Below are 45,617 nucleotides of genomic sequence, written 5' to 3' on the forward strand. Positions count from 1 at the left end.
TCTTGCCCTCCGTGGATCGGCGGCACCGGCGTTCCGGCGCGGTGTCAGAGCAGGGCCTTCAAGTGCTCCGCCAGCAGGTCCCAGCGCCACTTCTCCTCGACCCAGGCCCGGCCCCGCTCCCCCATGCGGCGGCGCAGGTCCGCGTCCGCGAGGAGCGTGACGACGCGGTCGGCGGTCTGCTCCTCGGAGTCGCCGCGCACGACCCAGCCCGTCTCCCCGTCGAGCACCGCGTCCGGCGCGCCGCCCGAGTCGCCGGCGACGACGGGCAGGCCGGTCGCGGACGCCTCCAGGTAGACGATGCCGAGGCCCTCGACGTCGAGACCGCCCCGGCGGGTCCGGCACGGCATGGCGAAGACGTCGCCGGCGCCGTAGTGCGCGGGCAGCTCGGACCAGGGGACGGCGCCGGTGAAGCGGACGGAGGCGGCGACGCCGGTCCCGGCGGCGAGGCGGCGCAGCTCCTTCTCGTAGGGGCCGCCGCCGACGATCAGCAGGACGGCGTCCGGCTCGGCGGCGAGGATGCGCGGCATGGCCCGGATCAGGGTGTCCTGGCCCTTGCGCGGCACCAGCCGCGAGACGCACACCACCACGGGCCGCTCGGTCAGTCCGAGCCGGGCCCGCACCTCGTCGCCGCCGCTGCCCGGGTGGAAGGTCTTCTCGTCGACGCCGGGCGGCAGCTGCACCATCCGTGCGGCCGCCGCGGGCGTGAGCGCGCCCGCTGTCCGGGAGCGCGTGTACTCGCCGAGGTAGGTGATCGTGTCCGTGGACTCCCCGATCCGGCGCAGCAGCTGCCGGGCGGCGGGCAGCTGTGCCCACCCGGCCTCGTGCCCGTGGGTGGTGGCGACGATCCGCTCCGCCCCCGCCCTCCGCAGCGCCGGTGCCATCAGGCCGAGGGGCGCCGCCGCCCCGAACCACACCGACGTGCACCCGTGCTCGCGCAGCAGCCCGACGGCCCGCCGGGTCGCGCCCGGCGTCGGCAGCAGCATCGTCGTACGGTCCCGTACGACGGTGAAGGGCTGCTCGGCGTCGAAGGCGGCGGTGGCCTCCGTGCCCTCCCGGCCGCGCTTCCAGGTGGAGGCGTAGACGACCAGCCGCTCGGGATCCAGTCGCAGCGCCATGTTGTGCAGGAAGGCCTGGATGCCGCCCGGGCGGGGCGGGAAGTCGTTGGTCACGATCAAGGTCTTGCGCATCGCCGCCGACCCTACCGAACCCGCCGTCCGGGCCGGGGCCCGGCCGCCTCCTGTGGCAGACGCACAGGTGTCCGGGTCATCATGGCCGCACGGCCCAGCACAGCACGGCACGCGGACGGGCAGGGAGCACGTGGAGACGACGGAGGCGAGGCGGTCATCGGCGTGGCTGGTGGCGGCCTGGGGCGTCACCCGGCTGGTGCTGCTGCTGTTCGCACTGAAAGTGCTGGTCTTCCCCGGACCGGACGTCACCAGTGACGTGTCCGTCATCTACCGGGACTGGTACGAGGTCCTGCGCACCGGAACGTTTCCGCTGGACGACGTCACCTGGCAGTACCCGCCCGCCGCGGCCCTCGCGGTCCTCTCCCCCGCGCTGCTGCCCTTCCTGTCGTACCCGACGGCCTTCACCGTCCTGGCCTGTGCCGCGGACCTGGCCGTCCTCACCCTGCTGTGGCGCTCGGGCCGGGGTCCCGGGCGCTCGCCGCGCGGCGCGTGGGTGTGGGTGGCGGGCCTGCCTCTGCTCGGTCCGACGGTGTACGCCCGCTACGACGTGATGGTCACCGCCGTCGCGGTCGCGGCGGTGCTCGCCGCCGGCCGGCATCCGCGCACGGCGGGGGCCCTGGCGGCCCTCGGGGCGCTGCTGAAGGTGTGGCCGGCGCTGGTGCTCCTCGGGATGCGCGGGCGCGCGCCGTGGGCCGCCGCCGTGCTGAGCGGCGCGGGGCTGGCCGCGCTGTTCGCGGTGGCCATGCCGGGGGCGTTCGCTTTCCTGACGTTCCAGCGCGAGCGGGGCACCGAGGTGGAGTCGCTGGGCTCGCTGGTCTTCCACGTCGCCCGGCACTTCGGCTGGGACGGCGAGGTGCTGCTCAACTACGGCTCGGTCGAGTTCCTCGGCCCGTACGTGGGCACGGTGAGCGCCGTCGCCCTCGCGCTCTCCGCCCTGGCGTTCGGCTGGCTGCTGCTGTGGCGGTCGGCCGCCCCGCGCTTCGCGGCGCACACGGCGGCGGACGCCGCGTTCGTGGCGGTGCTGATGTTCACGGTCACGAGCCGGGTGATCAGCCCGCAGTACATGGTCTGGCTGATCGGTCTCGCGGCGGCCTGCCGGTGCTTCGGGGCGAGCCGGATGCGGGTGCCGGTCGCTCTGGTGCTGGCGGCGAGCCTGGTGACGGTGCTGGAGTTCCCGGTCTTCTTCGCCCAGGTCGTCGCCAGTGATCCGCTCGGCGTCGCGCTGCTGTTCGTCCGCAACGGCCTGCTGGTCGCCGCGGTGCTCGCCGCGGCCCGCGCCCTGTGGCGCGACACGGTGCCGCACCGGGCCCGGGACCGGCGCGGCCGGCTCAGTCGAACTCCGCCCGCAGATACTCCCGCCACCGCGCCGTGAACTCCTCCGGCACCGTCCCGAGCACCTCGTCCATCGCGTCCTCCACCGCGCCCGCGCGGCCGTCGTGCGCGCCCACGGCGCGGTAGAAGGCGTCCAGGCGGTCCTCGCCCCACTGGTCGGCGATCATCCGGCAGGCCAGCCAGCCGCCCTCGTAGGCGCGGGCCAGTTCGTCCGCGTCGGCGGTGAAGCCGAAGTCCTCGTCGGCCGGCAGCCCGGCGGGGACCCGGCCCTCGGCGACCGCGCCGGCCGTCTCGGGGGCGGCCTGGGCGGGGGCGCGGCCGCTGCCGCGGTAGCCGACCCAGTCGGCGTAGCCCTCGGACAGCCACAGCGGGGTGGCTGCGGTGGTGTCGGCGCGGGTGGCGACGTGGGTGGTCTCGTGGGTGAGCACGACCTGCTTGCCGAGGGTGCCGAGCAGCCCGTACGCGTCGGGGTTGACGATGATCCGGTCCGCCGGGGCCTGCTCCCGGCCGCCCGTCTCCCCGGTGGTGACCGCCGCGATGCCCCGGTAGGACGAGGCGGGGGAGCCGAGCAGCCCCGCCATCCCCTCCAGCGACGCGGGCACGATGACGACGATCCGCCGGGCCCAGTCTCCGTCCCAGGCGTCCGACACGGCCGGCACCGCCCGGTCGGCCAGGTCCGCGTAGCCGCGCAGCGCCCCGGTGGACTGCCCGACGCCGAGCACGAGGCTGTGCTCGCCCCGCACGACCCGGACCGCTCCCTGGTCCCACGGCTGCTGGCCGGACCGCTCGGCGGGCCGGTCGGAGACGACGGACCACCGCCCGTCCGCACCGTCCCGGCTCAGCCGCACCGTGCGGGCGGCGGCGACCGGCCCCCGGTCGTGGCCCTCGACGCGGTAGCGGAGCTCGACGTCGGCGGTGGCGGTGTCGCCGGTGCGGTCCACGTCCCCCACCCGGTACGACCACGCGGCCAGCGGCACCGCGCTCAGGTTGTCGAAGCCGGCCCCGGTGCCGGTGCGCGCGTAGGCGGCCCGGTCGTGGTCGAGGACGGCCGCCGCCCGCCGGTCCAGCACCCGCTGCACCTCGGCGCGGGCGGGGTCGGCGGCGGTCCGGCCACCGCAGGCCACGAGGGAGACGAGCAGCAGGCACAGCGCCACCACGGAGGAACCCGACACCCGCCTTCGACCAGCCATCCTCCCGATCGTACGGGCGGCGGCCGGCGGGGGCGGGACGCGGAGGTCAGACCCGGGTGACCGACGAGACCGGCATCATGCCGACCGGGTCGTAGCGCACGGGGGCGCCGGGGTAGGGCGCGTGGATCACCTGGCCGTTGCCGACGTACATGCCGATGTGGCTGGCGTCGTCCCGGTAGGCGACGAGGTCGCCGGGCCGCGCCTGGGCCAGGGACACCCGCTGCCCGGCGCCGGACTGCGCCTGCGAGGTGCGCGGCAGGCCGATCCCGGCCTGTGCGTACGACCACTGGGTCAGTCCCGAACAGTCGAATCCGGTCGGCCCGTTGGCACCCCAGACGTAGGGCTTGCCGACGGCGGAGCGGGCGGCGGCGACGGCGGCCGCCGCACGGCCGGAGGCGGGGGCGGCGTCGCCGGGGGCGGCCTGGCCGGTGCCGTCGGCCAGGTCGGTGCGGCCGGAGCGGGAGCCGCGGTCGTAGGCGGCCCGTTCGTCGTCCGGGAGGGAGTTGAGCAGCTCGCGGGCTTCGGCGAGCTTTCGCTCCACGGTCTTCTTGTGGGCGGCGACCGCCTTGCGGCTCTTCTCCAGCTCGGTGAGCTTGTGGCCGGCCTCGGCACGGTCCTGGGCGAGGTCGCGCATGGCTGCCTGGAGCTCCCTGAGCTCACCGGCCTGGTGGGTGCTGATCCGGTCGAGCACGGAGGCCCTGTCCAGGTAGTCGTCCGGATCGGCGGAGAGCAGCAGCGCCAGCGACGGGTCCATGCCGCCGGAGCGGTACTGGGCACCCGCCATCGAACCGAGCGTGTCCCGCATGGTGTTGATCCGCGCCTGCTGCCGGGCGATCGAGTCCTGGGAGGCATCGACCTCCGCGCGCAGGGCCTCGGTGCGCGCGTCGGCCTTGTTGTACGCCTCGGTCGCCTGCTCCGCCTCCGTGTGGAGCCGGTCCACCTCCGCCCGCCTGTCGTCGTGCGGGGTGGCCGTGGCCGGTACGGCGCCCAGCACTGCGGCGGCGACGGACAGCAGGCCGACGGCGGCGGCGGTGCCGCGGTCGAACCCGGTTGGTGCAAGGCGGCGATGGGACCCCACGGGAAGCCGCACTCCTTCCGCTGGCGGACGGGGAAACGCGGCAGACAGTAACCCCGCGGCGGGGCACCGGCCAACGACCTCGGGGGCCGCGCAGCACGACGCCCCGCCGCTGACGCAGGTCACCGGCGGGGCGGGGGTCACAAGTCCGTGCTGTGATTCGCCCGAACGGGCGGCATTGCGAGGGCGATTTCGGGTTTACGCGGGGCGCGGCTCGGCTCAGACCCGGACGCCGAACATGAACGGGCCGCCGATGGTGTTCATCGACTCGTAGCGCACGACCGTGCCGCTGCGCGGTGCGTGCAGGACCTGGCCGTTGCCGGCGTAGAGGCCGACGTGGTGCAGGTCGTTGAAGAAGAAGACGAGGTCGCCGACCTGCAGCTGGCTCATCGAGGAGATCCGCGTGCCCGCGCCGGTCTGCGCCTCGGACGTACGCGGGATGGAGACGTCGGCCTGGGCGTAGGCCCAGGAGGTCAGGCCGGAGCAGTCGAAGGAGGACGGGCCGGTGGCGCCCCAGACGTAGGGCGAGCCGATCTTGCTCTGGGCGGCGGCGAAGGCGGCGGCGGCCCGGCCGGAGGCGGGCTTCCCGGAGGGGGACCCGGTGCCGGAGAGGGCCTGGCGCTCGCTGCTGCGGGTGGAGCGCTGCTCCTCCTTCTGGAGGTCGGCCTTCTCCTGTGCGGTGAGCGTGTTGAGCAGCTTCTGCGCGGAGGCGAGCTTGCCCTGGACTTCCTTCTTCTTGTTGCCCAGTTCGGTGCGCGTGGAGGCCAGGTCCTTGAGCTTCACGCCGGCCTCGGAGCGCTGCTGGGCGAGGTCGCGCTGCTTCACCTGGATCTTCTTCAGCGCCTCGACCTGCTGACCGCTCAGCTGGTCGAGCGTGGAGGCCTTGTCCAGGTAGTTGTCCGGGTCGGCCGAGAGGAAGAGCTGGAGGGAGGGGTCTATGCCGCCGGTGCGGTACTGGGCGCTGGCCATCGAACCGAGGCCGTCGCGCAGCTCGTTGAGCTCCTTCTGGCCGCGGGCGACGTTGTCCTGGATCGTGGAGATCTCCTTCTGGAGCTTCTCCTGCTTCTCCTTGGCGCCGTTGTACTTCTCGGTGGCCTTCTCCGCCTCTTCGTAGAGCTTGTCGACCTTGGCCTTGACCTCGTCCTTGCTCGGCTTCTCGCTCGGGGCGGCGTTGGCGGCCTGCGAGCTGAGAGCGACGGCGGCGGCGGCAGCGGTGGTGAGCACGGTCACGCGCGTGCGGCTCGGCTGCTTGGGACGACGGTGGGACGCCACGGAGACGAGCTCCTTCTTGAGAGGGATCACCCGTGCGAGGGTTCGATGGCTGACCCTAGTGACCCACTCGTGATCAGTTCAAATCCTCCGCCGAAATATCCCGGTTACGCACCGCATTCTTTGCCACAACTCACCAGCAGTAACCCTCACTTGACGCTACGTTGCGTGACGGTTCCGTCAATTCAGGCATAGTCGACCTACGTTGCGGTTGGTACGAAAGTGTGACCGGAGTCAGGAAAGGCGCTTGAGGAGCACCGCGGACGCCACCGGGCGTGCGCCGGCGCGCGCCACGCCGTCGGCGACCTCGCGGTCGGTGGAGACGACGATGACCGGCCGGCCGGGCGGCTCGGCCCGCACCAGCTGGCGGATCAGCTCGTCGGCGGTGACGCCGGGCTTGGAGAACAGCACCCGCACCCCGCGCGGCGGCGCGAGCAGCACCGGTGCCACCAGTTCGGCGCCGTCGAAGACGCAGGTCATCTCGGCGCCGGTCTGCGCGGCGAGCTGGGAGAGCTGGCCGAGCAGTCTGAGCCGCTGCTTCTCCAGCGGCATCTGGGGATAACCGGTCTTGGTGACGTTGTAGCCGTCGACGACCAGGTGCGCCTGGGGCAGCGCGAGCAACTGGTCGAGGATGGCCGGGTCGTTCTCGGACAGCGCGCGGGCGGCGATGTCCTTGGGGGTCATCCGGCCCGGCTCGACCGCGTCCACCGTCTCGGCGGGCCGCACCGACACCGGGGGCAGCGCGAGCTCCCTGCGCAGCCCCTGCGTCGCGTCCAGCAGGGTGTCCAGCAGCAGCCGCACCCGCATGTCCTCGACGCTGCGTCCCTCGCGGGCCGCCTTGCGGGTGGCCTCCAGGGCGGCCTCGGCCTCCCCGAGCCGGGTCTTGAGCCGCCGGGTCTCGCTCTCGGCGGCGGACACCTGGGCGTGGCCCTCGGCGCGTACGGCGTCGATCTCGGCCCGGATCTTGCGCAGCGCGGCCTCGCCGCGCTTGACGTCGCTGAGGGCGGAGCGCAGCTTGCGGTGCAGCGACTCGGCCTCCCGCTTCGCCGAATCCAGCTCCGCGCGCAGCCGCTCGGTCTCGGTCCTGGTGTGCTCCCGGGCCCGGGCCAGCTCCTCGCGCAGCCGCTCCAGTTCGGCGCGGCTCTCCTCGTCGGCGCGCTCGGCGTCCGCGCGCTGCGCCTCCTCGCCGGCGGCGGTCACCAGCTTGACCCAGCCGTGCGGTCGCAGGACGTAGGCCGCGGCCGCCACGTCGAGGGGGTCGGCGGCGGGCGGCGGGGAGCCGGCGTCCAGGGCGTCGGCCAGTTCCGGCTGGGCCTCCCTGAGTTTCTCGCCGATGCGCTGGCGGAACAGCGGGGCCGTCTCCACGGCGGCGGCCATGGCGTTGCCGGCGAACTTGGCCCTGCGGTTCGGGGCGAACCGGGCGTACTGTCTCAGCTGTGCGGGCAGTTCACCGAGGGTGAGTCCGCCGAAGCCGTCGGACACGATCTGCACGACCCTGCGGCGCACGCCGTCGGGCAGCGGCCGGTCGAGCACCTCGGCGGCGCCGTCGCCCGGCTCCCCGCCCTGTGTCTCCACCATCCGTCACCCCAATGCCTCTGCGTGATCCCGTGCGGGATCACCTCATGCGGGGGCCGCTCCCGTCATCAGGAGGCGGCACCCGGCCTGTCCACGAGTTCCACCTGGTCCACGGCGTTGCACCAGCGGCACCGCACCGACTCGATGGTCTCACTGAGCACCTCGCGCTCCTCGACCTGCGGCTCACCGGCCAGATCGAGGTGGACGTACTCGACGACCTTCGAGGCCCGGGTCACGTCGAAGCGGGTGAGGTTGCCGCAGAGGGTGCAGCGCCACCGCGTCGTGTCGGTCGGCAGGGGAACCGTCATCGTGGCTGTTCGCTCTCTTCCAGTGTCGGTGACCCGCCGGGTTCCCCCGGCGCGTGTGGCTCGTAACCCTACGGCCTGGCGGGTACCCGACGCCCGCGTGTCCACGGCGGCGAGGCGGTCCGGGCGGTTGCGTCCCGTTACGTCATGCTCTGTGTCCATGATCCGCAACTGGCGCACGGCGGCCCTCGGGAAGGTCAGGACGCCCGGCACGGCCCGCACGGCCCGCACCGCCCGACGCCGCCGGACGGCGCCGGTGACGTACGGGCTGATCACCCTGTGCTGTCTGCTGTTCCTGGTCAGCCCGGCGGCGGGCCTGAATCCCGCGTACGGCACCGGGGACGAGCTGCTCGCCGCGCAGCACGCCCACTTCCGGCGCTGGGGTGTGATCCCCGCAGAGCTGTTCGAGGACTCCCCCGGATCCGCCCTCACCCCCGCCACGGCGCTGTTCGTCCACGGCAGCTGGGTGCACCTGCTGGGCAACATGCTCTTCCTCCACGTCTTCGGCGCGATGGCCGAGGAGCGGATGGGCCGGCTCCAGTTCGCCCTGTTCTACCTCGGCTGCGGCTACCTGGCCCTGCTCGGTTACGCGGGGGCCAACGCCCACTCCCCGCAGTCCCTGGTCGGCGCCTCGGGGGCGATCTCCGCGGTCCTCGGCGCGTTCCTCTTCCTCTTCCCGCACGCCCGGGTGACCAGCCTCCTGCCCTTCCTCTTCTTCCTCCCGCTGCGCTTCCCCGCCTGGCTGGTGCTGCCGTTCTGGGCGGCCCTGCAGTGGCTGGCGGCGGGGCGGGCCGGCGACGGCCCCGGGGTGGCGTACCTCGCGCACCTGGTGGGCTTCGGGCTGGGCTTCGTCTTCGCCTGGGTGCGGTTCGGGCGTACGACTAGAGTGAGAAGCGTTCCAGTGTCGGCCCCCGAGGGAGAGAAACAACCGTGATCAGCGCGATCGTCCTCATCAAGACCAGCGTGGACCGGATCCCCGAGATCGCGGAGCGGATCGCCGCGCTGGAGAACGTCAGCGAGGTCTTCTCCGTCACCGGCACCTACGACCTGATCGCCATGGTGCGGGTGAGCCGGCACGAGGACCTGGCCGAGGTCATCCCCGGCCGGATCAGCAAGATCCCGGGCGTGGAGGGCACGGACACGCACGTGGCGTTCCGGACGTACTCGCAGCACGACCTGGAGGCGGCGTTCGCCATCGGGCTCGACAACTGACTCGGGCGGATTCGGGCAGTCGATGAAGAGTTCTTCATCCCGGACTCATCCGGGACGCCGGGTTCCGCGCGCAGGATCGGTGACATGGTCTTCTCTCGCCGGATGGCGGCCCTGGCGGCCGTCGTCCTGATCCCGCTCGGTATCGCCGCGACCAGTTTCGCCCTCACCGACAGCCCGCAGGAACCCAAGGTCCCGGCCAAGGTGGAGCTGGAGAGCGGCTCCCCGACGCCCACCCCCACCTCCTCCTCGCCCGAACCGAAGCCCAGCGACCAGGTGGTGACCCGGCCGCCGGTGACCGACAGCCCTCCGGATGACGACGATGACGACGACCGAGGCCAGGACACCGGGGACACCGGGGACGACTCGTCCGCCGACGACGGATCCGGCGACGACGGCTGACCGCGAGCGCCGCCGGATCTCGGCCCGCGTCCGCATCCTGCTCTGGCTGCTGCTCGTGATGGCGGTCGCCCTCGCCTCGGTGGCCGCGACCACCCGCTCGATCCTGCTGCACGACACCGACCAGCGGATCAACGCCCTGCTCGCGCAGGAGGCCGGCGAGTTCGCCAACTTCGAGGAGCAGGGCTTCGACCCGGCCACCGGCCGTCCGTTCACCGACCCGGGGCGGCTGCTGCGGGTCTTCCTGGAGAGGCAGTACGCCGACCTGGACGAGGAGCTGATCGGCCTGGTGGGCGAGGCGGGCGGCAAGCCCGCGCAGATCATCCAGCAGCGCGAGATCCCGGTCGCCCTGCCCCTGCACAAGGACGCCGACGCCAGGCGCCGCATCTACGCCTCCCCGGACTCCACCGGCACCCTGCACCGGCCTCAGGGGGACATCCGCTGGGCCAAGGTCACCGTCGCCCGGTACGGCGGCGAACCGGCCGCCGCGTTCGTGGTCGCCTTCCACCCCGGGCGGGAACAGGCCCGCGCGGACGAGGTGTTCCGCGTCCTGCTCGCCATCTCCGGCGTCGCCCTGCTGATGACGACCGGCATCGCCTGGGTGGTCGCGGGCCGGATCCTCAAACCGGTGCGGCTGGTGCGGACCACCGCCGCGCAGCTCACCGAGCAGGACCTGACCCGGCGCATCCCGGTGCACGGACACGACGACGTGGCCGCGCTCGCCGAGACGTTCAACGCCATGCTCGACCGGCTGGAACGCGCCTTCGCCACCCAGCGCCGGTTCGTCGACGACGCGAGCCACGAACTGCGCACCCCGATCACCATCGTCCGCGGCCACCTGGAACTGATGGGCGACGACCCGGCGGAACGCGAGGAGACGGTCCGCCTCGTCACCGACGAACTGGACCGGATGAGCCGCATCGTCGAGGACCTCCTCCTGCTCGCCAAGGCCGAACGCCCCGACTTCGTCACCCCCGAGCCGGTCCAGCTCGCCGAGCTCACCGCCGACGTCTACGTCAAGGCCCGCACCCTCGGCGACCGCGAGTGGGTCCTGGCCGAAGTCGCCGACCGCGAGGCCCAGCTGGACCCCCAGCGGATCACCCAGGCCATGGTGCAGCTCGCGCAGAACGCCGTGCAGCACACCACCGCCGGCCAGACCATCCGCATCGGCTCCCGCGCCGACGGCACCCGGATCGAGCTGTACGTCGCCGACTCCGGGCCCGGGGTCCAGCCGCAGGACGCCGAGGTCGTCTTCGAGCGGTTCCGGCGCGGCACGGCCCGGCGCGGGGCGCGCGGGAGCGGTGCCGGGCTCGGGCTGTCGATCGTCAAGGCGATCGCGGAGGGCCACGGCGGGCGGGTCGGCCTGCACACCACCGAGGGCGGCGGCGCCACCTTCGTACTGACACTGCACTGATTCCGGAAGAGGCTCGCCCATGAACCGCATCCTCATCGTCGAGGACGAGGAGCGCATCGCCTCCTTCGTCGAGAAGGGCCTGCGCGCCAACGGCTTCACCACCACCGCCGTCGCCGACGGCGACGCCGCCTACGAGTACGCCCTCACCGGCGGCTTCGACCTGGTCGTCCTGGACATCGGCCTGCCCGGCCGGGACGGCTTCACGGTCCTGCGCGAGCTGCGCGAGTCCCGGGTGACGACCCCGGTGATCGTGCTGACCGCCCGGGACTCCGTAAGGGACACGGTGGCCGGCCTGGAGGGCGGCGCCGACGACTGGATGACCAAGCCGTTCCGCTTCGAGGAACTGCTCGCGCGGGTGCGGCTGCGGCTGCGTACGGCGGCCAGGGCGCCGGAGGTGACGGTGCTGAGGTCCGGCGACCTCTCCCTGGACCTGCGTACCCGCCGGGCCCGTGCCGCGGAGCGGACGGTGGACCTGACGGCCCGTGAGTTCGTGCTCCTGGAACTGTTCCTGCGGCATCCGGGGCAGGTCCTGTCACGGGAGCAGATCCTGTCGCACGTGTGGGGCTACGACTTCGACCCCGGCTCCAACATCGTGGACGTGTACGTGCGGGCGCTGCGCAAGAAGCTGGGCGCCCACCGGGTCCAGACGGTACGGGGCATGGGGTACCGGCTGCCAGGCTGACGTATCGGCCCACCGACCGGCATTGGGTGAAGTTTCCTTCATGTCGGACTCATTGAGGGCTCACCGCCCGGGAGAACCCTCGATGACGTGACGTTGAACCTCCGCCTCGCGGCGGCCCTCTGCGTGGCCCTGTCCCTGTGCGCAGTGCTGGCGGTGCCCGGCACCTTCCCGGCCCTCGGCGGGGACGCGCGCCTCACCCTCGCCGTGTTCGCGCTGGCCACCTGCGCCTGGATCGGCACGTCGATCGACGACACGTACATCGCGCTGGGCGCCGGCCTCGCGCTGACCGCGACCGGCGTGATCAGCAGCGACACCCTCTTCGGCACCCTCGGCGACGACACGGTGTGGCTGCTGATCTGCGCGTTCGTGCTGGCGGCGGCGGTGGCCCGGACCGGGCTCGCCGGGCGGGCGGCGGCGTTCCTGGTCGGCGGGGCGCGCAGCGTACGGCAGTTGGTGCACCTGACGACGGCCGCGCTGGTGGTGACGGCGTTCGCGGTGCCGGCCACGTCGGGCCGGGCGGCGCTCGCGCTGCCGGTGTTCCTGGCCCTCGCCAAGGCCCTCGCCGACCGGAAGCGACTGGTCGTGATGCTCGCGCTGCTGTTCCCGACCGTGATCCTTCTGTCGGCGGTGGCGACCCTGATCGGTGCGGGAGCGCATCTGATCACGGTGTCGGTGCTGTGGGAGGCGACCGGGGACCGGATCGGCTTCACCCAGTGGCTGCTGCTCGGCCTGCCGCTGGCGGTCGCCTCCTCCCACCTGGCCGCCGAGGTGGTCCTGTTGACGACCACTCGGCGGGCGGACCGCGGGGGCCCGGTCCACATCACCGCCGAGGAGATCCAGCGGCACAGCGAGAGCCCGGTCACCGGTCCCTGGACGCAGGCGGAGAAGCGCTGCGCCCTGCTGCTGGCCACGGTGGTGACCCTGTGGTGCAGCGAGCCGCTGCACCACGTCTCCCCCGCGGTGGTGGCGCTGATCGGCGCGGTCGTCGCCTCCTCCCCCGCCCTCGGCACCGTACGGCTCAAGGACGCCCTGAAGACCGTGCCCTGGTCGCTGCTGCTGTTCATGGCGGCCACCATGGCGATGGGCGTCGCGCTCGCCGACTCCGGTGCGGCGAAGTGGCTGGTGTCGGGGCTGCCCGCCGACGTCGCGCCGGCCGTCTTCCTCGGGATCGTGGTCGCGGTGAGCACCGCGGCCCACCTGGTCCTCCAGTCCCGCTCGGCCCGCTCCTCCGTCCTGGTCCCGCTGGTCATCGCCGCGGCCCTGGGCGCCGGGGTCAACCCGGTCGCCGCCGCGCTCGCCTCCACCGCCGCGGCGGGCTTCTGCCACACGCTCCCCGCCTCCGCCAAGCCGGTCACGCTCTTCTCCGACATCCCCGGCACCCCCACCTACACCCCGCGCGACCTGCTGCGGCTGTCGGCCGTCCTGGCACCGCTGACCGCCGCGCTCGTGCTGTTCTTCGCCGCCGCCGTCTGGCCGCTGCTCGGCGTACCCGTGACCCGATGAAGGAGCCCACCATGTCCGTCCTCTCCTCCCCGTCGCCCGTCTCCCCGGTTCCCTCCGTGCTGAACCGTGTCGTCGTGGCCCCCAGCGGCTTCAAGGAGTCCCTGTCCGCCCAGGCCGCCGCCGACGCCATCGCGGCGGGCGTCCGCCGGGTCCTGCCGGACGCCGAGATCGACCGCGTCCCGCTCGTCGACGGCGGCGAGGGCACGGCCACCGCGCTGGCGTCCGCGACCGGCGGGCGGCTGGTCGCGCTGGCCGCCACCGGCCCGGTCGGCGAACCCGTCGGCACCCACTTCGCGCTGCTCGGCGCGCAGGACACGGCGGTGGTGGAGATGGCCGCCGTCGCGGGACTCTCCCTGGTCCCCCGCGCCCTGCGCGACCCGGGCGCCACGACGACGTACGGCGTCGGCGAGCTGATCCGCGCCGCGCTCGACACCGGGGTGCGGCGCGTCCTGGTCGGCTGCGGCGACTCGGGCACGTCCGACGGGGGCGCGGGCGCGCTCCAGGCGCTCGGGGCCCGGCTGCTGGACGCGGACGGCTTCGAACTCCCGCACGGCGGACGCGAGCTGATCCGCCTCGCCCGCATCGACCCGTCCGGTCTCGACACCCGGCTGAAGGACACCGAACTGCTCGTCGCCTGCAACCCGTTCAACGTGCTGTGCGGAGAGCGGGGCGTGGCCCGGGTGTTCGGCCCGCAGAAGGGGGCGACGCCCGCGCAGGTCGAGGAGTTGTCGGCCGGTCTGGAGAACTGGGCGCGCGTCCTCACCCGCGACCTCGGTGTCATCGGCACCGACCTGCGCCACGGCCCGGGCACCGGCGCCTCCGGCGGGCTGGGCGCGGGCCTGGCCGCCGTCGGGGCCCGGCTGCTGCCCCGCTTCGACGTGCTCCTCGACCACCTCGACCTGGACGCCCGCCTCGCCCGCGCCGACCTGGTGCTGACCGCCGAGGGCGCCCTGGACCACCAGACGCCGCGCGGCAAGATCCCGGCCGAGGTGGCCCGCCGCGCCAAGCTCTACGGCCGTCCCGTCCTCGCCCTGGCCGGCACCCTCGGCGAGGGCGCGCACGAGGTGCCGGGGGTGGACGCCTGCCACGGCATCATGCCGGCGCCGATGGCCCTGGCGGACGCGCTGCTGCGGGCCGCCGAACTCCTCACGGACGCCACGGAGCGGGCGTTGCGGATGATCCTGCTCGGGTCACGGCTGCCGGGCCGGACGGCTCAGCCGGCGGAGGCCGTGTCGGGCACGCAACGCCCTTCCTCGGTACGGTAGTTCCACCGGGCTCCGTCGTTCACCAGCTCCCTGACCGCGTTCACGAACCGCTCGACGTGCTCGTCCGGGGTGCCCGCGCCGAAGCTGACGCGGATGGCGTTGAGGGACTTCTCGCCCGGCGCCGCCTCGGGGGCGCCGCACTCGCCCTGCGCCTGCGGGTCACTGCCGAGCAGGGTGCGCACCAGCGGGTGGGCGCAGAACAGGCCGTCGCGCACGCCGATGCCGTACTCGGCGGAGAGCGCGGCGGCGAAGTGGGAGCTGTTCCAGCCTTCGACGACGAAGGAGAGCACGCCGACGCGGGGGGCGTCGTCGCCGAAGAGGGAGAGGACGCGCACCTGCGGCACCCGGGCGAACCCCTCGCGCACCTTCCCGATGAGGTACTCCTCGCGGGCGACGAGCGTGTCGAACCCGGCCTCGGTGAGCGCCTTGCAGGCGGAGGCGATCGCGTAGGCGCCGATGACGTTGGGCGACCCGGCCTCGTGCCGCGCGGCGCTGTCGTGCCACTCCACGTCCACGCCGCCGTCGGCCCGCCGGGTGACCCTGCGGCTCGCGCCGCCACCGGCGAGGTACGGCTCCGCCTCGCGCAGCCAGTCGGCCCGGCCGGCCAGCACGCCGGCACCGAACGGGGCGTACAGCTTGTGCCCGGAGAAGGCGACCCAGTCCACGTCCAGGTCGGTCACGGACACGGGATGGTGCGGGGCGAGCTGGGCGGCGTCGAGCACGATCCGCGCACCGTGCGCGTGCGCGGCGGCGGCCAGTTCACGCACCGGCCACAGCTCGCCGGTGACGTTGGAGGCGCCGGTGACGCAGACCAGGGCCGGCCCGTAGGGCTCGCGGGCGACGAGGGCGCGCTCCAGGGTCTCGACGGCCTGGGCAGGGGTGCGCGGGGCGTCGAGGAAGGTGACGTCGGCGTCCCTCCAGGGCAGCAGCGAGGCGTGGTGCTCGGTCTCGAAGACGAAGACCCGGCAGTCGGCGGGCAGCGCCGCGGCGAGCAGGTTGAGCGAGTCGGTGGTGGACCTGGTGAACACGACCTGGTCCCCTTCCCGGCAGCCGAGGAACTCCGCGACGGCCTTCCGGGCGTTCTCGAACAGGTCGGTCGACAGCTGCGACAGGTATCCGGCGCCCCGGTGCACGCTGCCGTAGTAGGGGGCGTAGGCCGCCACGTCGTCCCAGACCCGCTGGAGCGCGGGCGCGCTGGCGGCGTAGTCGAGCGCGGCGTAGGTGACCTCGCCGCCGGTGACGAGCGGGACGGTGACATCTCCGCCCAGGACGGGCAGTGGAGGACAAACGGACTGGTCGGCGGCAAGGGTGGGGACGGACATGGGCGCACTCCCGTGGCGTGAAGGCAGGCGGCGTCACCACGCGGACCGCGCGGGGCCGGGCGTGGGTGCAGCCGAGAAAGCGGGGAAAGGAGGGTGCGGAGGCGAGGCACCGCTTCAGGGTGTCGGGCCGGTCCGAAGGACAGGCCCTATCGCATTCGCTGGTTCACGGGAGACTCCCTCGAGTGGCCCAGGACCCCTGGCCCCACACTTCCGAGAGCGTGCGAGGGGTCCGCGCTTGCCGTGAACCCTGCTGTCCACGGCCTGGTCTTCACCCGGGGCACCCCGCCACGGACGGAGGGTTGCCGGACAGTCGGCCGGGGCCTGATGACTGTCACTCATGACCTGCCAAGGAACGTACGGGAAAAGATCGGCGTCCCGCAACCCGGGTCCGGATCGCGGGACGCTCGTCACACGGGAAGGCCGTTACGCGTTGCTCGCGGCCACCCAGCGGTCGAGGGCGCGCTTGGCGGCGCCCGAGTCGATCGCCTCGGCGGCCCGGTCCATGCCGGCCCGGAGCTGCTCGGCGAGCGGCGCCTCGCCGGGCTCCAGGGCGACCAGGGCCGCCGCCGAGTTCAGCAGCACCGCGTCCCGTACCGGGCCCGTCTCGCCGGCCAGCAGGCGGCGGGCGACGTCGGCGTTGTAGGAGGCGTCGGCGCCGCGCAGCGCCTCGACCGGCACCAGTTCGAGGCCGACGTCCCGCGGGTCGAAGGTCTCCTCGGTGACCCGGCCGTCCCGCACGATCCAGACCCGGGAGGTGGCGGTCGTGGTCAGCTCGTCGAGGCCGTCGTCGCCGCGGAACACCAGGGACGAGTGGCCGCGCTCGGCGAAGACACCGGCGATGATCGGTGCCATCCGGGCGTGGGCGACCCCGACCGCCTGGGACTTCACCCTGGCCGGGTTGGTCAGCGGGCCCAGGAAGTTGAACACCGTGCGGATGCCCAGCTGGCCGCGCGCCGACGCCACGTGGCGCAGCGACGGGTGGAACTTCACGGCGAAGCAGAAGGTGATGCCGGCCTCCTCGGCGACCTCCGCGACCCGTTTCGGCGTGAGCTCCAGGTTGACCCCGAGCTTCTCCAGGACGTCGGAGGCCCCGGACGCCGAGGAGGCGGCCCGGTTGCCGTGCTTGACGACCTTGGCGCCCGTGCCGGCCACGACGATCGCCGACATGGTGGAGATGTTGACCGTCTTGGCGCCGTCGCCGCCGGTGCCGACGATGTCGACGGTCTCCCCCGGCACCTCGATCACGTTGGCGTGGGCGTACATGGTGCGGACCAGACCGGAGATCTCCTCGACGGTCTCGCCCTTGAACCTCAGGCCCACCGCGAAGCCGGCGATCTGGGCGTCGGTCGCCTCGCCGCGCATGATCACGTCCAGCGCCCAGGCCGTGTCGTCCGCGGACAGGTCGCGGCCGTCCAGCAGTCCGTTCAGCAGGGCGGGCCAGGAGCGGCCCGCCGCGGTGTCGCCTCCAGCGGGAGTCACAGCGCTCATGAGCCGCTCCTGAATCGTGTGTGTCGTGGAAAGGGAGTGTGGTCCCACCCTATCCAGCCCCGGGCACGGCGAAGGGCCCCGTCCGAGGAACGGACGGGGCCCTTCGCCGTGGTGTGGCGACGCTGGAGGGTCAGTGGTGGCCGTGGCCGCTCGTGATCTCCTTGTACTCCTCGACGGTCGGCTTCGGAATCTGCGACTCCTCGCCGTAGTAGGCCTCGCTGAGCTTGGCGCGGAGCTTCTCGGTGGTCTTCACCTTGCGCTCGACGCCGTTCTCGTCGACCGTCGGGCCGATCTCCGCCGGCTTGTACTGCTCGTGCGCCGTGAGCGTGTGCAGCTGCTCCTGGCTGAGCGGCTCGTGCACCTCGATGAACTCACCGTGCGGCAGGCGCTTGATGATGCCGGACTCGCGGCCGTGCAGCACCTTCTCCTTGTCCCGGCGCTGGAGGCCGAGGCAGATCCGCTTGGTGACGACGAACGCGATGACCGGTCCGACGAAGAACCCGATCCGCACGAACCACGTGACCGCGTTGATCGACAGGTGGAAGTGCGTGGCGACGATGTCGTTGCCGCCGCCGATCAGCATGATCATGTAGGCGGTGACCCAGGCCACACCGAACGCCGTCCGGGTCGGGGCGTTGCGCGGCCGGTCCAGGATGTGGTGCTCGCGCTTGTCCCCGGTCACCCAGGACTCGATGAACGGGTACACCGCGATCAACGCGAGGAAGATCCCGAAGATCACGAGCGGGATGAAGACGCCCAGGACCAGCGTGTGACCCCAGAAGTTGATCTCCCAGCCCGGCATGGCGCGGACCAGGCCCTCGGCGAAGCCCATGTACCAGTCGGGCTGGGCGCCGGTGGAGACCATGTCCGGCCGGTAGGGGCCGATGGACCAGATCGGGTTGACCGACGCGATGCCGGCGATGGCCGCGATGACACCGAAGACCAGGAAGAAGAAGCCTCCGGCCTTGGCCATGTACACCGGCAGCAGCGGCATGCCGACGACGTTCTTGTTGGTCTTGCCGGGACCCGCGAACTGCGTGTGCTTGTGGTAGAAGACCAGGATCAGGTGGCCGACCACGAGCCCGAGCATGATGCCCGGCAGCAGCAGGATGTGGATCGAGTAGAACCGGGCGACGAAGTCGGTCCCGGGGAACTCCCCGCCGAACAGGAACATCGAGATGTACGTACCGACGATCGGCACGGACAGGATCGCGCCCTGCGTGAAGCGGACACCGGTGCCGGAGAGCAGGTCGTCCGGGAGCGAGTAGCCGGTGAAACCGGTGAACATGCCCAGGACGAACAGCAGGAAGCCGAACAGCCAGTTGATCTCGCGCGGCTTGCGGAACGCGCCGGTGAAGAAGACGCGCATCATGTGCACGAACATGCCGGCGAGGAAGATGATCGCCGCCCAGTGGTGGATCTGCCGGATCAGCAGACCGCCGCGGACGTCGAAGCTGATGTCGAGCGTCGACTTGTACGCCTCGCTCATCAGCTGTCCCTGCATCGGGACGTACGAGCCGTGGTACTCCACCTCGTTCATCGACGGGTGGAAGAACAGCGTCAGGTACACACCCGTGAGGATGATGATGATGAAGCTGTAGAGGCAGATCTCACCCAGCATGAAGGACCAGTGGTCCGGGAAGATCTTGCGCATGTTGGCCTTGGCCAGGGAGTAGATCCCGAGCCGGCCGTCGGCCCAGTCGGCGACGCGTTCGCCGGCCGGGGCCTTTCCGCGCGATCGGCCCGCCGTGGCACCGGCGGACGGGTTCGGGTTGCTCGCTGCAGTACTCATCCGCGCTCCCAGAATGCAGGACCGACGGGCTCCTCGAAGTCGCTGAGCGCTTCGAGATAGCCCTCGTCGTTCACGCCGATCCGCAGCTGCGGCAGGGGGTGGCCGGCGGGACCGAAGATCACCCGGGCACCGTCGGCAAGGTCGAAGGTGGACTGGTGGCACGGGCACAGCGCGTGGTGCGTCTGCTGCTCGTACAGGGAGATCGGGCACCCGACGTGGGTGCAGATCTTCGAGTACGCCACGACGCCCTCGTGCGACCACTCGAGCTCGCGCTTGTCCTTGATGGCCTCCGGCTCCAGCCGGATGATCATCAGGGCGGCCTTGGCGATCTCGTTCTGGAAACCGTGGTCGTGCTCCTCCAGGCCCTCGGGCTTGGCGAAGGTGAGGGAACCGACCGCGATGTCCGACGGGCGCATCGGCTCGTTGGTGTTCATGTTGACGAGCAGCTTGCCCTTGGACCACAGCGTGTGGCGGAGCTTCGTCCCGGGCAGCGGGCCGAGGTCGCGCAGCAGGACGACGCCGGAGAGCGGCACCAGCGTCAGCGCCCCGAACATCGTGTTGCGGATCAGCTTGCGCCGGCCGATCACCGACTCCTTGGCACCCTGCTTGAAGTCCGCGTGGACCTTCGCGCGGACCTCGGGCGAGGCCTCGATCGGGTGCCGCTCGTCGGCGACCTCCTCGTCGGACATCAGGGTGCGCGCCCAGTGGACGGCGCCCGCGCCGATGGCGAACAGCGCCACGCCCAGGGTCAGGCCCAGCGCGAGGTTCATCGCGTTGATGTGCCCGAGCGGCCAGACGTAGATCGACTTGTCGTGCGGGATCGCCACGAACGAGGCGATGAAGCCGATGGTGGCCAGCATCGACAGCGTGAACAGCAGGGCGACCGTGCGCTCGGACCGCTTGGCGGCCCGCTCGTCGATGTCCTGGATCCGGTGCTCGTGGGGCGGCAGCCCCGGGTCCGCGAACGGGTGCTTCTCGTCCGCGGGCTTCGGCGCGCCGTGCGCGCCGCCCTGCTCGGCCGGCAGGTTCTCTTCTGGGATGTCTTGGCTACTCATGACTTCTTGGCCTTTGCGGTCCGGGCGGCGACCCACACGGCGACGGCGATGCAGCCGCCGAGGCCGAAGATCCAGCCGAAGAGGCCCTCACTGACGGGCCCGAGGCCGCCCAGCGAGAGGCCGCCGGGGTCCACGGTCTCGTCCGAGTTGACCGCGTGCAGGTAGGCGATGATGTCCTTCTTGTTCTGCTCGGTCAGCGTGCTGTCCGGGAAGGAAGGCATGTTCTGCGGGCCGGTCTGCATGGCCTCGTAGATGTGCTTCGGGTCGACGTCCTCGAGGGTCGGCGCGTACTTGCCGTGCGTCAGCGCGCCGCCCTTGCCGGTGAAGTTGTGGCACTGCGCGCAGTTGTTGCGGAACAGCTCACCGCCCTTGGCGCTGTCCGCGCCCTCCGGGCCGTACTTCTCCTGCGACGGGACCGCCGGACCGGCACCCAGCGAGGCGACGTAGGCCGCCAGCTGGTCGATCTCCGCCTGGGAGTAGATCACCTTCTTGCGCGGAACCTGGGCGCCGGGCTGCTGGGCCGGCATACGGCCGGTGCCCACCTGGAAGTCGACGGCGGCGGCGCCGACTCCGACCAGGCTCGGACCGTCGGTGGTGCCCTGACCTCCGGTGCCGTGGCAACTGGCACAGCCGACGGCGTAGAGCTTCTTGCCCTCGTCGATGGCGAGGGACTGGGCGGTTTCATCGGCCTGCGCCTTGCTCGCGGGTGCGAACGCGGCGTACAGCCCCCCTGTGCATGCCAGCGCGAGGAGTAGGACGACGAGCGCCGCCAGCGGATGGCGTCGTCGTGCGGAGAGCTTTTTCACGGATTACCCCGGTGTCAGGATTTTCTGCGTCGATGCTTCGGGTATTGCGCGGGTGCGTGCCGCGACTACTTGATCATGTAGATCGTGGCGAAGAGGCCGATCCAGACGACATCGACGAAGTGCCAGTAGTAGGACACGACGATGGCGGCGGTCGCCTGCTCGTGGGTGAACCTCCGGGCCGCGTAGGTGCGGCCGAGGACCAGCAGGAAGGCGATGAGTCCGCCCGTCACGTGCAGTCCGTGGAAGCCGGTGGTCAGGTAGAACACCGAGCCGTACGGGTCCGACGAGAGCGAGAGGCCCTCGTGCTTGACCAGTTCGGTGTACTCGAACACCTGACCGCCGATGAAGATCGCACCCATCACGAAGGTGACGATGAACCACATCCGGAGCTTCTTCACGTCACCGCGCTCGGCCGCGAACACGCCGAGCTGGCAGGTGAGGGAGGAGAGCACCAGGATCGTGGTGTTCGTCGCGGAGAACGGGAAGTTCAACGCGTCGGCCTTCTCGGACCAGAAGTCCGGGCCGGTCACCGATCGCAGGGTGAAGTACATCGCGAAGAGGGCCGCGAAGAACATCAGCTCGGAACTCAACCAGATGATGGTTCCGACGCTGGTGAGGTTCGGCCGGTTGACCGACGGGTGCGCGTGCCCGGTTTCTACTGTCGTTGCTGTCGCCACGACCGACATTATGTCGGTCGCTTATCCCGCCCTCACCCCGGGGGGTGCCGTTCGGAGTGTCCGCACCGTCTGTACTGCCCGTATGGCCCATCGAAGGGCCCCTCGAAGCCGTGTCCGAACCAGTGTTGACGAGGTGTCCGAGGGAGTAGCATCCGGCGCGACGGGCTACGACTGTTTCACTGCGTATCGGAGGAAGCATGCAGCCGACCGCCACGGTGCTGGTCTACAGCGACGACTCCAACACCCGCGAACAGGTGCGGCTGGCGACCGGCCGCCGGCCCGCTCCGGACGTGCCCGTCGTCGAGTTCGTGGAGTGCGCCACCCCGGCCGCCGCGATCAGGGAGCTGGACAAGGGCGGGATCGACGTCTGCGTCCTGGACGGCGAGGCGGTGCCCATGGGGGGCATGGGCCTGTGCCGTCAGATCAAGGACGAGATCTTCCGGTGTCCGCCGGTGCTGCTGCTCATCGCGCGCCCGCAGGACGCGTGGCTGGCGACGTGGAGCCGCGCGGAGGCGGCTGTGACGCTGCCGGTGGAGCCGGTGGAGTTCGCGGGCGCGCTGGCCTCGCTGCTGCGGCAGAAGAGGCTGCAGGGCGTCTGAGGGCGCCTGGGGCGCCCCTCGGGGCGCCTACACCGCCGTCGGTCGCAGCTTCGCCGCCTCCTGGGCGTCCGTGGCGTTCGGGTTGCCACCCGTAAGGGCGCTGCCCGTACGCCATTCGGTCCAGTCCAGGTTCCAGTCGCCGAAGCCGTTGCCGAAGGGTTCCATCGTCTCGCCGGCGGAGTTGACGACCTCGACGAGGTCGCCCTTCTGGACGGTGTCGAAGAACCACTCCGCGCTGGCGGTGCTCATGCCCACGCAGCCGTGGCTGACGTTGGCGGAGCCCTGGGAGCCGACGGACCAGGGGGCGGCGTGCACGTACTCGCCGCTCCAGGTGACCCGGGTGGCGAAGTACACGGGCAGGTCGTACGACTCCGAGGAGCCCTCGGCGATGCCGACGGTGCTGCTGCGCATGCGTACGAAGGGTTCCTTGCCCAGGACCACCTTGACGCCGTTGCGGGTCTCGAAGCCGGGCTTGCCGGCGGTGACGGGGATCTGCCTGATCTCCTCGCCGTCCCGGTAGACCGTCAGCGTGTGCGCGGCGGCGTCGGTGACGGCCACGACGTGGTCGTCCGTGGTGATGGTGAGGGGCTTCGCGGTGCCGCCCCACATCCGGTCGCCGACCTTGATGCCGTCGAGGGTGCTGCTGACCTGGACGGTGGCGTGGGCGGGCCAGTACTCCTCGGGCCGGTAGTGGAGCTTCTTGTCGTCCACCCAGTGCCAGGCGCCCTCCACGGCGGGCGTGGACCGCACCTTCAGGGCGCGTTCCACTATGGCCCGCTGGGCCGGGTCCGCGACCGGTTGGCTCAGTTCCGCGGTGACGGGCTGGCCGACGCCGTACGAGCCCGCCTCGGGTCCGAAGGAGATGTCCAGGGTCTTCTTGGTGGTGGGCCGGCCGGTCTCGAAGGTGAGGACCTTGCGGCCGGGCGCGCCGTCGCCGTCCTCGGTGCTGACCCGCACCGTGTAGCGGGCGCCCGCGGCCAGCGGGGAGGTGCTGTGCCAGCGGGCTCCGTCGGCGGAGAGTTCGCCCGCGACGTGGCGGCCCGCCGCGTCCATGGCGGTGACGTCCGTGATGCGCCCGTCGGCGCCCTCGGCGACGACCTCCAGGGGTTCGTCCGGGTCGGCCTTCTTCCCGGCCTCCGTGGGGCCGTTGAAGGAGATCTGGCCGGCCGCGTCGTACGGCGCGGCGGACAGCGGGTTGTCGTCGCCGCCGGTGCAGGCGGTGACGCCCGCGCCGAGGGCGATCACCAGCAGGGTGCAGCCGACGACCGTACGCCCCCGCGCCTGGAAGTGAACCGTGTTGCTCATGTCCTCACGCTAGGGAGCGACGTCAACGGCGGCACGGCGGGTAAGCCGGACGAGTGAGGACGGTACGGCAGACGAAGGGGCCCGGACGCTCCTTGCGGAGTGTCCGGGCCCCTCGGCGCTCGGCGCGTGCTACTGGGTGCGGTTCTCACCGCGGTAGTACTCGAAGACCCAGCCGAACAGGCCGATCAGCAGGATCGGTGCCGAGAAGTACACGAGCCACCAGCCGACCGCGATGCCCAGGAAGGCGAACGCTCCGCCGATCCCGAGTGCCAGCGGCTGCCAGCTGTGCGGGCTGAAGAACCCGACCTCGCCGGCGTCGTCCGCGACGTCCGCTTCCTTGTTGTCCTGGGCACCCGCGTCGACCCGCCTGGCCGTGAAGGCCAGGTAGAAGCCGATCATGATGGCCAGGCCGAAGGCCAGGAAGAGGGCCGTGGTGCCGGCCGGCTCCTTCGACCAGTAGCCGTAGACGATCGCGACGGCCAGGATGAAGACGCTCAGCCAGATGAAGAGCTTGCCCTGGATCTTCACTTCCCGGCCTCCTTGCCGCCGGCGAGGGCCTTCTCCCCGTGACCGACGTTCTCGAGCTGGTCGAGCGCGGCGACCTCGGGGTGGTGCAGGTCGAAGGCGGGGGATTCACTGCGGATGCGCGGCAGCGTGAGGAAGTTGTGCCGCGGCGGCGGGCAGGAGGTCGCCCACTCCAGCGAACGGCCGTAGCCCCACGGGTCGTCCACGTTGACCGGCTTGCCGTACTTGGCCGTCTTCCAGATGTTGTAGAAGAAGGGCAGCAGCGACATGCCGAGCAGGAACGAGCTGATCGTCGAGATCGTGTTCAGGGCGGTGAAGCCGTCGGCCGCCAGGTAGTCGGCGTACCGGCGCGGCATGCCCTCGGCGCCCAGCCAGTGCTGGACCAGGAAGGTGCCGTGGAAGCCGATGAACAGCGTCCAGAAGGTGATCTTGCCGAGGCGCTCGTCCAGCAGCTTGCCGGTGAACTTCGGCCACCAGAAGTGGAAGCCGGCGAACATCGCGAACACCACGGTGCCGAACACCACGTAGTGGAAGTGCGCCACCACGAAGTACGAGTCCGAGACGTGGAAGTCCAGCGGCGGCGAGGCCAGGATGACACCGGTCAGACCACCGAAGAGGAAGGTGATCAGGAAGCCGGTGGACCAGAGCATCGGTGTCTCGAAGGACAACGAGCCCTTCCACATCGTGCCGATCCAGTTGAAGAACTTCACACCGGTCGGGACCGCGATCAGGAAGGTCATGAAGGAGAAGAACGGCAACAGCACGCCGCCCGTGACGTACATGTGGTGCGCCCACACCGTCACCGACAGACCGGCGATCGCGATCGTCGCGGCGATCAGACCCATGTAGCCGAAGATCGGCTTGCGGGAGAAGACCGGGATGATCTCACTGACGATGCCGAAGAACGGCAACGCGATGATGTACACCTCTGGATGCCCGAAGAACCAGAACAGGTGTTGCCACAGCAACGCTCCGCCGTTGGCCGAGTCGAAGATGTGCGCACCGAACTTGCGGTCCGCCTCCAGGGCGAACAGGGCCGCGGCCAGCACCGGGAAGGCGAGCAGGACCAGCACACCGGTCAGCAGCACGTTCCAGGTGAAGATCGGCATGCGGAACATGGTCATGCCGGGCGCGCGCATGCAGATGATCGTGGTGATGAAGTTGACCGAGCCGAGGATCGTGCCGAAGCCGGAGAAGGCCAGGCCCATGATCCACAGGTCACCGCCGATGCCCGGCGAGTGCACCGCGTCGGACAGCGGGGAGTAGGCGAACCAGCCGAAGTCGGCCGCGCCCTGCGGGGTCAGGAAGCCGCCCACCGCGATGAGCGAGCCGAACAGGTACAGCCAGTAGGCGAACATGTTCAGCCGGGGGAAGGCCACGTCCGGCGCGCCGATCTGCAGCGGCATGATCCAGTTCGCGAAGCCCGAGAACAGCGGCGTCGCGAACATCAGCAGCATGATCGTGCCGTGCATCGTGAACGACTGGTTGAACTGCTCGTTCGACATGATCTGCAGGCCCGGACGGGCCAGCTCGGCGCGCATGAGCAGCGCCATCACGCCGCCGATCACGAAGAACGCGAACGACGTCACCAGATACAGCGTGCCGATCGTCTTGTGGTCGGTGGTCGTCAGCCACTTGACCACGATCTCGCCACGCCTCTGGCGCCGGACCGGCAGCTCGTCCTGGTAGTGGGACCCTGCTGCCGCGGCACCCTGGGGTTCGTTGAGGATGCTCACAGGTTGTTCGTCTCCCGGTTCTTCTCGTGGCTCGTCTGCGCGATGCCCGCGGGAACGTAACCGGTCTGCCCCTTCTTCGCGAGGTCCTGGAGGTGCTGCTCGTAGCGCTCCGGGGAGACGACCTTCACGTTGAACAGCATCCGGGAGTGGTCCACGCCGCACAGCTCGGCGCACTTGCCCATGAAGGTGCCCTCCCTGTTGGGGGTCACCTCGAAGGCGTTGGTGTGGCCCGGAATGACGTCCTGCTTCATGAGGAACGGCACCACCCAGAAGGAGTGGATGACGTCACGCGAGGTCAGGACGAAGCGGACCTTCTTGCCCTTGGGGAGCCAGAGGGTCGGACCCGGGTTGTTGTTCTGCGGGTTCCGTGTGCCCGGGACACCGCAGTCGTAGACGCCGCCGGCGTTCGCCGGGAAGTCGTCCTTGAACCGGTCCGGGATCGCGGCCAGTTCCTTGGAGGTCTTGGCGTCGCCGGTGGAACCTTCGACGTTCTCGACGTGGTTGAAGCACCAGCTCCACTGGAAGCCGACCACGTTGACCGTGACGTCGGGCTTCTTCTCCAGGCTCATGAGTTCGGACTCGTCACGGGCGGTGAAGTAGAACAGCACCGAGACGATGACGAGCGGAACGATGGTGTACAGCGCCTCGATGGGCAGGTTGTACCTGTTCTGCGGAGGAACCTCGACCTTGGTCCGGCTGCGCCGGTGGAAGAAGACACTCCACAGGATCAGGCCCCACACCAGCACGCCGGTGGCCAGCGCGGCAGCCCACGATCCCTGCCACAGGGAGAGGATCCGCGGAGCCTCTTCCGTGGTTGGGGTGGGCATGCCGAGGCGGGGGAAGTCCTCGTATGTGCAACCGGTGGCGGTCGCCAGGACCAGGCCCGCGGTCAGTGCCTGCAGCAGCTTCCGCCGCATCGGGCGCCGCGGCGAGCGGTCGGAGCCGTTGGGACTCACGTAGCGCCTTCCCGAGAGTCTCGCCCGCGCTGTTCGGCTGCGGCCTTCTCGCTGGTCGGTCGCCGCCCTGCGTCGGGCAGGGGTTTGATGTTTATGCGGACCAAACCCTAGCCGACGTCCTCCGGGGGGTCGCGGGGAGGGTGGCATACGCGCCGTCGGTCACTCCGAAGGGTGGGACAGGGCCCCCGCGGGGGCCGGTTCCGCAGGTCGCCGGGCGGCTGACGGTCCGTTGTGCTCGTTCGCGCCCACGCGGCCGAGCCGCATGCCGGCGCGGCCCCGCCCCTCCGGGGCGCTCCCCCGCCGGACGTCATAGCGTTGCCGTGTGTCCTACTTCGATGCCGCCTCCGCCGTTCCTCTTCACCCCGTAGCCCGGCAGGCTCTTCAGGCCTCGCTCGACGAAGGGTGGGCCGATCCCGCGCGGCTCTACCGGGAAGGCCGCCGGGCGCGGTTGCTGCTCGACGCGGCCCGGGAGGCGGCGGCCGAGGCGGTGGGGTGCCGGGCGGACGAGCTGGTGTTCACCCCTTCGGGGACGCGGGCGGTGCATTCGGGGATCGCGGGGGCGCTGGCCGGGCGGCGCCGCGTGGGACCGCACCTGATCGTGTCATCCGTCGAACACTCCTCCGTACTGCATGCGGCCGAGGCGCACGAGGCGGGCGGCGGGACGCTCACGCGGGTCGCCGTGGACCGGACGGGGGCGGTGGACCCGGCGGCGTACGCGGCCGCCCTGCGGGGCGACACCGCGCTGGCCTGCCTCCAGTCGGCCAACCACGAGGTGGGCACCGAGCAGCCGGTGGCGGAGGTGGCCGAAGTGTGCCGGGCGGCGGGCGTGCCGCTGCTGGTGGACGCGGCCCAGTCGCTGGGCTGGGGAAAGGTGGCGGGCGACTGGTCGTTGCTCGCGGGCAGCGCGCACAAGTGGGGCGGACCGTCGGGCGTCGGGCTGCTCGTCGTGCGCAAGGGCGTGCGGTTCGCGCCGCAAGGGCCCGCGGACGAGCGGGAGTCGGGCCGGGCGCCCGGTTTCGAGAACCTCCCGGCCGTCGTGGCCGCGGCGGCCTCGCTCCGGGCGGTGCGGGCCGAGGCGGCCGAGGAGGCGGCCCGGCTGCGGGAACTGACGGACCGGATCCGGGCGCGGGTGCCGGCTCTGGTGCCGGACGTGGAGGTGGTCGGCGACCCGTCGCGCCGGCTGCCCGGCGTCGTCACCTTCTCGTGTCTCTATGTCGACGGGGAGACTCTGCTGCACGAGCTGGACCGTGCGGGCTTCTCGGTCTCGTCCGGGTCGTCCTGCACGAGCAGCACCCTGATGCCGAGCCACGTCCTGAAGGCGATGGGGGTGCTCAGCGAGGGCAACGTCCGGGTGTCGCTGCCGCCGGGGACACCGGCCGGGGACGTCGAGCGGTTCCTGGAGGTGCTGCCGGGCACGGTGGCCGCCGTGCGGGAGAGGCTGGGGGCGCCGTCCGCCTCCGGCACCGTCCGGGAGGGCGGCGGCGACCTCGTCGTGGACGCGGTCGGCCGGCGCTGCCCCGTCCCGGTGATCGAGCTGGCCAAGGTCATCGGCGACGTGCCCGTGGGGGGCACGGTCCGCGTCCTGTCCGACGACGAGGCGGCCCGTCTGGACATCCCGGCCTGGTGCGAGATGCGGGGGCAGGAGTACGTGGGCGAGGAACCGGCGGACACGGGTGCGGCCTACGTGGTCCGCCGGGTGAGCTGACGCCGGCCGGGGGCGCGGGGCCGGAGGCGCGGGGCCGGGCCCGTACGCGGCTGCGCCGCGTGAGCACGGCCGGCCCCGCGCGCCCGGCCCCGGCGGCGGATTCAGCCCAGGTGCCCCTGGACCTCGGTGGCCGCCTCGTCGCCGTACGCCTTGGTGAACCGCTCCATGAAGTGCGCCCGCCTCAGCTGGTACTCCTGCGTGCCCACCGTCTCGATGACGAGGGTCGCCAGCATGCACCCGACCTGCGCCGCCCGCTCCAGCGACACCCCCCACGCCAGTCCGGACAGGAACCCCGCGCGGAAGGCGTCGCCGACACCCGTGGGGTCGGCCTTGCGCTCCTCGTCCGGGACGCCGACCTCGATGGTCTCCTCGCCGGCCCGCTCGATGCGCACGCCGCGCGCGCCGAGGGTGGTGACGCGGTGGCCGACGCGGCCGAGGATCTCCTCCTCGCTCCAGCCGGTCTTGGTCTCGATGAGCCCCTTCTCGTACTCGTTGGAGAAGAGGTAGGTCGCCCCGTCCAGCAGTATCCGGATCTCGTCGCCGTTCATCCGGGCGATCTGCTGGGAGAAGTCGGCGGCGAACGGGATGGACCGCGTGCGGCACTCCTCGGTGTGCCTGAGCATCGCCTCCGGGTCGTCGGCGCCGATGGAGACCAGGTCGAGGCCGCCCACCCGGTCGGCGACGGTCTTGAGCTCGATGAGGCGGGCCTCGCTCATCGCACCGGTGTAGAAGGAGCCGATCTGGTTGTGGTCGGCGTCGGTGGTGCAGACGAAGCGGGCGGTGTGCAGGGTCTCGGAGATGCGCACCGAGCCGGTGTCGACGCCGTGCCGGTCCAGCCAGGCCCGGTACTCGTCGAAGTCCGAACCGGCGGCGCCGACCAGGATCGGCCGGGTGCCGAGCTGGCCCATGCCGAAGGCGATGTTCGCGGCGACGCCGCCCCGGCGTACGTCGAGCTGGTCGACCAGGAAGGAGAGCGAGACCGTGTGCAGCTGGTCCGCGACGAGCTGGTCGGAGAAGCGGCCGGGGAAGGTCATGAGGTGGTCGGTGGCGATGGAGCCGGTGACTGCGATGCGCACGGCGTGGACTCTCTCCTGAGGGGAGGCGGGTTGACAGTTCACGCTACCCGGGAGTGCCCCTGGTCCGAAGCAGGCAAAACTACCCGGTAGTACAACTTTCTTCGCGGTCCGGGACGTGCCTACGGTTCTGTCATGACGAACCTGAGGACCGCCGACCCCGCCCCGGCCGACCTGGACGGCGACCTGGCGTCGCTGCGTGGCGACTGCGCCCGGATGGCCCCGCGCTGGGAGGCTCCGGTGCGGGTCTCCACCCGTCCCGTCCCCGTCTCCCTCATCCACGGCGTGCGGGTGCCGCGGACGTCGGCCCGGCTGCTGGACGCGATGTCGGACTACGGCGACTGAGGGGCGCGGCCGGCCGCTGTGCGGCCGTTCGGGCGACGCGTGACGTCGCCGGGAACCGGATCCTCCCCCACCGCGTCCCATCGCTGTCCCCAGTAACAGCCGAAGGAGCGATGCGGTGAACACCGAGCGACCCGACAACGACGACGCCGGCGCCGCCGACGAGGCCGGCACCGGGCGTCCCGCGCGGCGGCGTCCCCGGGCGGTCGCCGTCGCCTCCGTCGCCGCCGCCGTGCTGCTGGTCGGGACCGGCGGGGCCTATCTGGCCACGTCCGCCTCGGGCGGCGGCCCGGACGGCGGTACGGCGGCCGGGGCGTCGGGCGACGACACTCCCCCGCCGCTCGTCCTGGACGACCACGGGGCCCACACCGGCCAGGGCGGTACGAACGGCATCGCCCCCGGCGAGCCCAACCCCTACGGCGTCACCTACCGCGCCGACGGCACCCTCCCCGAGGGACCCGGCTCGGCGCCCGTCTACCGGGCGGAGGGCGAGGTCACCGAGGCGGAGGTGGCCCGGCTGGCCGAGGCGCTCGGGGTGGACGGAGCCCCCCGCGTGCAGGGCGGGGCGTGGAAGGCGGGCAACGCCGGGGACGGTTCCGGACCGCTGCTCACGGTGAACCGGCAGGCACCCGGCACCTGGACCTTCCACCGCTACGCACCCGGCACCGACAACTGCAAGAAGGGCGCCGCGTGCAAGGCCCCGTCCGCCGACGGGAGCCCGGTGAGCGAGGCCGCCGCGAAGAAGGCGGCGGCGCCGGTGCTGAAGGCGCTGGGCCAGGACGACGCCAAGCTGGACGCGAGCCAGGTCATGGGCGCCCGGCGGGCCGTGAACGCCGAACCCGAGGTCGGCGGGCTGCCCACGTACGGCTGGACGACCGGTGTCGTCGTCGGCGCGCGGGGCGAGGTGGTCGGCGGCAGCGGTCAGGTGAAGGAGCCGGTCGAGGGGGACACGTACCCCGTCCTGGGCGCCGAGGAGACGCTGGCGCTGCTGAACGCGCCGGGCGGCACCTCCGGCGCCGGCATCGGCGGCTGCGCGAGCCCGGTACCGCACCGGGACGGCGTGGACATGCCCTGCGCGCCGCCGACGGACGCGTCGAAGCAGCCCGGGAGGCAGACGGCCACGGTCGAGGACGCGGTGTTCGGGCTGGCCGCGCATCCGGTGCGGGGACGGCAGACGCTGGTGCCGTCCTGGCTGTTCGAGGTGCGGGCGCCGGGCGCGGCGGACGCCGTCACGGTCACGCATCCGGCGGTCGACCCGAAGTACGTGACCACCACCGGCCCCGCCGCGCCGCACACGCCCCCGTCCGGCGAGCCGTCCTCGGCGCCGGGGGACCCGCGGGACGTGCGGGTGAACGGCTACACGGCCGCGGGCGGGGAGCTGACCGTGCACTTCACGGGCGGAGTGTGCTCCGACTACGAGGCGACGGCGGAGGAGCGCGCGGGGAAGGTGACGGTCACGGTGACCGAGACCCCGCAGCCGGAGAAGGTCTGCATCCTCATCGCCAAGGAGTACGAGCGGACAGTGCCGCTGGACGGGCCGCTCGGCGACCGGAAGGTCGTGGGCTCGGACGGCAAGGAGATCCCGGTGCACAAGCCGGGCGCGCGGCTGCCGGCGCCGTCCGGGAGCCGGTGACGGCGATCGCGCGGGCGGGCAAGAGGGCGGCGGCCCGGGGGTGATCCCCCGGCCGCCGCCCTCTGTACGACCGGTGCGTCCGCCGCGCGGCTCAGCTGAAGGAGTCGCCGCAGGCGCAGGAGCCCGTCGCGTTCGGGTTGTCGATGGTGAAGCCCTGCTTCTCGATGGTGTCCACGAAGTCGATGGTGGCGCCGCCCAGGTACGGGGCGCTCATGCGGTCGGTGGTGACCTTGACGCCGTCGAAGTCCTTCACCACGTCGCCGTCGAGCGAGCGCTCGTCGAAGAAGAGCTGGTAGCGCAGGCCGGAGCAGCCGCCGGGCTGGACGGCGACGCGCAGCGCCAGGTCGTCCCGGCCTTCCTGGTCGAGCAGGGCCTTGACCTTGGCCGCGGCGGCGTCGGTCACGATGATGCCGTCGGTGACGGTGGTGGTCTCGTCCGATACGGACATCTACATCTCTCCCGGGTTGTACGGAGACTGCTTGCCGACGGTTCCAACCGGCGGGGCCGCGGATTCATTCCGGGTCGGACCCGTGTCGTGTCCCTCGGCCTTCCCTTCATGCTCGCACACGCCCCGGGGAGCGGACAGCGGCTCGGGCACCGGGATTCACGTCACACCGACACGACGGGCATCGTCAAACTGACGTAAACCAGTTATGATATATAGCGTCAGTTCGACGAAAAGTAGAAAGGGTGCGTGTCGTGACCACCGCCCAAACCCAGGAGCTCGACGTGCAGCCGACGCCCCTCGCCCTGCTCCTCCTCGGCCGCGAGGCCGACCCGAGGAGCGAGCGCGGTGTGGAGTGCCCCGGCGACCTGCCCTCCCCCTCCGACCCGGACCTGGTCGCGCGCGCCCGCGCGGCCAAGGAGAAGCTCGGGGACAAGGTCTTCGTGCTCGGTCACCACTACCAGCGCGACGAGGTCATCCAGTTCGCCGACGTCACGGGCGACTCCTTCAAGCTGGCGAGGGACGCGGCCGCGCGCCCGGAGGCCGAGTACATCGTCTTCTGCGGTGTGCACTTCATGGCGGAGTCGGCCGACATCCTGACCTCCGACGAGCAGAAGGTGGTCCTGCCCGACCTGGCCGCCGGCTGCTCCATGGCGGACATGGCCACGGCCGAGCAGGTCGCCGAGTGCTGGGACGTGCTGACCGAGGCCGGCATCGCCGAGCAGGTCGTACCCGTCTCGTACATGAATTCCTCCGCCGACATCAAGGCGTTCACCGGCAAGCACGGCGGCACCATCTGCACCTCGTCCAACGCCAAGCGCGCTCTGGACTGGGCCTTCGAGCAGGGCGAGAAGGTGCTGTTCCTGCCCGACCAGCACCTGGGCCGCAACACCGCGGTGCGGGACATGGGCATGTCCCTGGAGGACTGCGTCCTCTACAACCCGCACAAGCCGAACGGCGGACTGACCGCCGAGGAGCTGCGCGACGCGAAGATGATCCTGTGGCGGGGGCACTGCTCGGTGCACGGCCGCTTCAGTCTCGACTCGGTGAACGACGTCCGTGAGCGCATCCCGGGCGTGAACGTCCTGGTGCACCCCGAGTGCCGGCACGAGGTCGTGGCGGCGGCGGACCAGGTCGGCTCGACCGAGTACATCATCAAGACCCTGGAGGCGGCCCCGGCCGGTTCCAAGTGGGCCATCGGCACCGAGCTGAACCTGGTCCGGCGGCTGGCGAACCGTTTCGCTTCCGAGGGCAAGGAGATCGTCTTCCTCGACAAGACGGTCTGCTTCTGCTCGACGATGAACCGCATCGACCTGCCGCACCTCGTCTGGGCGCTGGAGTCGCTCGCCGAGGGCACCCTGGTCAACCGCATCGAGGTGGACAAGGAGACGGAGGCGTTCGCGAAGCTGGCGCTGGAGCGGATGCTGGCGCTGCCGTAACCCGGCCGGGTCGGTCCGGCGGGCGGGAAGCCCACGGCCGCGGTGTCAGTCCGCTGCCGTAGGCTTCCCGCCGCCACTCCGACTGGGAGGATCCAGAGCATTGACCGGCCTGTCCGCTTTCCCGCTGCCCTTCAACGCGTCCCGCTCCATATGGTCCGCGAAACCCCGAACGCTGCGGGAACTCGAGATGATGCGGTGCAGCGCCCACATCCGGTCGAAACCGGGGTGGTCCGACAAGATGCACGACCCCGGCATCCTCGCCAGGTGGACGCGGGAAGCGGTCGCCCAGGGGCTCACCGAGGCGCAGGTTCACCACGTGCTCGCCGAACTCGCGCACTACGCCGCGCTGCGCGACGCGCACAGCGGCGTCGAGGTGTCCGCCGTCGACGGGGTGTGGCAGTCGGACACGCTGGTCGACGACGGGCTCCGCTCGCGGCTGCGCGAGGCGGTCCGGGTCCTGGAAGAGGTCCCCGAAGCGGAACGGGACTGGCATCCCGGCTCCGACGGCCAGGTACTGGACCTGGTCCACCCCTCCCTCTTCTGCCTGGTGCGGGAGGTGAGCGGCGCACCCGAGCGGGCCTGGCACAACCCGACGGACCGCTACTCGCGGTACGAGTTCTCGGAGAGGTTCCAGTGGCTCCCCACGGACGTCGACGTCAGTGACGACGGCGACGTCGCCTTCCGTTCGTACGTCAACAACGTGCACCCCGAGGCCCATCGCGAACTGGCCTCCGTCCTGCCGGACCTGTTCGCGCGCATGCGCCCGCTGCTGGAGAACGTGCTCACCGACCTGCGTCATCCGCGTCCCCCGCGGATCGAGGCCGACCCCTTCGGGTGGTACGACGAGTCGCAGGAGCCGGACGAACCGGACGAGTCCTCCTTCAGCGACGAAGAGGCCTACGAAGAGGCCATGCAGGCCTGGGAAGAGGCCAGCGACGACTGGTGGGAGAACCGCCGCCCGGCCGTCCCGGACGCCCCGGTCTTCACCCCGCCCGAGCTGCCGGACGCATCCGCCCGGGTCGACCTGCGCGGCCGCCGTCTCCAGGTCATCGTCAAGCTCGCCACCATCCACCTCACCCCGGACAAGCCCGAGTACGCCGGCGGTTCCTGGCATGTCGAGGGGATGCTGAACGAGCGGATCGTCTCGACCGGCATCTACTACTGGGACAGCGAGAACATCACCGAGAGCCGGCTGGGTTTCCGCACGGCGCTCGACGACCCGCGCTACGAGCAGAACGACCACAACGGCCTGCGCGAGGTCTACGGCCTGGAGAACGAGGACGCGCTGAACCAGGTGCTGGGGTCGGCGTCGACCCCGGCGGGCCGCTGCCTGGCGTTCCCGAACGTCCTGCAGCACCGCGTCGACTCGTTCCGCCTCGCGGACCCCACCCGCCCGGGGCACCGCAAGATCCTCGCGTTCTTCCTGGTCGACCCGTCGGAGAGGATCGTCTCGACGTCCGACGTGCCACCGCAGCAGCCCTGGTCCGACACCTCGACCATGACGCTCGAACAGGCCAGGACCTACCGCGAGGAACTCATGCGGGAACGCAAGTTCTTCGTCGACGAACACAACGAGCAGCTCTACGAACGGGAGTTCTCCCTGTGTGAGCACTGAGGACGTGTGAGCGCTGAGGAGACGCGCGGCCGGCCGCGCTCTCCGGGTCCGGGCCCGCACGCGGGAAGGGGCGCCCCACCGGGGCGCCCCTTCGTCGTACCGACGGATGTCAGACCTGGGCCGGCTCCGGCTCCGGCTCCGGTTCCGGTTCCGGTTTCGGTTCCGGTTTCGGTTCCGCCGAGGAGTGCGGCTCGGGCAGGCCCTTCTTCGCCGCCTTCTTCTTCGCGCGCCGCTCCTTGCGCAGCTCCAGCATCGCGTAGAGCGTCGGGACCAGCAGCAGGGTCAGCAGGGTGCACGTGATCAGACCGCCGATCACCACCACCGCCAGCGGCTGGGGCGATGAAGCCGCCCTCGCCGGTGACGCCCAGCGCCATCGGGAGCAGGTCGATCAGCACGATCGCGTTGGTGACCACGATGCCGATCGGCATCAGCATGCCGATCGCGCCGGTCGCCGCGAACGGGATCGAGACCGGCAGGATCAGCGGCTGGGCCAGCGACCGGAAGGTGAGGTCACTCCACCCTTGGACGTACCAGTCCGGATTCGTACGCGATGACGACCAGCTGGGCCCGGTCGCGGGCGCCCAGCTTGGCCATGGCCCGGTTGACATGCGTCTTCACGGTGAGCGGGCTGACCTCCAGCCGCTCGGCGATCTCGTCGTTGGAGTACCCGCCGGCGACCTGGCCCAGCACCTCGCGCTCGCGCACCGTGAGCGTCTCCAGCCGCTCGGCGCGGGCCGGGTCCCGGTCCTCGCCGGCCGTGCCCTCCTGGGCGAGGAAGCGGGCGATCAGCCCCTTGGTGGCGGTCGGGGACAGCAGTGCCTCGCCGCCGGCCGCGACCCGGATCGCGCTGAGCAGTTCCTCGGGTTCGGAGCCCTTGCCGAGGAAGCCGGAGGCGCCCGCGCGCAGCGACTGCACCACGTAGTCGTCGACCTCGAAGGTGGTCAGGATGACCACGCGGACATGGGCGAGGGCAGGGTCCGCGCTGATCAGGCGGGTGGCGGCGAGGCCGTCGGTGCCGGGCATACGGATGTCCATCAGCACCACGTCGGCGCGCTGTTCGGCGGCGAGCCGGACCGCCTCCGCGCCGTCGGACGCCTCCCCCACCACCTCCATGTCGGGCTCGGAGTCGACCAGCACCCGGAAGGCGCTGCGCAGCAACGCCTGGTCGTCGGCGAGCAGGACACGGATCGTCATACGGGGCCCTCCACGGCTTTGGTGCGGTTCCTGACCGGAAGGATCGCATGGACCCGGAACCCGCCTCCGTAGCGGGGACCGGTGGTGAGGGTGCCGCGCACGGCGGTGACGCGCTCACGCATGCCGAGCAGACCGTGACCGCCGCCGCCACTGCCGGCTCCGGCGGCGTCGCCCTCGCCGGCGCCGTCGTCGAGCACGGTGACCTCGATGTCCGGGCCCACCCTCACGACGCTGACCTCGACCTTAGCCCGGGTCCCCGCGTGCTTGTGCACATTGGTCAACGCCTCCTGGATGATGCGGTAGGCGGCCAGGTCGACGGCGGTGGGCAGGGCCGTGTCCTGGTAGGCCCGCGCCACCTCGACGTGCATTCCCGCATGGTGGAAGGTGGCGACGAGTTCATCGAGGCGGTCCAGGCCGGGGGCGGGTTCGGTCGGGGCCTCCGGGTCGTCGGACTGGCGGAGCAGACCGACGGTGGCGCGCAGCTCGCCCAGCGCGGAACGGCTGGCCTCCCGTACGTGGGCGAGGGCCTCCTTGGCCTGGTCGGGCCGCTTGTCCATGACGTGGGCGGCGACCCCGGCCTGGACGTTGACCAGGGCGATGTGGTGGGCGACCACGTCGTGCAGGTCGCGGGCAATGCGCAGCCGCTCCTCGGCGACGCGGCGGCGGGCCTCCTCCTCGCGGGTGCGCTCGGCCTTCTCGGCCCGGTCGCGGATGGCCTGGACGAAGGCGCGCCGGCTGCGGACGGCGTCCCCGGCGCTGGCGCCTATGCCGGTCCAGGCGAAGACGGCGAGGTTTTCCTGCGCGTACCAGGGCAGGGGTCCGGCGAGCATGGCGGCGCCGGTGAGCACCGTCATGGTGAGCAGGCCGACCCGCCAGGTGGTGGGGCGGTCGGTGGAGGCGGCGACGGTGTAGAGGGCGACGACGGCGGACATGACGACGGGCGCGCGGGGGTCGCCGGTGACGCCCTCGACGACGGAGACGCCGCCGGTGACCGCGAGGACGACCAGTGGGGCGCGGCGGCGGAAGACGAGCGCCGCGGCGCCGACCACCATGAGGACCAGGCTGAGCGCATCGGGGGTGCGCAGGGCCCAGCTGACGCCCTCGGGGCCGTGCGGGTCCACGAAGGAGCCGGCGACCATGCCGATCAGGACGGTTGCCGCGATGGCCGCGTCCAGGGCCAGTGGGTGGGCGCCGATGGTGCAGCGGGCGCGGGCGAGGGTGTTCACGTCGGTTCACCGTAGCCGCGGTGGACGCGTCCTCTCGCCGGGCCCGCGCTCTGCGGCCGCCGGCCCGGGGGCTGCGCCTCCCGGCACCCGCTCCGGCCCGACGGCCTCGTCCTCGCACTCCCCCGGTCCCGGCTCCGCTCGGGTGGGGGACCCCCACGACGGGCCGAGCGATTCACGCACTGCCCGGGATCAGGCCGTCGTCGCTCAGCAGCTCCTGGACCTCTTCCAAGGTGGCGTCCGGGGATGGGAGGATGAGGTCGGACGGCTCCAGAGCGTCGTCGGGCAGCGGCTCGCCCAGTTCGCGGACCTTGGCCAGGAGGGCCTGGAGGGTCGCACGGAAACCGGGGCCGTCGCCGTTCTCCACTTCGGCCTGGAGCTCGTCGTCCAGCTTGTTCAGCTCGGCCAGACGGCCGTCGGCCAGCGTCAGCTGGCCCTCCCCCATGATCCGTACGATCATGTCGCCCTCCTAGGCGTGGGCTTACTGCTTGTCGAAGCGCGGGGTGTCCTGCGGCTGCTGCTGGGACTGCGCCTGGCCCTGGTCCTGGCCGCCCTCGATGGCCTGCCGGTCGGAGGTGCTGCCCCCGGCCAGCTCGGCCTTCATGCGCTGCAGTTCCAGCTCTACATCCGTACCACCGGAGAGCCGGTCCAGCTCGGCCTGGATGTCGTCCTTGTGCATGCCGGACTGGTCGTCCAGGGCGCCGGAGGCGAGCAGTTCGTCGATGGCGCCGGCCCGGGCCTGGAGCTGGGCGGTCTTGTCCTCGGCCCGCTGGATGGCCATGCCGACGTCGCCCATCTCCTCGGAGATGCCGGAGAACGCCTCGCCGATGCGGGTCTGCGCCTGGGCGGCCGTGTAGGTGGCCTTGATGGTCTCCTTCTTCGTACGGAAGGCGTCCACCTTTGCCTGGAGGCGCTGGGCCGCCAGGGTGAGCTTCTCCTCCTCGCCCTGGAGCGTGGCGTGCTGCGTCTCCAGGTCGGTGACCTGCTGCTGGAGCGCGGCGCGCCGGGAGAGCGCCTCGCGGGCCAGGTCCTCGCGGCCCAGCGCCAGCGCCTTGCGACCCTGGTCCTCCAGCTTGGACGACTGGGACTGGAGCTGGTTGAGCTGGAGCTCCAGTCGCTTGCGGCTGGTCGCCACGTCGGCGACGCCGCGGCGCACCTTCTGCAGCAGTTCCAGCTGTTTCTGGTACGAGTAATCGAGGGTCTCGCGCGGGTCCTCGGCCCGGTCAAGGGCCTTGTTGGCCTTCGCGCGGAAGATCATCCCCATACGCTTCATGACACCGCTCATGGGCTTCGCGCGCCCCCTTCTGACCGACTCCGGCTCCAGCACCTGCGACAGAACCCACAGTACGGGCCCTGCATCCATTACCGCACTGTTCGGGGACGGATGCGCTCATCCCCAAGGACGACTGCGTACGCTCCCGGTCCGGCGTAGGGAGTAGGTGCTTCCCGGGTTGTCCGGTAATGGCCCGGCGCCCGGCGGTGTACGCAACGTCCGCTCTGTCCACTTACAGACGACCGGCGTTGCCGGATCGTTCCCCACCGGACTGGGGTCCACACCCCGATACCCCGTACCCTTGGGTTTTGTGTTCCGTAGCCGTGCCAAGGAAGAGAAGGCACCGAGCCTCGTCAAGACGCCGGTGACCGACTCCAAGCAGCCCCGTGATCCGCAGGCCCCGAAGGGAAGGCCGACGCCCAAGCGCAGTGCGGCCCAGTCCCAGCGCCGCAGCGTCGCCAACACGCCGTTGACGCGCAAGGACGCCGCCAAGCGCCAGCGCGAGGAGCGCCGGACCGCACTGGCGCGGCAGCGCGAGGCGCTGGCGAAGGGCGACGAGCGGTACCTGCCGGCCCGTGACAAGGGTCCGGTCCGCAAGTTCGCGCGCGACTTCGTCGACTCCCGGTTCAACATCGCGGAGTACTTCCTGCCGATGGCCGTGGTCATTCTCGTGCTGAGCATGATCCAGGTGCCCGTGCTGCAGAACGTCGCGCTGCTGCTGTGGCTGTTCGTGATCGTGCTGATCGTGCTGGACTCGCTCGTCAGCGGCTTCCGGCTGAAGAAGCGCCTCGCCGAGCGCTTCCCGGACGAGCGCAGGCGCGGCGCGGTCGCCTACGCGCTGATGCGCTCCCTCCAGATGCGCCGGCTCCGGCTGCCCAAGCCCCAGGTCAAGCGCGGGGAGCGGCCCTGAGCACCACGCCGTTCCAGGGCGCGGCCGAGGCCCGGCCGGCCGGGCCGGGCGACCTGCGGGACGTCGTCCGGCAGGAGCTGGTGGCCCGGCAACTGGACGAGCAGATAGCCGGGCGCTTCCCGGTCGGCAAGCGGCTGCGGGTGCTGGACGTCGGCATGGGCCGGGGCACCCAGGCGCTGCGGCTGGCACGGGCCGGGCACCAGGTGACCGGCGTGGAGCGGGACGTCGCCATGATCGCCGCCGCGCGCGACGCCCTGGCCGGCCAGCCGGAGGGCATCCGGGAACGGATGCGGATCATCGAGGGCGACGGCCGGGACACCGGCGTGCACTTCCTGCCGGGCAGCTTCGACGTGGTGCTGTGCCACGGCGTGCTCATGTACGTCGAGGAGCCCGACCCGCTGCTCGCGGGGCTGGCCCGGATGCTCGCGCCGGGCGGGCTGCTGTCTCTCCTGGTGCGCAACGGCGACGCGCTCGCCATGCGCCCGGCCCTGTGCGGCGAGTGGGCCGGCGCGCTGGCGGCATTCGACACCACCGCCTGCCGCGATCACCTCGGCCTCGACGTCCGCGCGGACCGGCTGGCGACGCTGACGGCGAAGCTCGCGGGCATCGGCGCCCCGCTGAACGCCTGGTACGGCGTCCGGGTCTTCACGGACGCGGCGCCCGACGGCGCCCCGGTCCCGGACGACCTTGAAACCCTGCTGGCCGCCGAGGCGCGGGCCGGCCGGACCGACCCGTACCGCGGGGTCGCGGCGCTGCTGCATCTGTGCGGGGTGCGCGGGTAGGACCGCGGCGCCCGTTCGGGTGCTCACCGGGGGCCGGGGTTCCGGTGCGCGGTGAGACTCGGGGCATGGATGCTTCCCCTGCCCGCCGTACCCGTGTGCCCCGGCTGCTCGGCCCGGTCGCCGCGCTGGCCTGCTCCCTGCTGCTCGCCGCCGGCTGCTCCGACGCCGGCGCCGGGTCCGGCACGGGGTCCCGGGACGAGCCGGAGGCCGGCACGGCACGGGCCGCGGCGCCCCTCGCGGCCAACGACCTGCAGGCCGACTACGAGCGGGTGATCAAGGACGTACTCCCGTCGGTCGTGCAGATCCAGGCGGGCGACTCCCTGGGCTCGGGGGTCGTGTTCGACGACAAGGGGCACGTCGTCACCAACGCGCACGTCGTCGGGGACAGCGAGTCGTTCCGGGTCACGACCGCCCGGAACGAGGACGCCCTCGCCGCCGTACTCGTCTCCTCCTACCCCGAGCAGGACCTCGCCGTCATCAGGCTGGAGAAGGTGCCCGACGGCATGAGGGCGGCCCGCTTCGCGGACTCCTCGAAGGTCGCGGTCGGGCAGATCGTGCTGGCGATGGGCTCGCCGCTCGGGCTGTCCTCCAGCGTGACGCAGGGCATCGTGTCGGCGACCGGACGGACCGTCACCGAGGGCAGCAGCGGGGGCGGTACGGGCGCGACCATCGGCAACATGGTGCAGACGTCGGCGGCCATCAACCCCGGCAACAGCGGGGGCGCCCTCGTCAACCTCGACGGCGAGGTGATCGGCATTCCGACGCTGGCGGCGACCGACCCGGGCATGAGCGAGAGCGCGGCGCCCGGCATCGGGTTCGCGATCCCGGCGTCGATGGTGAGGACGGTCGCCGGCCAGATCGTCGAGGACGGCCGGGTCACCGACTCGGGGCGGGCGGCGCTCGACATCACCGCCCGTACGGTCGTCGACCACGGCTACCGGCCCGCGGGCGTCGCCGTCGTCGAGGCCCGTGACGGCGGGGCCGCCGACCGGGCGGGGCTGCGGCCCGGGGACGTCATCGTCCGGCTGGGCGACACCGACATCACCACGATCACCGCACTGGCCGAGGCGCTGGCGTCGATGGAGCCGGGCGACCGGACGAAGGTGACGTACACCCGCAACGGCGACGAGCGCACCGCCGAGGTGACGCTCGGCGAACAGTGAGGGGCCGGGGGCGGCCCGGTGGGGCCCGCCCCCGGCCGCCGGTCAGGCCTCCGGCTCCGGGGCCGCCTCGGCCTCCTCGGCGTGCAGGCTCATCGGACCGTAGATCTCGGTGGCGTCCTCGAACAGCCGCACCTGGTCGGTGCCGCCCTCCTTGAGGTCCTTCCAGTACTCACCGATCCAGGACTCGGCGTCCCCTTGCGTGGTGAACTCCTCGGGCTCCACCGCGGGCTGGACCTCCGTCCCGCCGGCCGTCTCGAACCGCCACGTCCATGCCGCCATGTACGCCTCCAAGATGTCAGCACATGCAGAGCGGAAGCCGGATCTTGGTCCGGCCTCCGACCGCAGCCTATGCGCTGAGCCGGGTGCGCCGTGGAAGGCCGGGGCAACAGGGGAGCCACCCACGGCCCCCTCGAAAAGGCCTCGGGCGCGCACGACGCCGGGCGACCGGGGAAAATCGGGGCGTGGACGTGACTCTGCTCGGCACCGGTGCCCCCGCGGGACTCCCCCGCCCCGACTGTCCCTGCGCGGCCTGTGCCGCGGCCCAGGGCGAGATGGCGCGCGCGGCGACCGCGCTGCTGGTGGACGGGGCGCTGCTGCTCGACCTGACGCCCGGCGCCGCGTTCGCCGCCGCGCGCGCCGGGCGCTCCCTGACCGGCGTACGGCAGGTGCTGCTGTCCCACCCGCACGACGGTCCCGCCGTGGAGGTGCCGGCCGGGCTGCCGCAGCCGGGGCGGGTGCCGGACGGGCGGGAGCTGGCGCTCCTGACCGGGCACCGGGTGCGGGCGGTGGCGATGGACGCGCCGGGCACCGGGTACGCCGTGACCGGGCCGGACGGGCAGCGGCTGCTGTACCTGCCGCCGGGCGGCGCGCCGGCCGGTCTGGAGGAGCCCGCCGAGTCCTACGACCTGGTCCTCGCGGACGTCGTGGGGCGGCCGGACGCGCTGGCGAGGCTGCGGGCGGTGCGCGCGGCGGGCCCGACGACGGACGTCGTCGCCGTCCACCTCGGCCACGACGTGCCGCCGGGGCGGGAGCTGGCGCGGCGGCTCGCGTCGGCGGGGGCGCGGGCGGTGCCGGACGGGACGACGCTGGTGGTGGGCTCCTACGAGGACGTGCCCGACGTACCGCGGCGCACGCTGGTCCTGGGCGGCGCCCGGTCGGGCAAGTCGGTGGAGGCCGAGCGGCGTCTGGAGGCCTTTCCCGAGGTGCTGTACGTCGCGACGGGCGGCTCCCGCAACGGGGACACCGAGTGGGCGGCGCGGGTCTGCGCGCACCGGGAGCGGCGGCCGGGGTCGTGGCGCACCGCGGAGACGTGCGATCTGGTGCCGTTGCTGAAGGACGACGGGCCGGCCCTGCTCGTCGACTGCCTGTCGCTGTGGCTGACGGACGCGATGGACGCCGTCGGGGCGTGGGACGACGCGGAGTGGGCCGACGGCGGTGAACGGGCCCTGCGGGACCGGGTGCGGGAGCTGACGGAGGCGGTGCGCGCCACCCGGCGCACCGTCGTCGCGGTGTCGAACGAGGTGGGGTCGGGGATCGTGCCGGCCACGGCGTCGGGCCGCCGCTACCGCGACGAACTCGGGCGGCTGAACGCGGCGTTCGCGGCCGAGTGCGAGCAGGTCCTGCTGGTGGTGGCGGGGCAGGCGCTGGTGCTACGGGGCTGACGGGTACCACGGGGCCGACGCGTCCTTGCGGGCGATGACGCGGTGGCTCCGCGCGCCGGTGAGCACCGTGCAGCCCTGCGCCCCCAGTTCGGCGCGCAGGTCCGCCGGGTGCGAGGCGCCGGGCGGGAGGGCGAGCAGGCGGCGCGGGTCCGCCACGTCCACGAGCAGATGGCCGCCGGGGCGGAGCACGTGGAGGGCGGCGCGCAGTTCGGCGCGCGGGTCCGGGACGCGTTCCAGGTGGTGGAAGAGGCTGACGACGTCGTACCGGGCGCGCAGGCGGGCCGCGATGTGCGGGTCCGTCAGCCGGCCGACGAACGCCTCCTCGACGCGCTCGACCGCACGGGCGCGCAGGACGCGGTGGTGGGGGTCCAGGCCGTCGAAGGAGGTGTACGGGAAGAGGGCGCGCGCGGTACGGGGGAAGTCGGCGTCGCCGGTGCCGACGTCCAGCCAGCTCTCGGGTTCGGGGCAGCGGCGGAGCATCGCGCGGGCGGCCAGGCCGTGTCTCAGGCGGACTCCGGCCCGGACCAGCGGGTGCTGCGGGCCGGGGGTGCGCGGGGGGTTGCGGAAGGCGTGCCGGCAGTCCAGGCAGCGTTCGAGGACGGAACGGCCGGGGACGGATTGGCGCCAGTCCTCGCCGCGCCGGTCCTCGCGGCGCGGGCGGGTGCGCAGCCGCCGCGAGCCGCACCAGGGGCAGTCGTCGCGGTACGGCCGGTACCGGGGCACGGGAGGCACCGGGGGGACGGGAGGCCGCGCCGATGCGGCGGAGGGTGCGGGGGGTACGGACATGGGCGGCTCCCGGCAGAGAGGAGGAGAGCAGGACAGGAGAGCGGGGCAGGAGGGCGGGGCAGGAGGGCGGCGTACGACAATCCACGCAAAACGTTACGTAGGTGATCGCGATCCGGGGTGCAACGACGCAGCGTGGGCGCGGTGCGCACCGGTCCTCCGTCGTGTCCGGCCGGGGCCGGTACTGTTCGGCGAATGAGCTCGCTGAATCTCGACGACTTCACCGATCTGATCGAGCGCCCCGACGGCGGAGTGCGCCGCGACGCCGAGGCGCGCCGGGAACGTCAGGTCGTCCCGCCCGGATCGCTGGGCCGCCTGGACGACCTGGGCGAATGGCTGGCCGCGGCGCAGTCCGCGGTACCGGTGCGGCCGGTCGAACGGCCCCGGGTGGTGCTCTTCGCGGGTGACCACAAGGTCGCCGAGCTGGGCGTCTCGGCGCGGCCCGCGGGCGGCGCCGGTGAGCTGGTGCGCGAGGTGCTGGAGGGCGGCCGGCCGGTGTCCGTGCTCGCCCGGCGCCTCGGCGTGCCGGTGCGGGTCGTCGACATGGCCCTGGACTGCGACCCCGAGACGCTGCCGGCCGAGGTCGCGGGGCACCGGGTACGGCGCGGCGGCGGGCGCATCGACGTCGAGGACGCGCTGACCCTTGAGGAGGCGGAGGCCGCCTTCCGGGCCGGGATGGCGGTGGCCGACGAGGAGGCCGACTCCGGTACGGATCTCGTGGTGCTCGGCGACGTGAGCGTGGGCGGCACCACGGCGGCGGGCGTGCTGGTCGCCGCGCTGTGCGGGACGGACGCCTCGGTCGTCACCGGGCGGGGCGGGCTGGCCATCGACGACCTGGCCTGGATGCGCAAGTGCGCGGCGATCCGCGACGCGCTGCGCCGGGCCCGGCCGGTGCTCGGCGACCAGTTGCAGCTGCTCGCGACGGTGGGCGGCGCCGACCTCGCCGCGATGACGGGCTTCCTGCTGCAGAGCGCGGTGCGGAAGGTGCCGGTGATCCTGGACGGCGTCGTGACGGCCGCGTGCGCGCTGGTCGGGCAGCGGGTCGCCTTCCGGGCGCCGGACTGGTGGCTGGCCGCCCACGACAGCGGGGAGCCGGGCCAGGCCAAGGCGCTGGACCGGATGGCGCTGGAACCGCTGCTGTCCCAGGGCGTGACGGTGGGCGAGGGCGCGGGGGGCCTGCTGGCGCTGCCCCTGGTGCAGGCCGCGGCGGCGCTGGCGGCGGAGTTGCCGGAGGTCTCCGCCGATGAGACCGCCGACGAGTCCGCCGAGGTGACCGTCGATGAGGCCACCGACGAGGCCCCGGCCGACGCCCGGTGAACCGGCGTCGTCCGCTCACCCGGCGGAGGTGCGGGGCGGTGGGGTGACACGGCGCCGTGCCCGGAGTCCGGGGCTCGAGGCCCCCGCGTCCGGCGCCCGGGGCCCGGGATCCCGCACCCGGGGTCCGGGATCCGGGGCTCGAGGTCCCGCACCCGGGGTCCGGCGTCCCACACCCGGCGCCCAGGGCCCGAGGTCCCGCACCCGGCGCCCAGGGCCCGGCGTCCCGCATCCAGGCCCAGGGCCCGAGGTCCCGCATCCAGCGCCCAGAGCCCGGCATCCCGCACCCGGCGCCCAGAGCCCGGCATCCCACACCCGACGCCCAGAGCCCGGCATCCCACACCCGACGCCCAGAGCCCGGCATCCCACACCCGACGCCCAGAGCCCGGCATCCCA

General features: G+C 72.2%; 43 protein-coding genes, 1 pseudogene and 1 riboswitch. Of the genes and pseudogenes, 19 read left to right on the forward strand and 25 right to left on the reverse strand.

All coding sequences use genetic code 11. From position 1 onward, the window contains the following. Positions 1-44 precede the first annotated feature (44 nt). Positions 45-1,187 (reverse strand): glycosyltransferase family 4 protein, encoded by a 1,143-nt coding sequence (locus ACP4J0_RS10890; protein WP_426598421.1) that lies wholly within the window; start codon positions 1,185-1,187, stop codon positions 45-47. A 130-nt stretch (positions 1,188-1,317) separates the two neighbouring features. Between ACP4J0_RS10890 and ACP4J0_RS10895 the strand changes: the two genes are divergently transcribed. Then, positions 1,318-2,559, forward strand: coding sequence for a glycosyltransferase 87 family protein (locus tag ACP4J0_RS10895; protein WP_426598422.1), 1,242 nt, complete (start codon positions 1,318-1,320; stop codon positions 2,557-2,559). On the opposite strand, the gene ACP4J0_RS10900 is transcribed toward ACP4J0_RS10895, so the two are convergent. The 5 genes from ACP4J0_RS10900 to ACP4J0_RS10920 all read right to left on the reverse strand — a co-directional run bounded on the left by ACP4J0_RS10900 (position 2,516) and on the right by ACP4J0_RS10920 (position 7,936). Further along, positions 2,516-3,709 (reverse strand): hypothetical protein, encoded by a 1,194-nt coding sequence (locus tag ACP4J0_RS10900; protein WP_426598423.1) that lies wholly within the window; start codon positions 3,707-3,709, stop codon positions 2,516-2,518. The two genes, ACP4J0_RS10895 and ACP4J0_RS10900, sit on opposite strands and share 44 nt — an antisense overlap. Before the next feature lie 46 nt (positions 3,710-3,755). Then, entirely contained in the window at positions 3,756-4,787 is a 1,032-nt protein-coding gene (locus tag ACP4J0_RS10905) for an NlpC/P60 family protein (RefSeq protein ID WP_426598424.1), read from the reverse strand. A gap of 216 nt (positions 4,788-5,003) precedes the next feature. Continuing rightward, entirely contained in the window at positions 5,004-6,056 is a 1,053-nt protein-coding gene (locus ACP4J0_RS10910; protein ID WP_426598464.1) for an NlpC/P60 family protein, read from the reverse strand. A 231-nt stretch (positions 6,057-6,287) separates the two neighbouring features. Then, complete coding sequence (locus ACP4J0_RS10915) at positions 6,288-7,631, reverse strand: NYN domain-containing protein (RefSeq protein ID WP_426598425.1); 1,344 nt, start codon at positions 7,629-7,631, stop codon at positions 6,288-6,290. A gap of 65 nt (positions 7,632-7,696) precedes the next feature. Beyond that, positions 7,697-7,936, reverse strand: coding sequence for a hypothetical protein (locus tag ACP4J0_RS10920; RefSeq protein WP_395573676.1), 240 nt, complete (start codon positions 7,934-7,936; stop codon positions 7,697-7,699). 157 nt (positions 7,937-8,093) lie between these two features. Here ACP4J0_RS10920 and ACP4J0_RS10925 point away from each other — a divergent pair, with 157 nt between their 5' ends. From ACP4J0_RS10925 to ACP4J0_RS10955, 7 genes are all read left to right on the forward strand, one after another. Further along, on the forward strand, positions 8,094-8,867 hold the full coding sequence (locus tag ACP4J0_RS10925; protein WP_426598426.1) for a rhomboid family intramembrane serine protease: 774 nt from the start codon (positions 8,094-8,096) through the stop codon (positions 8,865-8,867). Next, complete coding sequence (locus tag ACP4J0_RS10930) at positions 8,864-9,145, forward strand: Lrp/AsnC family transcriptional regulator (RefSeq protein ID WP_100044201.1); 282 nt, start codon at positions 8,864-8,866, stop codon at positions 9,143-9,145. The genes ACP4J0_RS10925 and ACP4J0_RS10930 overlap by 4 nt, the downstream gene beginning before the upstream one ends. An 84-nt stretch (positions 9,146-9,229) precedes the next feature. Then, complete coding sequence (locus tag ACP4J0_RS10935; protein ID WP_426598427.1) at positions 9,230-9,544, forward strand: small secreted hydrophilic protein; 315 nt, start codon at positions 9,230-9,232, stop codon at positions 9,542-9,544. Further along, the gene (locus ACP4J0_RS10940) at positions 9,465-10,955 is read left to right on the forward strand and encodes an ATP-binding protein (protein ID WP_426598428.1); all 1,491 of its coding nucleotides are present in this window, start codon (positions 9,465-9,467) and stop codon (positions 10,953-10,955) included. The genes ACP4J0_RS10935 and ACP4J0_RS10940 overlap by 80 nt, the downstream gene beginning before the upstream one ends. A 19-nt stretch (positions 10,956-10,974) precedes the next feature. Then, positions 10,975-11,637, forward strand: coding sequence for a response regulator transcription factor (locus tag ACP4J0_RS10945; RefSeq protein ID WP_426526105.1), 663 nt, complete (start codon positions 10,975-10,977; stop codon positions 11,635-11,637). Between the two features lie 87 nt (positions 11,638-11,724). After that, a complete protein-coding gene (locus ACP4J0_RS10950) occupies positions 11,725-13,140 on the forward strand; it encodes an SLC13 family permease (protein WP_426598429.1) in 1,416 nt (471 codons plus the stop codon). A 56-nt stretch (positions 13,141-13,196) separates the two neighbouring features. Beyond that, the gene (locus tag ACP4J0_RS10955; protein WP_426598465.1) at positions 13,197-14,405 is read left to right on the forward strand and encodes a glycerate kinase; all 1,209 of its coding nucleotides are present in this window, start codon (positions 13,197-13,199) and stop codon (positions 14,403-14,405) included. On the opposite strand, the gene ACP4J0_RS10960 is transcribed toward ACP4J0_RS10955, so the two are convergent. The 6 genes from ACP4J0_RS10960 to ACP4J0_RS10985 form a co-directional block, all read right to left on the reverse strand. Next, positions 14,354-15,727, reverse strand: coding sequence for an aminotransferase class V-fold PLP-dependent enzyme (locus ACP4J0_RS10960; protein ID WP_426598430.1), 1,374 nt, complete (start codon positions 15,725-15,727; stop codon positions 14,354-14,356). The two genes, ACP4J0_RS10955 and ACP4J0_RS10960, sit on opposite strands and share 52 nt — an antisense overlap. Before the next feature lie 226 nt (positions 15,728-15,953). Next, positions 15,954-16,070: riboswitch (SAM riboswitch) on the reverse strand. An 80-nt stretch (positions 16,071-16,150) separates the two neighbouring features. After that, positions 16,151-17,215, reverse strand: a complete 1,065-nt coding sequence (gene trpD / locus ACP4J0_RS10965) for an anthranilate phosphoribosyltransferase (protein ID WP_426598431.1) — start codon at positions 17,213-17,215, stop codon at positions 16,151-16,153. A gap of 130 nt (positions 17,216-17,345) precedes the next feature. Beyond that, a complete protein-coding gene (locus tag ACP4J0_RS10970; protein WP_426598432.1) occupies positions 17,346-19,007 on the reverse strand; it encodes a cytochrome b in 1,662 nt (553 codons plus the stop codon). Further along, on the reverse strand, positions 19,004-20,062 hold the full coding sequence (locus ACP4J0_RS10975) for a Rieske 2Fe-2S domain-containing protein (protein ID WP_426526115.1): 1,059 nt from the start codon (positions 20,060-20,062) through the stop codon (positions 19,004-19,006). The genes ACP4J0_RS10970 and ACP4J0_RS10975 overlap by 4 nt, the downstream gene beginning before the upstream one ends. Then, positions 20,059-20,868, reverse strand: a complete 810-nt coding sequence (locus ACP4J0_RS10980; RefSeq protein WP_426526117.1) for a c-type cytochrome — start codon at positions 20,866-20,868, stop codon at positions 20,059-20,061. Before ACP4J0_RS10980 ends, ACP4J0_RS10975 begins: the two co-directional genes overlap by 4 nt. 65 nt (positions 20,869-20,933) lie before the next feature. Continuing rightward, positions 20,934-21,554 (reverse strand): aa3-type cytochrome oxidase subunit III, encoded by a 621-nt coding sequence (locus ACP4J0_RS10985; RefSeq protein ID WP_029393865.1) that lies wholly within the window; start codon positions 21,552-21,554, stop codon positions 20,934-20,936. 188 nt (positions 21,555-21,742) lie between these two features. Here ACP4J0_RS10985 and ACP4J0_RS10990 point away from each other — a divergent pair, with 188 nt between their 5' ends. After that, entirely contained in the window at positions 21,743-22,144 is a 402-nt protein-coding gene (locus ACP4J0_RS10990) for a hypothetical protein (protein WP_426598433.1), read from the forward strand. Between the two features lie 27 nt (positions 22,145-22,171). Here ACP4J0_RS10990 and ACP4J0_RS10995 read toward each other — a convergent pair whose 3' ends face one another. From ACP4J0_RS10995 to coxB, 4 genes are all read right to left on the reverse strand, one after another. Beyond that, positions 22,172-23,449, reverse strand: coding sequence for an Ig-like domain-containing protein (locus ACP4J0_RS10995; RefSeq protein ID WP_426598434.1), 1,278 nt, complete (start codon positions 23,447-23,449; stop codon positions 22,172-22,174). A 129-nt stretch (positions 23,450-23,578) separates the two neighbouring features. After that, the gene (locus tag ACP4J0_RS11000; RefSeq protein WP_426526124.1) at positions 23,579-23,977 is read right to left on the reverse strand and encodes a cytochrome c oxidase subunit 4; all 399 of its coding nucleotides are present in this window, start codon (positions 23,975-23,977) and stop codon (positions 23,579-23,581) included. Next, complete coding sequence (ctaD, locus tag ACP4J0_RS11005) at positions 23,974-25,710, reverse strand: cytochrome c oxidase subunit I (protein WP_426598435.1); 1,737 nt, start codon at positions 25,708-25,710, stop codon at positions 23,974-23,976. The genes ACP4J0_RS11000 and ctaD overlap by 4 nt, the downstream gene beginning before the upstream one ends. Further along, positions 25,707-26,666 (reverse strand): cytochrome c oxidase subunit II, encoded by a 960-nt coding sequence (coxB, locus tag ACP4J0_RS11010; protein ID WP_426526128.1) that lies wholly within the window; start codon positions 26,664-26,666, stop codon positions 25,707-25,709. Before coxB ends, ctaD begins: the two co-directional genes overlap by 4 nt. Positions 26,667-26,988: 322 nt before the next feature. Here coxB and ACP4J0_RS11015 point away from each other — a divergent pair, with 322 nt between their 5' ends. Further along, positions 26,989-28,371 carry a cysteine desulfurase/sulfurtransferase TusA family protein gene (locus tag ACP4J0_RS11015; protein ID WP_426598436.1) on the forward strand — a complete coding sequence of 461 codons (1,383 nt, stop codon included), beginning with the start codon at positions 26,989-26,991 and terminating at the stop codon, positions 28,369-28,371. A 101-nt stretch (positions 28,372-28,472) separates the two neighbouring features. Here the strand turns inward: ACP4J0_RS11015 and ACP4J0_RS11020 are convergent, their stop codons facing one another. Further along, positions 28,473-29,447, reverse strand: coding sequence for a carbohydrate kinase family protein (locus ACP4J0_RS11020; protein ID WP_426598437.1), 975 nt, complete (start codon positions 29,445-29,447; stop codon positions 28,473-28,475). Positions 29,448-29,579: 132 nt separating this feature from the next. On the opposite strand from ACP4J0_RS11020, the gene ACP4J0_RS11025 reads away from it, so the two are divergent. Both ACP4J0_RS11025 and ACP4J0_RS11030 read left to right on the forward strand, forming a co-directional pair. Beyond that, positions 29,580-29,789: a hypothetical protein gene (locus ACP4J0_RS11025; RefSeq protein WP_426598438.1), complete on the forward strand. Its 210-nt coding sequence runs from the start codon at positions 29,580-29,582 to the stop codon at positions 29,787-29,789. A gap of 115 nt (positions 29,790-29,904) precedes the next feature. Further along, entirely contained in the window at positions 29,905-31,419 is a 1,515-nt protein-coding gene (locus ACP4J0_RS11030; protein ID WP_426598439.1) for a hypothetical protein, read from the forward strand. Positions 31,420-31,510: 91 nt separating this feature from the next. Here the strand turns inward: ACP4J0_RS11030 and ACP4J0_RS11035 are convergent, their stop codons facing one another. Next, entirely contained in the window at positions 31,511-31,867 is a 357-nt protein-coding gene (locus ACP4J0_RS11035; RefSeq protein WP_279566575.1) for an iron-sulfur cluster assembly accessory protein, read from the reverse strand. Positions 31,868-32,118: 251 nt separating this feature from the next. Here ACP4J0_RS11035 and nadA point away from each other — a divergent pair, with 251 nt between their 5' ends. Both nadA and ACP4J0_RS11045 read left to right on the forward strand, forming a co-directional pair. Further along, on the forward strand, positions 32,119-33,303 hold the full coding sequence (gene nadA / locus ACP4J0_RS11040) for a quinolinate synthase NadA (RefSeq protein ID WP_426598440.1): 1,185 nt from the start codon (positions 32,119-32,121) through the stop codon (positions 33,301-33,303). Between the two features lie 100 nt (positions 33,304-33,403). Further along, a complete protein-coding gene (locus ACP4J0_RS11045; protein ID WP_426598441.1) occupies positions 33,404-34,918 on the forward strand; it encodes a DUF4246 domain-containing protein in 1,515 nt (504 codons plus the stop codon). Positions 34,919-35,027: 109 nt separating this feature from the next. Here the strand turns inward: ACP4J0_RS11045 and ACP4J0_RS11050 are convergent. The 5 genes and pseudogenes from ACP4J0_RS11050 to ACP4J0_RS11070 form a co-directional block, all read right to left on the reverse strand. Then, positions 35,028-35,424 (reverse strand): annotated as a pseudogene (locus tag ACP4J0_RS11050) (efflux RND transporter permease subunit); the annotation flags it as partial. A 4-nt stretch (positions 35,425-35,428) separates the two neighbouring features. After that, a complete protein-coding gene (locus ACP4J0_RS11055; RefSeq protein WP_426598442.1) occupies positions 35,429-36,112 on the reverse strand; it encodes a response regulator in 684 nt (227 codons plus the stop codon). Beyond that, positions 36,109-37,338 (reverse strand): sensor histidine kinase, encoded by a 1,230-nt coding sequence (locus ACP4J0_RS11060; RefSeq protein WP_426598443.1) that lies wholly within the window; start codon positions 37,336-37,338, stop codon positions 36,109-36,111. Before ACP4J0_RS11060 ends, ACP4J0_RS11055 begins: the two co-directional genes overlap by 4 nt. 172 nt (positions 37,339-37,510) lie before the next feature. Then, positions 37,511-37,795, reverse strand: coding sequence for a PspA-associated protein PspAA (gene pspAA / locus ACP4J0_RS11065; RefSeq protein WP_426598444.1), 285 nt, complete (start codon positions 37,793-37,795; stop codon positions 37,511-37,513). Between the two features lie 21 nt (positions 37,796-37,816). Beyond that, positions 37,817-38,608 (reverse strand): PspA/IM30 family protein, encoded by a 792-nt coding sequence (locus ACP4J0_RS11070; protein ID WP_426598445.1) that lies wholly within the window; start codon positions 38,606-38,608, stop codon positions 37,817-37,819. Positions 38,609-38,879: 271 nt separating this feature from the next. On the opposite strand from ACP4J0_RS11070, the gene ACP4J0_RS11075 reads away from it, so the two are divergent. From ACP4J0_RS11075 to ACP4J0_RS11085, 3 genes are all read left to right on the forward strand, one after another. Further along, on the forward strand, positions 38,880-39,518 hold the full coding sequence (locus ACP4J0_RS11075; RefSeq protein WP_426598466.1) for a DUF3043 domain-containing protein: 639 nt from the start codon (positions 38,880-38,882) through the stop codon (positions 39,516-39,518). 80 nt (positions 39,519-39,598) lie between these two features. After that, positions 39,599-40,300, forward strand: a complete 702-nt coding sequence (locus ACP4J0_RS11080; protein ID WP_426598446.1) for a class I SAM-dependent methyltransferase — start codon at positions 39,599-39,601, stop codon at positions 40,298-40,300. Positions 40,301-40,365: 65 nt separating this feature from the next. Further along, positions 40,366-41,463, forward strand: a complete 1,098-nt coding sequence (locus ACP4J0_RS11085; protein WP_426598447.1) for a S1C family serine protease — start codon at positions 40,366-40,368, stop codon at positions 41,461-41,463. A gap of 42 nt (positions 41,464-41,505) precedes the next feature. Here ACP4J0_RS11085 and ACP4J0_RS11090 read toward each other — a convergent pair whose 3' ends face one another. Continuing rightward, complete coding sequence (locus tag ACP4J0_RS11090; protein WP_426598448.1) at positions 41,506-41,742, reverse strand: hypothetical protein; 237 nt, start codon at positions 41,740-41,742, stop codon at positions 41,506-41,508. 182 nt (positions 41,743-41,924) lie between these two features. Between ACP4J0_RS11090 and ACP4J0_RS11095 the strand changes: the two genes are divergently transcribed. After that, entirely contained in the window at positions 41,925-43,124 is a 1,200-nt protein-coding gene (locus tag ACP4J0_RS11095; RefSeq protein WP_426598449.1) for a bifunctional adenosylcobinamide kinase/adenosylcobinamide-phosphate guanylyltransferase, read from the forward strand. Here the strand turns inward: ACP4J0_RS11095 and ACP4J0_RS11100 are convergent. Continuing rightward, complete coding sequence (locus ACP4J0_RS11100; RefSeq protein ID WP_426598450.1) at positions 43,113-43,856, reverse strand: class I SAM-dependent methyltransferase; 744 nt, start codon at positions 43,854-43,856, stop codon at positions 43,113-43,115. The genes ACP4J0_RS11095 and ACP4J0_RS11100 overlap by 12 nt on opposite strands. 246 nt (positions 43,857-44,102) lie before the next feature. Between ACP4J0_RS11100 and cobT the strand changes: the two genes are divergently transcribed. Further along, a complete protein-coding gene (gene cobT, locus ACP4J0_RS11105) occupies positions 44,103-45,224 on the forward strand; it encodes a nicotinate-nucleotide--dimethylbenzimidazole phosphoribosyltransferase (RefSeq protein WP_426598451.1) in 1,122 nt (373 codons plus the stop codon). Positions 45,225-45,617 lie beyond the last annotated feature (393 nt).

Source organism: Streptomyces sp. WG7 (genome assembly GCF_049975785.1).
Lineage (GTDB): Bacteria > Actinomycetota > Actinomycetes > Streptomycetales > Streptomycetaceae > Streptomyces.

Excerpts from the sequence above, each read along its gene's own strand:
- ACP4J0_RS10995 (WP_426598434.1), bottom strand. The coding sequence starts at position 23,449 with ATGAGCAACACGGTTCACTTCCAGGCGCGGGGGCGTACGGTCGTCGGC.
- ACP4J0_RS10900 (WP_426598423.1), bottom strand. The coding sequence starts at position 3,709 with ATGGCTGGTCGAAGGCGGGTGTCGGGTTCCTCCGTGGTGGCGCTGTGC.
- trpD (WP_426598431.1), bottom strand. The coding sequence starts at position 17,215 with ATGAGCGCTGTGACTCCCGCTGGAGGCGACACCGCGGCGGGCCGCTCC.
- ACP4J0_RS10915 (WP_426598425.1), bottom strand. The coding sequence starts at position 7,631 with ATGGTGGAGACACAGGGCGGGGAGCCGGGCGACGGCGCCGCCGAGGTG.
- ACP4J0_RS10890 (WP_426598421.1), bottom strand. The coding sequence starts at position 1,187 with ATGCGCAAGACCTTGATCGTGACCAACGACTTCCCGCCCCGCCCGGGC.
- ACP4J0_RS10940 (WP_426598428.1), top strand. The coding sequence starts at position 9,465 with ATGACGACGACCGAGGCCAGGACACCGGGGACACCGGGGACGACTCGT.
- ACP4J0_RS10925 (WP_426598426.1), top strand. The coding sequence starts at position 8,094 with ATGATCCGCAACTGGCGCACGGCGGCCCTCGGGAAGGTCAGGACGCCC.
- pspAA (WP_426598444.1), bottom strand. The coding sequence starts at position 37,795 with ATGATCGTACGGATCATGGGGGAGGGCCAGCTGACGCTGGCCGACGGC.
- ACP4J0_RS10920 (WP_395573676.1), bottom strand. The coding sequence starts at position 7,936 with ATGACGGTTCCCCTGCCGACCGACACGACGCGGTGGCGCTGCACCCTC.
- ACP4J0_RS10970 (WP_426598432.1), bottom strand. The coding sequence starts at position 19,007 with ATGAGTACTGCAGCGAGCAACCCGAACCCGTCCGCCGGTGCCACGGCG.
- ACP4J0_RS11070 (WP_426598445.1), bottom strand. The coding sequence starts at position 38,608 with ATGAAGCGTATGGGGATGATCTTCCGCGCGAAGGCCAACAAGGCCCTT.
- ACP4J0_RS10960 (WP_426598430.1), bottom strand. The coding sequence starts at position 15,727 with ATGTCCGTCCCCACCCTTGCCGCCGACCAGTCCGTTTGTCCTCCACTG.
- ACP4J0_RS10935 (WP_426598427.1), top strand. The coding sequence starts at position 9,230 with ATGGTCTTCTCTCGCCGGATGGCGGCCCTGGCGGCCGTCGTCCTGATC.
- ACP4J0_RS10985 (WP_029393865.1), bottom strand. The coding sequence starts at position 21,554 with ATGTCGGTCGTGGCGACAGCAACGACAGTAGAAACCGGGCACGCGCAC.
- ACP4J0_RS11085 (WP_426598447.1), top strand. The coding sequence starts at position 40,366 with ATGGATGCTTCCCCTGCCCGCCGTACCCGTGTGCCCCGGCTGCTCGGC.
- ACP4J0_RS11090 (WP_426598448.1), bottom strand. The coding sequence starts at position 41,742 with ATGGCGGCATGGACGTGGCGGTTCGAGACGGCCGGCGGGACGGAGGTC.
- ACP4J0_RS10975 (WP_426526115.1), bottom strand. The coding sequence starts at position 20,062 with ATGAGTAGCCAAGACATCCCAGAAGAGAACCTGCCGGCCGAGCAGGGC.
- ACP4J0_RS10990 (WP_426598433.1), top strand. The coding sequence starts at position 21,743 with ATGCAGCCGACCGCCACGGTGCTGGTCTACAGCGACGACTCCAACACC.
- ACP4J0_RS10945 (WP_426526105.1), top strand. The coding sequence starts at position 10,975 with ATGAACCGCATCCTCATCGTCGAGGACGAGGAGCGCATCGCCTCCTTC.
- ACP4J0_RS11035 (WP_279566575.1), bottom strand. The coding sequence starts at position 31,867 with ATGTCCGTATCGGACGAGACCACCACCGTCACCGACGGCATCATCGTG.
- ACP4J0_RS11025 (WP_426598438.1), top strand. The coding sequence starts at position 29,580 with ATGACGAACCTGAGGACCGCCGACCCCGCCCCGGCCGACCTGGACGGC.
- ACP4J0_RS11055 (WP_426598442.1), bottom strand. The coding sequence starts at position 36,112 with ATGACGATCCGTGTCCTGCTCGCCGACGACCAGGCGTTGCTGCGCAGC.
- cobT (WP_426598451.1), top strand. The coding sequence starts at position 44,103 with ATGAGCTCGCTGAATCTCGACGACTTCACCGATCTGATCGAGCGCCCC.